Origin of the sequence: Janthinobacterium sp. GW456P, from assembly GCF_002127655.1 — a bacterium.
Classification (GTDB): Bacteria; Pseudomonadota; Gammaproteobacteria; order Burkholderiales; family Burkholderiaceae_D; genus Janthinobacterium.
In genome coordinates this window covers 1-55,927 of record NZ_NEHB01000034.1, presented here as the reverse complement: position 1 = coordinate 55,927, position 55,927 = coordinate 1, and the positions used below count along the sequence as shown (strand labels likewise).

Genomic DNA, 55,927 nt, shown 5'->3' with positions numbered 1-55,927 from the left:
CCGTACTGCACCTGCCGCGCTTCTGGTGGCCGTACTGGGAAACGGGCGGCGCGGCCGGCCTGTGGAATGCCGCTGCCGTCACCGCCCTGATGCTGGGCTTTACCGCCCTGGCCACCCGGTACGGCCTGAAGCTGAAGTTCTAGACCTTGATGTAGATCTTGCGCTTGTCCATGCCGTAGGCGATCAGCCAGCACAGCAGCATGAAGCTGACGGCAAACAGCAGGGAGCCCACGCGCGCCGGCGCCCAGCCCGTAAACCAGTGCTGGTACAGCCACTGGTACAGGTTGCCGCCGCCGATGCGCACGGTAAACGCGATGATCACCAGCACTTCCGACACCAGGTAGATGAACAAGGTATTCTTGCCGAAGACTTCAAAAAAATACGTCCAGCCCGTGCTCTTGCGCACGTCGATGATGAACATCAGCAACGCCAGCAGCAACAAGTCCAGGCCGATACCGAGCATCACATAAGAACTGGTCCACAACTTCTTATTGATCGGAAACACTTCATTCCAGCACAGGGCCACGGCCACGCAGATGACGCCGGCCACGGCCAGTTGAACCAGGCTGGAGCGCAACCGTGCCGGCGCTGCCTGACGCACGAAGCTGCCCGCCAGGTAGCCGGCAATCACATTGACGACGGACGGCAAGGTGCCAAGGATGCCTTCCGGGTCGAAGGCGATGCCTTCGCCGTGGTACAAATGGCTGTCGCCCAGCAAGATCAGATCGAGCCTGGCCGGCGCGTTGCCGTGCAGGCTGTAGTCGCCAAAGCATGCCAGGATGGCCCAGTAGCCGAGCAAGGCGCAGGCGCTGAAGACCAGCGCGCCGCGTGTCTTCCCGTAATGCAGGATCAGGGCGGCGGCCAGATAACACACGGCGATGCGCTGCAGCACGCCGGGAATGCGCGTGTGCGACAGCGGCGACCAGGCGAACTGGCCCGCGCCGTCGATCTTGAAGAAGGGAAACCAGTACAGCAGGAAGCCGAGCAAGAAGATCAGCGCGCTACGCTTGCACAGCCTGGCCAGCACGGCGCCGTGTCCCAGGTGTTCATACTTGCCCAGCGCAAAGGCCAGCGCATTGCCGACGACAAACAAAAAGCTGGGAAAGACCAGGTCCGTGAGGGTAAATCCATGCCATTCGGCATGCAGGAATGGCGCGTACACGCTGCCCCAGTCGCCAGGGGTATTGACGACGATCATCAGGGCGACGGTCAGGCCGCGCAGGACGTCGAGGGCGAGGTAGCGTTGAGAAGCAATAGTCATGGGCTAACAGTTCCAAATAAAAAAGCCGGCTCCCCGCTGGTGGCGGAAAGCCGGGAAAAAAAACCTACAACTTGGCGCGCAAGCCAAAATAAAATTGACGGCCATTCGAATACAGGGCCGTCGGCTGATCCTGGTTGGCGCCGTAATACTTGAGCACCGGATTATTCAGATTCAGCACGTCGAAGGTCAGCGAATAGCGCTCGTCGATCTTGTAGTTGAGCGACGCGGCCAGGTTGCCCACGCCATGCACATACTGGGGCGAGCTGCTGAACAGGCCGGCCAGGAAGCTGGAACGGTAGGTATAGGCCAGGCGCGCGCTCAGGCGCTCGTCCTCGTAATAGCCTTCCAGGTTGTAGGTGCCGCGCGAGCTGCCCACCACGGCGGCGCCATCGTCGGCCTTGCCATTCGTATAGGTGTAATTGCCCACCACGCCGAAGCCGCCCCACAAGCCCTGCTGGTAACTGAGTTCCACACCCTTGTTCTTCGCGCCGATATTCGTCGGCGACTGGATCACATAGGTGTTGAATTTCTTGAAGGTATTATTGTAGTAGCTCACGGGCGCCGTACCAAACGTCACGTACGATTTCATGTCCATATAGAACGCCCCCACGGAGAGCATGGCTTTCGGCGCGAAATACCATTCCAGGGTGGCGTCGTAGTTGGTCGAGCGTATCGGTTTCAGGTCCGGATTACCGCCCGTTCCCGTCAGCAACTGGTCGTTCAGGTTGACGGCGCCCACCAGCGCGCTGTAGTCGGCGCGCGCCATGGTTTTCGCCACGGCAGCGCGGGCCACCAGGTCCTTGCTCAGGTCAAACTTGATGTTCGCACTGGGCAACACATCGGTGTAGCTGTGCTTGACGATGGTGGGCGTGTAGGTGCCGAAGATATTCTCCTGGCCGATCGGATTTTCGCCGCCCGGCACGTTCGTCACCGTCGTCTGCTGCGTGCGCACAAGGCGCACGCCCACGTTGCCGCGCCACTTGTTGCCCGCCAGATTGGCCATGATGTAAGCCGCGCTATCCTTTTCCTTCACGTCCAGTTCGGCCGGCCAGTTGCGCGAATTCGGCCCGCCGGAATTGTCGTACTTGTTGGCCCACGCCACCAGGTCGGCCGGATCGAGCTGCCAGTAGCGGCCTTGGGCATTGCCGCCCAGGCCCTTGCCATAGTCGCCCGGGTAGGTCCCCCCATTCCACTTCGGCAAGGGCGCATTCGTCGTGCCGTCGCACACGGCGCAGCTGCGGTTTTCCGGCCACGCCACATTGCGGTGGTGTTCCGCGTAACGGGCGCCGAACTTCAGCGATTCGAGCACGCCGTAATCCATGCTCAGCTCGCCATCGGCCTGGCCGTATTTTTCCGTATCCAGGGTTTCCACATGCGAACCCCAGGCCGATGCCGTGACCACATTGGAAAATTTGGAAATATCGAGACCGGGGAAGTTCAGCCGCGCCGGCGACAGGCCGTTCAGCTGATATGACACGCCCACGCCCGTCAAGCCCGCTTCATAGCCGAGGTCGACAGGCGTCTCGCCGATGCCGCGCGTGTAGCCGAGGCTGCCCGTGATGCGCAGGCGCTCGCTGGCGCGGTAGCTGCCGTTGAAGTCGACGTACGCGGTCGATGAATTCGAACCGGGGCGGTATATCTGGTCGACCAGGGCCGGATACAGCTGCCCGTTGTAGGGCGTGGTGGCGTTGGCTGCAGGAAACTGCGACGCGGGAAAATCGGCCGCCACCAGGGTATTGTTCTTGACCGTAAACGTGCCGGGAATCACGCCCACGTGCTTGCCGTCATTATCGACGGCATTCAGGTTGGCACCCGGCTGGTTATAAAAGCTGCGGTTGTAATTGGCCGCATCCAGCTTGGAATAGAAACCGTTGACGTCCAGCATCAAGTCCGGTGTCGGCTTGAATTGCAGGTCGACGCTGCCGCCCTGGCGTTTGCGCACCTGTTCGAACAGGGCCGAGTTGATGCCCAGCGGCGCCAGCACGCCGGCCAGCTCCGGATACTTTTGCGCGGCCGGACTGGCCGCGTCGATGGCGCCATAGCCGAAGAATTCCTGGCCGTCGCGGCGCTCGTGGCGCTTTTCAGAAAACACCTGGAACAGCACGCCCATGGTCTTCGCTTCGTTCTTCCAGTTGAACAAGGCATTCATTTGCGGATCGGTCTTGCCCGGCAAGTCCGCATAGATGGCCTGCACGGCCAGCTCGGCCGTGAACGGGTTCTTGAAACTGAGCGGCTTGCGCGTTTCGATATTGATGGAACCGGCCACGCCGCCCTCCACCAAGTCCGCCTGGCTACTCTTTTGCACGGTGACCCTGCTGACGATTTCCGACGGCAGCAAGGCAAAGCTGACGCTGCGCCCCACGGTACCCACCTGGTCCGTGACAAACCAGTCGCCCGTGCCGACGGCGTGGCCGTTGATCAGGGTTTGCGTCAGGCTGGGACTGGTGCCGCGGATGCTGACCCGGTCATTTTCCGAGAAGCCGCCCTCGCCTCCAGCCGACGAGGAAATATTTACGCCCGGTACACGCTGCACGGCATCGGCCACGTTCTTGTCGGGCAGCTTGCCGATGTCTTCCGCGCTGACGACGTCGATCACGGAATCGCTGTTGCGCTTCTGGCTCAGCGACTGCTCCAGCGAGGCGCGGATGCCGGTAACGACGACTTCCTGCATCGCCGGTGAGAGGGACTGAGCCTGCTGCGCCTGTGCCGCCATATTGATGGACAACAAAGCGGCTGCGGCGGCAATGGGGTGTAATACGGGATGCAAACGACTGTTCATAGACTCCTCAATTATAGGTATGGCCGCTGGACAGCGGACGGTTTTATAGGAATACAGACGGCAAACGACGGGGTGCAACGGAAAGGGACTGATACCAGCGGGAGCGCCGAAAAAAAAGGCAAGCCACCTGAAGCGGGGACTTGCCTTGAAAAGACCGAGGAAGACCGGGCCTGATGCGCGTGCATCAGGCCTGATCGTACTGCTTACAGCTTGCCGCGCAGGCCCAGGTAGAAGGTGCGGCCATTGCTGTAGAACGCGCGTGGCTGATCGCGGTTTTCAGCGTACATCTTGATGGTCGTGTTCGTCAGGTTAAGCGCATCGAACGTGACCGTGAAGTGTTCGTTGATCTTGTAGTTGAGCGAACCGGCCAGGCCGCCAGCGCCTTCGACGTGCTGGCTGGCGCCACGATCCACGCCCGCCTTGTAGGACGAACGGTAGTTGTAGGCCAGGCGAGCGCTGAGGGCATTGGCTTCGTAGAAGGCCGTCAGGTTATACGTGCTGCGCGATGCGTTGACCAGTTCATCACCATTATCCAGCTTGCCATCGGCATAGGTGTAGTTGGCCAAAATACCGAAGTCGCCGAACAGCGGTTGCTGGTAGCTGAACTCCGCGCCCTTGTTCTTGCCGCTGGTATTGAATGGCGACGTGATCTGGTACACGGCGTCGGTACCGCGCTTGCTATTGTAATAAGTCCCGCTAACAGTTCCATTGGACACGACGGACTTCAAATCCATGTAGAACAGGCCCACCGAGAATGCCGATTTTGGCGCAAAGTACCATTCTGCGCTAATCTCAGCGTTGTCCGACTTGACAGGGTCAAGCTTGACGTTCCCGCCGACACCGCTCAATGCATCGTCGTTCAGCGATACCGAACCGCCCAGTGCGCTGTAATCCGGACGGGCGATGGTGCGGGCAACGGCGCCACGGATGACCAGATCGTTGCGCACATCGAATTTGATATTGGCGCTAGGCAAGAAGTCATTATATGTGCGCTCAAACAAGTTCTGCGAGTACGGTTTCCAGTCGGAACCGACGATCGGGCCGCCGAGCTTGTTGACCAGGGTCGACTGCTTGGTCTGCACGGCACGCAGGCCGAAGTTACCGCTCCAGTTATCGCCCGTCAAATTGGCCATGGCATAGATGGCCGAGGTTTTTTCCTGCAGTTTGAATTCGTCTGTCCAGTTATGGCGTTGCACTGGGTCGAGATTGCGGTTACCAGGGATCGCGGCCCAGGCGGCCAGCGCTGCACCGTCATACTTGAAGTAATTGCTCGACAGGTTGCCACCCAGATCCTTGCCGAAATCGCCAGGATACTGGGTACCATTCCAGACAGGGCCCGGATTGGAGATACCCAGAGGACCCGGTTTGGCATCAATCGGATGCTCGGCAGAACGCTTGTGATCGGTCAGGCGGCCGCCGAACTTGATCAAATCCCAGATGCCGGACGACAGGCGCAGTTCCGCGTCGATCTGGGCATATTTTTCCTGGTCGATGGAACGTGATTCGCCACCGCCGATCCAGGCCGTCGAGCCTGGTTTGGTTGTCGTGCCGCCCGGATAGGAAACGCTGGCCGGACTCATGCCGTTCAATTGATACACCATGCCGCCATCGACGTTGTTTTGGTAGTAGACATCGTTGCGGTCATAGCCCAGGCCATGGGTCTTGCCCAGCTTGCCGCTCAGGGTCAGGTCCTTGGTGGCGCGGTACTTGAAGTTAAAATCGAGGTAATACGATTCGCCGCCAGCATCAGGACGGTAGATATTGTCGACTTCGCCCGCGTTCCTGGCAAAGGTGGCGCCTGTCATGGTGCCATTCTTGATGGTGTAGTTGGTCGGTATCTGGCCGTTCGGTACACCGTTATTGTCCGTGCTGTTAATCGAGTTCGCGGGCGCAGCCAGCCAGTTGGTGTTTTGATGCGGCGCCTTCAGTTGCGAATAGAAGCCGTTCACGTCCAGGGTCAAGTCCTTGCTGGGCTTGAATTCGATGTCGAATGCGCCGCCTTCGCGGGTTTTCTTTTGCTCGAACAGGGTGGCGCCGATAAAGGTCGGCACTTTCACACCGGCCAGCTCAGGCCGGGCCTGGGCCGCGACACTGTTCGCAGCGATCGGCGTGTAGCCGAGGATTTCCTGGCCATCTCGGCGCACGGTCGATTTTTGCGAAAAGCCCTGCACCATGATGCCCAGGGTATTGGTGTCATTCTTCCAGTTCACCAAGCCGGAGAACTGCGGGTCGGTCTTGCCGGCCAGGTCATTGTGGAAAGCCTGGATCGAACCTTCGGCCGTGATCTGATTCTTGAATTCCAGCGGACGGCGGGTGATCACGTCGATCACGCCCGAAACGCCGCCTTCAGGCAGGTCTGCCGTGGCGCTCTTGTGCACGACAACGGAGCTCACCAACTCCGATGGCAGCAGGGAGAAGCTGCTGCTGCGACCGACGTTGCCGCCAAATTGATTCAAGACAAACCAGTCGCCCGTGCTGATGGCATGGCCGTTGAACAGGGTTTGCTGGAAGCTGGGGCTGGTGCCGCGCAGGCTGACGCGGTCGTTTTCGCCAAAGCCGCCTTCGCCTCCGGCCGAGGATTGGGTATTCACACCTGGCAGGCGCTGGATCGCGTCAGCCACGTTACGGTCCGGCATTTTGCCGATATCTTCGGCCGTCACCACTTCCACCACGGAATCCGCGTTACGTTTTTGCTTCAGCGATTTTTCCAGCGAAGCGCGCACGCCGGTCACCGTCACGGTTGCCACGTCGTCGGCGGCGGCTTCTTGCGCCTGCGCCGAAAAAGCCAGGCCGGCGACCATCACGGCAACGGCAGCAGCGATCGGCGTACGGCTACGCGATCCCGATTTCACGACGGCAGCTGCAGGTGTCAAATTGCGTTTCATGTACTCCCCCTTGATTTAGGCTCCAGGATTGGAACCTTTTCATTTTTAACGTAGGTCTTCTTTCCAGCCCGCCTACTCTTGCGGCATGCTGCAGACCCTTCGGCACAACCACTTACAAAACCAATTCAACGCCAATATACTACTATCCAATACCAGAACACTACCAGTTGCAACTTTTTTTTTATAACGTTGTTTGAATCACACAGACCACTTCAGCGAAATCAATTTTTAGCCCGTATCAACGGGGTAAATACCAGCGAGGCCAAGCATAAATTGCCGCCCTGATAATTCAAATTGGTTTTATAACGGTCTTTTTTGGTATTATCCAGCGACACAAAACAGATACAGAGCGCGTCTGCAACGCGCCGTAACGGAGACCTTCAGCGTATGACAACCCTGGCTCACATCATGCAAGGCCTGGGGCAGACGAGCAGCCTGCCCCTGTACCAGCAACTGCAGCGCGCGCTGCGCGAAGCGATCGACAAGCGCATCCTCGGCCCCGATGAAGCCCTGCCGGCAGAGCGCCAGCTGGCCAGCGACCTGGCCGTCTCGCGCATCACCGTGCGCAAGGCCATCGATGGCCTCGTCAACGAAGGCTTGCTGGTGCGCCGTCCCGGCTCGGGCAATTTCATCAATACGCGCATCGAGAAAAACTTCGCCAAGCTGACCTCTTTTTCCGAGGACATGCGGGCGCGCGGACGCACGCCGCGCAGCGTGTGGCTCAAGCGCGCAGAAGGCACCGTCACGCCGGAAGAAGCCTTGCGCCTGCGGCTGTCGCCGGGCGCGCCCGTGTACCGCTTCCACCGCATCCGCTATGCGGACGAGGTGCCGATGTGCCTGGAATACGCGACCATCGTCGCCAGCTGCCTGCCGGCGCTCGACGCCGTCGACGTGTCGATGTATGACGCGCTGGAACAGGCAGGCAACCGCCCCGTGCGCGCCTTGCAGCGGCTCAGCGCGCTTTTGTTGACGGGGGAGCAGGCCAGCCTGCTGCAGGCCGAGGAAGGCGACGCGGGCTTGTCGGTGGAAAGGCTGGGATTTTTGCGCGATGGCCGCGCCGTGGAATTTTGCCGCTCCTACTTCCGCGGCGATATGTATGACTTCGTGGCCGAATTAAGTACCAATTAATACCAGTTTCAGCATATTTGCAATACCAGAGAAAACCACTTATTGCAGTGCAATATATATGCCGCCATCGCGCCTATATATGCACCGCCATGGCGAATTAATCGGCGGCGATTATGTGTCGGGCGTATGGAGAATATAAAAAGGGCCGCGCAATGCGGTTTTGCGCATTGCAGCAAAATCTGACATTTCCTATCAGGCAGAAGGCACGGCGCGGCGCCCCAGGCACAGCAGGATCGCACCCAACGCCACGCAGAGCCAGCCGAACAGCGGCCCCAGCCAACCGGCCCAGGTCGGCGCCGGCAGCGCCGCCGGCAACGGCGCCAGCAAGGTGCTGCCCGGCATGGCGCTGCTGGCCCGCTCCGCCAGCACCCGTCCATACGCGTCGCTGACCGTCAGCACGCCCTCGCGCGCCGCGCGCAGCACGGCATAGCCGCTTTCCACGCCCCGCACCACCGTCATGCGCGCGCCCATCCAGCCGTCCAGCTGGAAATCCCAGGCCGGCACCAGCATCGCCTGCGCCCCGGCCGCGCCATACGCCTGTCCCAGGGGCGCGAAATGCATGTCCTTGCAAATGGCCAGGCCCATGGCTTGCCCCGCCACCGGCTGCACGGCATACGCGCTGCCGGCAAGAAAATCGCGCTCGGGCGGCGCCAGATGATGTTTTTGATAGCTGACGGGCGCGGCGCCATCGGGAGAAAACAGCCAGGCCAGGTTGCGCCGGCCAGCGGCGTCCTGCACGCCGATACCCAGCACGATCCATGTGCCCGTGCCGCGCGCCAGCGCCTGGAAACGCTGCCGCACGGCGTCCGCCTGCGCGGGCGCCAGCACGGCGATCTTTTCCGGCAGCAGCACCAGCCGGGCACCTTGCCCGGCCAGCTGTTCGACGTGGCGCGCGTACTGGTCCCAGACGGCTTGCGCGCGCGCCGGCGGCGTGGCCGGGCCGATAAAGTCGTCGATGGCCGCCAGCCCGGCCAGCGGCCCGGCCGGTGCTGGTGCGTCCTGCACGCGCCAGGCGCCAGCGGCGAACGCGGCCGCCAGCAGCAGCAACGTCGCACCCGCCGCTGGCACATACGCACGGCCGCCCGCCAGCAGCAAGGCCAGCGCGGACGGCGCCAGGCACAGCAAGAACAGCAGGCCAGGCACGCCCGCCAGGGCCGCCACCTGCAGCACGGCAAGGTTATCGGCTTGCGAATACGCAAGGCTGCCCCAGTTACCATCAGGCAGCAAAGCCGCCATCAGGGTATCGATGGCCACCCACAGCACGGGATACGCCAGCACCGTCCACGACGCCTGGTAGCGCAGCACGAGGCGCCGCGAGGCCAGCACCACCAGCAGCCACAGCAGTGCCTTGACGGTAATCACGGCCAGCACGGCTGGCAAGGGCATCAGCAGGCGGAAATAGGCAACGTTGGATGACAAGCCCAGCACGGCGGCGACGAACGTCATCCAGGCCGCATCGCGGCGCGACGAGCGCAGAGCCAGCCACAGCATGGGCAACGGCGCGCACCAGGCCAGCCAGGCCAGCGGCTGCGGTCCCAGCACCCAGTACAGGGGCAGGCCCGCCGCCAGGGCGGCGGCAATTTGCGACAGGCGCCGGCGCAACACGGTGGTGCCGGCGAACAGGGCCGGCGCAGACAAGGTATGGCGCATGCTCATGCTTTCAAGGGAAGCCAGATTTCCACGCCGCCGATGCCGCTGGCGGGATCGAATTGCCGGTCGTAGCGTTCAAAGTCGGGCGCGTCGGCCACTTCCAGCCCCGACTGGGGCAGCCACTCGTTCCACACCGTATGCCAGGTGGCGCGGATGGTGGAAATATGCCCGCGGTGATGAAACACCGCATAGCGCCGCGGCGCGATGCGCAGCCGCGTCCAGCCGTCGGGAGCCTGGGAAAAGTCGGCCACCGGCATGGCGCACAGGTAGTCGAAATTGCCTGCATCGTCATTGTTGCAGCACACGCCATATACGAGCTGGCCGGGCGCCACATGGGGCAGGAAGCGTTGCCACAGGGCGGGAATGCCGGCAGACGATTCCGCGCAATACCGTTCCACGAGACCCGCCACCAGCAAGGCGGGCCCTTGCTCGAAACGGGGCGGCGCCAAAGGCACGCCCGGCGCCACATCCATTTTGATGGCTTCCACCAGCGCCAGGTTGGCGACGTGGCGCTGGGCCCGCACCTTTTCCGGCGTGACATGAAACTGCTCGCGGAAGGCCCGCGTAAAGGCTTCATGGGAGCTGTAGCCGGCCTGCAGCGCGACGGCGAGGATGTCTTGCGCGCCCTGGGCCAGCGCGCGGGCCGCCTCGCTGAGCCGGCGCGCCCGCACATAGCGCATCACGGAGTGGCCCGTGGCCAGGCCGAACGCGCGCGTCAGGTGGCACGGCGAAGCGCCGCCCACGTGGGCGATATCGCCGAGCGAGAGATTGTCCGCATAATGCGATTCGATATACCAGAGTGCCTTGGCCAGATAGTGCATGGACGCTTCCCGTTGAACGAGCAGCGACTGTAGCATTTTCAGCAAGCTGTGGCTTGACCGGAATTGCGCAATAACGGGAGAGCTGAACACCTGACAAAACCGTAGCGAGCGACAGTGATTTGTGGTTGAGAAGCGCAAACGTACTGTGTACGGGGGCGCCGAGCCGGTGAGCATCGCCGACCGCAAAACGCGACGCGCAGTAGGTTTTGACAGGTGTTCCTATTTGCGCGTGCGCTTTTCGTACACCAGCTGACCGCTGCTGATGCGCGCCAGCTCGGCCATTTCCTGGGCAAGGAAGGCCAGCAGGTCGTCGATGCTGACGACGCCGGACAGCGCGCCCAGGCTGTTGACCACGGGCAAGCGGCGGATGCCGTTGACGCGCATGCGTTCGATGATGTCGTAGACGTCTTCGTCTTCGCTGGCCGTGAGCAGCTGCGCGCTCATGATGTCGCCCACCAGCAGGCTGGCGGGATCGAGACCGAGGGCGATGACGGAAATGACGATGTCGCGGTCGGTGAGGATGCCTATGGGAACGCGCTCGCCGTTCGGCTGTTCGGCCACGATCAGGTCGCCCACGTGGTGCTGGCGCATCAGCAGCGCGGCGTCCTGCACGCTGGTGTCACGCTGGCAATGGATGGTGTGCAGGGTGCAGATATCGCCGATGCGCATGTCGCCGCTCCGTTTGAGGCAGAGTGTCCACGCTACGCCAGCCCGCCGTGGCGGGTTTGAGGCAAATCAATGAAACGGGTCTTACTTTTCTTCGGGGGGCGGCAGGAAGCAGGCTTCGACGATCTGCAGGTCGTTATCCTTGGCAAATTCGCGCACGAAGTGAAACGCCATCGGCTCGATCTCGCGCAGCTTGGTGTTGACCACCACCGACTTGACGCCATTGACGACGGTCGGGCGCACGTAGGGCGAATACTGGAGGTGCGCATTGCGCCCGCCACCTTCGGGATTGAAACAGGACATCACTCCGCAGAGGCGCTCGGCCCAATCGCTGGGTCGGAATTGCTTGCCATTGCTGGTGAGACCAAGGATGAAGAACTCGTCAGAGAGTTCCCCTGTTTTTTGAGATAACTCGGCCATGTGGCTTGTCGGGACTGGATTGCGTGAATGGCCCCGGCGGGTAGGCCGGGCTGGTCGTCAACTACGTTTGCTGCGGTAAGCCAGTATTATATCTTATAGAAGACTTGGGTTCTACCTCGATCTGCCCTGACGATGCAAACAGGGGCCGGCACGCTTGCGCGCCAGCCCCTATTTTAACCTTGTTCCACGCGCCAGGCGCATGGATGGCGCGTGTGCGCCCGCGTCAGCCGAGGAAAACGGCGCCCGACATCAACAGCAGCAACAGCATCCACAACAGCAAGGCGCGCCAGACGAGGCCCACCGTGCTCTGCAAGGCGCGCGCGCCCGGCTCTTCGCCGGGCAGGATATCGCTTTCACTGTCGCTGTCGTCGACGGCCATGTCCGGCGTGACGAGCACGCGCGCGGCCGTTTCCGCCGGCGTGCCCAGGCGTACGCCCATGGCGCCGCCGCCGGCCGTCAGGATGATGCCGATGGACTCGTCCTGCCAGCGCTGGGCGAAATTGCGCCAGGCATAGATGGCGTCCTCGAAATTGCCGACCACGGCAAACGCCACGGCCGTCAGGCGCACGGGGATCCAGTCGATCCAGTAAAAGGCACGCGCGGCGAACTGGCCGAACGCTTCATTGCGCATGTGCTCGGGCTCGTTCCAGGCGCGCGCCAGGTATTCGGCCACGCGGTACATCACGGCGCAGGCAGGACCCAACGGCATGAGAAACCAGAAGAACACGCCAAACACATTGCGGTGCGTGGTGATCAGGGCTTTTTCCACGGCGATGCGGGCGATCTCGCTCGCTTCCATGCCCACCGTGTCGAGCTTGGTCCAATCGGCCAGCAAGGTGCGCGCGGTCGCTTCGTCGCCGGCGCTCAGGGCCAGCTGGATCGAGGTGAAGTAATGGCTGTAATGACGGAAGCCCAGGGTCAGGTAGACGATGAGGACGTTCCAGGCAAAGGCCAGCAGGGTCAGCTGATAATGCTGCAAGAGCCAGTAAATGCCTGCCGTCGGCACCATCAGCACGCCAATCATCAGAAACCAGCCCATGCGGCCGTGGCTGGCGTGGCCGGCATTGAACCAGGTCTCCATGCGCATTGCAAGGCTCTTGATTTCGGCGTAGATCGGATTGTCCGCGCGCAAAGGTTTGAGCTGCTCGATCAGCAATGCGCAAAGTATGGAGAGAAATGTCATCAAACGTCCTTTTTGTCTTTTTCAGCAATACCGCAATGCCCGCTACGATAGCGCAGTGCCGTGCTGGAATCAAACTTATTACGTGCGCGGCGCCATTTTACGCGCGCAGCAGGTGAAACAGATTGCGCAGCATGCCGGCCGTGGCGCCCCAAATGTAAAAGCGCTCGTACGGCATGGCGTAGAACGAGCGCCGTCCGCCCGGCAATTCCACCGACAGGCGCTGATGGTTGATGCCATCCATGAGGAAAGCCAGCGGCACTTCAAAGATTTCCGCCACTTCGGACGGGTCGGCGCGCAGGTCGAACGGCGGCGTCACCAGGCCCACCACGGGCGTGACTTGGTAGCCGGTGCCCGTCAGATAGTCGGGCAGGCAGCCCAGCACTTCGATGTGCTCGCGCGCCAGGCCCACTTCTTCTTCCGTTTCGCGCAGGGCCGTGGCCACGGGCGAGCCATCGAACGGTTCGCTGCGCCCGCCGGGAAAGCTGACCTGGCCCGCATGGCTGCTCAGGTGGTCCGTGCGCATGGTGAGCAAGATGGTCAAGCCCTGCGGCCGTTGCACCAGAGGAATGAGTACGGCGGCGCGCACGGGCACGGCGCGGGCGGAAAGGAAATCCTGGGTGATCTCGGGCTGCCAGTCAGGCTGTTCGGCCAGGCGCTGGCGCAGCCAGTCCGGCGTCATGCGCCCGGCATCGAGCGCCGCTTCGCCGGCGATCGAATCGATGGCTAGTTGTTTTGGATCAAATAAAGTCGCCATTGCTATCTCTCATTACAACGCCGGATAAAACCGTCGCGAGCGGAAGGGAGAGGTGGCCGAGAAGCACAACCGTGCTCTAGCACGGTGAGCATCGCAGGCCGCCCATACCGACGCGCAGCAGGTTTGATCCGGTGTCACCGGGAAAAAAAAAGGGCACCCTGAGGCGCCCTTTTTTTCCAACGCAGACGCTGATATTACGCGCTTGCTTTCGCCACAACGCGGCGGTTTGGCAATTTTTCTTTGATACGCGCCGATTTACCCGAACGCTCACGCAGATAGTACAGCTTGGCGCGGCGAACATCACCACGGCGTTTCACTTCGATCGAAGCGATCAGCGGCGAGTACAGTTGGAACGTACGCTCAACGCCTTCGCCGGACGAGATCTTGCGAACGATAAAGTTCGAGTTCAGGCCACGGTTACGACGGGAGATAACGACGCCTTCGTAAGCCTGGGCGCGCTTGCGCGTGCCTTCGACGACGTTGACGCTGACGATAACGGTATCGCCTGGTGCGAAGTCAGGAATCGATTTACCCAGACGGGCGATCTCTTCTTGCTCTAATTGTTGAATCAAGTCCATTTTTAACACTCCGAAAACCATCATGCCGGCGCACTGTGGATAGCAAGTATCCGCCCGGTAGAGGATGGGTAAGACAATATGGGCAACATGCCCGGCACTACTGGCCACCCTGCAGGCCATCCGGAGACGGCTTACAGGCTGGCCAAGAATTGTTCGTCGGCCTTGCTGAGCAAGCCGGCGGCGCGCGCACTGACCAGCAGGTCAGGCCGCTTTGTCGCGGTCGCTTCCAGCATGCGCTGGCGGCGCCACTTGACGATCTCGGCATGATTGCCACCCATCAAGACGGGCGGCACGGCCATGCCTTCATATGTTTCCGGCCGCGTATAGTGCGGCGAATCGAGCAAGCCATTGACGAAGCTGTCCTCGATGGCCGATGCCTCGGTGTTCAAGACACCCGGCAACAGGCGGATCACCGCGTCCATCAGCGCCATGGCGGGCAATTCACCGCCCGACAAAACGAAATCGCCGACGCTGATTTCCTCGTCGACGCAACGGTCCAGCAAACGCTGGTCCACGGCTTCATAGCGGCCGCACAGGATCACCAAACCAGGTTCGGCTTTCAGCTGCGTGACGCGCTCATGCGTGAGCGGACGGCCTTGCGGCGACATGAACACCACGCGGGGCGCCGCCAGTCCCAATTCGGTCTGACGTTGCCTTGCGGCATTAATTGTCGCTTCGAGGGGACGTGCCATCATCACCATGCCGGGGCCGCCGCCATACGGGCGGTCATCCACGGTACGGTGATTGTCAGTGGTGAAATCACGGGGATTCCACAGCGACAAGCCACATTTCCCCTGCTCGAAGGCGCGCCGGGTCACACCCGACTGCGTCAGCGCGGCAAACATTTCCGGGAACAGGGTCACGACATCAAATTGCATCGCGCACCATCCTGCAACGTTTGCCCGGCGCAAAGTTATGCGCAGGCGGTTTAATAATCGAGGCCCCAGTCGACCGTGATCTTGCTGGCAGCCTTGTCAACGTTAATGACAAACTGGCCAACAAACGGGATCAGGCGCTCAGGCGCCTTTTCAACGGTCTCATCTGCACTGGCAACGGGCGTAACGCGCAAGATCGACTGCGGACCATTGCTCATCATGTCGTGCACTGTGCCGAGGCACTCGCCTTGCAAATTCTCGACTGTCAGTCCGATCAGATCGGACCAATAGAATTCATCGGCCGACAGCGTCGGGAAATGGCTACGCGGAATTTGCACAGAGACGCCTTTCAGCGCTTCTGCGGCATCCCGCCCGACCACACCCACCAGCTGGGCCACGACGTCGCCGCCGTGTAACTTCGCTTGCCTGACTTGAACATCATGCAAGGTCGGTTTATCAAACCACCAGGTTTTGACGTTTAATAATGCATCCGCGTCGTCGGAGAAAGGAGTGATCCTGACTCCGCCAGCAATGCCATAGGCACCGGAGACATAGCCTACCTGTACCAGGTCATCGGGGACTTTCACCCCGGATGCAGTCTTGACCGTCAAACCAGTGATCTAATTAAGCTGCTGCTTTGCCGTTGCTGGCTACCAGGCGAGCAACGGTTGGCGACAATTGTGCGCCAACGCCTTGCCAGTAGGCCAGACGGTCTGCGGTGATACGCAGTGGAACTTCGCCACCTTGCGCCATCGGGTTGTAAAAACCGATACGCTCAATGAAGCGACCATCGCGGCGATTGCGCGAATCAGTAGCGACGATGTTGAAGAACGGGCGCTTCTTGGCGCCTCCACGAGCTAAACGAATAACGACCATAATATTTCCAAAAAGTGTGCTGAGGCGGAAAAAGCCGCAAATTATAGCGCGCTTTACCGCCAGGCAGCAAGCGTTATGATGACGGGCGTGTAATTTGGGCTAATCAAACATTATGACCAGTCAGGGCCGAAGACGCAATAGGCGTCTGCGTCTATCGTGCCGGCCATGGCTTGAACTCACGCGAAATCATTGCATAAACGCCACAGGAAAGTGCTATCGTTGTACGAGGCAATGACCGATACTGGCAATCTTTACTGATGAGCAAATCTGGAGTCCCATGACCACCGCCACCATTTTGCAACAGTCGCACAAGAACAAGGCATTCACCACCTTGCTGGCCTTTTTGCTGGGCACGCTGGGCGCGCACCGCTTCTACCTGCATGGCGCCAAAGACCGCTGGGGCTGGCTACACCTGGCCGCCCTGCCCGCCAGCGCGCTGCTGCATCAGCTGCTTCCCGAGGCGGACTGGTTTTATCAGATATTGCCGCTGACCCTGTCCGCCCTGGGTGGCTTCCTGGAAGCGCTGGTCCTGGGCCTGATGCCGGATGACAAGTGGGATGCGCGCTACAACGCCGCCAGCGGCCGCCAGTCCGACACGGGCTGGCCCCTGGCCGTGGTGCTGGTCGCTACCTTGATGCTAGGCGCAGGCGTGCTGATCGCCACCATGGCGCGCCTGTTCGACTTGCTGTACACGGGCGGCGCCTACGGTTAATTTCCTCATGGAAATTACATCATTTCCGTCACCCGCACGCACATGTAAGTGTTGGTAAGCAATCATGATTTTCCTCTATACTGCATTCACAATGCCGACATTACTGGCACATTTAACACCCCCTAGGAGAAGATCATGATTCGTCGCCCACTCATCCTCGCAGTCGCCGTCACGGCCCTGTTCAGCACATCCGCCTTCGCGCAAAACCTGTCGCCGAAGGCGCAGTACGCGTACGATACGAAGCAAGCCAACACGCGCTATGCGGACGACAAGAAATTGTGCGCAGAAGAAAGCAGCTCGAAAGCCCGCATGCAATGCCTGCGCGACGCCAAGGGCGAATACGACCAGGCCATCATCAACGCCAAGGCCGCGCAAAAAGCCGGCAACTCGTACGCCGGCCAGAACAGCAAGCCTGCCCCGCACCAGATCTGCGCCGAGTGCGGCAAGGTGCTGGCAGTCAATGTCAGCGAAAAAGCGGGCGAAGGCGGCGCGCTGGGCATGATCGGCGGCGGCGTGGCCGGCGCCCTGCTGGGCCGCCAGGTCGGCGGCGGACGCGGCAAGGACCTGGCTACCCTGGCCGGCGCCGCTGGCGGCGCCTATGCCGGCAAGCAAGTCGAAGGCCACATGAAGAACGCCAAGACCTGGACCGTCACGGTGCAATACGAAACGGGCGCCAAGGCCGATTTCGCGTTTGACCAGGATCCTGGCCTGGCGGCTGGCGATTTGGTGCGCAATTCGGGCAACGGCATCGCCCGCCGTTAAGAACGCAGCCATCAATAAAAAAGCTCTGGAGAGCGATCTCCAGCGCTTTTTTTCATGCAGCCAGCTTGCGCTGGCCACGTTTCAACTTAAAACTGCTCTTCCGACAAGGCCATCACGCCGGCGCTGCCGTCGATGATGGTGGCGCGCAAGCCGGGTGCCTGCGACAGGATGTGGTCGGCAAAGAAGCGCGCCGTGGCGATTTTTGCCTTGTAGAACGAAGCGTCGCCGCTGCCTTCTCCCAGCTTTTGCTGCGCCACGATGGCCGCGCGCGCCATTTGCCAGCCGCCCAGCACGATGCCGGCCAGTTTCAGATACGGCACGCTGCCCGCGAAGACGGCCTTGATGTCTGTCTTCATGTTCGCCACCACATACTCGACCACGGCCTCCAGCGCGGCGCTGCCTTCGGCCAGGTGGCGCTGCATGGCCTGGAAGTCGGCGCCGGAGAGCTCGCCCAGCTGGGCTTCCGTGGCGCGCACCTGGGCGATGATGGCTTTCGCCACGGCACCGCCGTCGCGCACCGTCTTGCGGCCCACGAGGTCGTTCGCCTGGATGGCCGTCGTGCCTTCGTAGATGGTCAGTATCTTGGCGTCGCGGTAATGCTGGGCGGCGCCCGTCTCTTCAATAAAGCCCATGCCGCCATGCACTTGCACGCCATCGCGCGTGACGTCCTGCGACATTTCCGTGGCCCAGCCCTTGATCACGGGCACCAGGTATTCATACGTCGCCAGGCTTTCCGTCCGCACCTCGGCGTCCGGATGGTGGTGCGCCACGTCGCTGATGGCCGCGCCCACGTAGGCCAGTGCGCGCGCCGCCTCCGTCTGCGAGCGCATGGACATCAGCATGCGGCGCACGTCGGGGTGGTGGATGATGGACACCGGACCGGCGGAACCGGCCAGGTCGCGCGACTGCACGCGGTCCTTGGCAAACGCCACGGCTTGCTGGTAGGCGCGCTCGGCCAGGCCGATGCCTTGCAGGCCCACGCCGAAGCGGGCCGCGTTCATCATGATGAACATGTATTCGAGGCCGCGGTTTTCCTCGCCCACCAGGGTGCCGATGGCGCCGCCGTGGTCGCCGAACTGCAATACCGCAGTCGGGCTGGCCTTGATGCCCAGCTTGTGCTCGATGGAAACACAATGCGCGTCATTGCGCGCACCGAGGCTGCCGTCCGCGTTGACGAGGAACTTAGGTACGATGAACAGCGAAATGCCTTTCACGCCGGCGGGCGCGTCCGGCGTGCGGGCCAGCACCAGGTGGACGATGTTTTCCGCCATGTCGTGTTCGCCGTACGTGATGAAAATCTTCGTGCCGAACACTTTATAGGTGCCGTCATCCTGCGGCACGGCGCGCGTGCGCACGGCGGCCAGGTCGGATCCCGCTTGCGGCTCCGTCAGATTCATGGTGCCCGTCCACTTGCCGGAGACCAGGTTTTCCAGGTAGGTCGCTTTTTGCGCGTCGCTGCCAGCCGTCAGCAGCGCCTCGATGGCGCCGTCGGACAACAGGGCCACCAGGGCGAACGAGATGCTGGCCGAGTTGAGCATTTCGATGCAGGGCGTGGCCAGCAGCTTGGGCAAGCCCTGGCCGCCGAACTGCGTCGGATGCTGCACGCCCTGCCAGCCCGCTTCGCCGTAGGCCTTGAAGGCATCCTTGAAGCCTTTCGAGGTGGTCACTTGACCGTCGTGCCAGAAGCTCGGTTCCTTGTCGCTGGGACCATTCAGAGGGGCCACCACGCCGCCGCAGAACTTGGCATTTTCTTCCAGCACGGCTTCGGCCGTGTCGGGCGTGGCGTCTTCGCAGCCAGGCAAAGTATGGATTTCGGCCAGGCCGGCCAGTTCGTTCATCACGAACAACATGTCTTTCAGCGGGGCTTGATAGCTCATCTATTTCTCCAAGAAAAAAGCCACGCGCGGCTCGCCGTGTGGGGCGGGCCGGCGTGGCTTCGTGATATACAAAACCTGACGGGTTTAAATTAGCCCAGTTCTTTGACCAGTTGCGGCACGATCTCGAACAGATCGCCCACGATGCCGTAGTCGGCCACGGCAAAGATCGGCGCTTCCGGATCCTTGTTGATGGCGACGATGGTTTTCGAGTCTTTCATGCCGGCCAGATGCTGGATCGCGCCCGAGATACCGACGGCGATGTACAGCGATGGCGCGACGATCTTGCCCGTCTGGCCCACTTGCCAGTCGTTCGGCACGAAGCCGGCGTCGACGGCGGCGCGCGAGGCACCCATGGCGGCGCCCAGCTTGTCGGCCAGCGGCTCGAGGATGTGGAAGTTCTCGGCCGAACCCATGCCACGGCCGCCCGACACGATGATTTTCGCGGCGGTCAGTTCAGGACGGTCGGACTTGGCCAGTTCGCGGCCCACGAAGGCGGACTTGCCATTGTCGGCGACGGCGGCGACGGTTTCCGTGGCAGCCGAACCACCGGTGGCGGCAGCGGCGTCGAAACCGGTGGTGCGCACGGTGATGACCTTGATCTTGTCGCCAGATTGCACGGTGGCAATCGCGTTACCGGCGTAGATCGGGCGCTCGAAGGTGTCGGGTGTATCGACCTTGGTGATTTCCGAGATTTGCGCCACGTCCAGCTTGGCGGCCACGCGCGGCAGGATGTTCTTGCCGTAGGCGGTGGCTGGCGCCAGGATGTGGCTGTAGTTGCCGGCGATGGCCAGCACCTGCTCGGCCACGTTTTCGGCCAGGCCGTCGGCAAAGTATGGCGCGTCGGCCACGATGACTTTCGTCACGCCGGCGATTTGCGCAGCGGCGGCAGCGGCAGCCGAGGCGTTCGAACCTGCGACGAGCACGTGCACGTCGCCGCCGCACTGGGCGGCCGCGGTCACGGTGTGGTGGGTGCTGCCCTTTAAGGTAGCGTTGTCGTGTTCAGCAATAACTAATGCGACCATGATGTGTCCTGTAATTGTTCTGGATAAACGGCGAGGCCGCGCTTAGATGACTTTGGCTTCGGTACGCAGCTTGGCGACCAGGGTGGCGACGTCCGGCACCTTGATGCCGGCCGAGCGCTTGGCTGGCTCGACGACTTTCAGGGTCTTCAGGCGTGGCGCGACATCGACGCCCAGGTCTTCCGGCTTGACGGTCTCGAGCGGCTTTTTCTTGGCCTTCATGATGTTCGGCAAGGTCACATAGCGTGGCTCGTTCAGGCGCAAATCGGTGGTGATAATCGCTGGCAAGGTCAATGCCAGGGTTTCCAGGCCGCCGTCGACTTCGCGCGTGACGGTCACTTTGCCGTCTTCCAGCACGACTTTCGAAGCGAACGTGGCTTGCGGCCAACCCAGCAGGGCCGCCAGCATCTGGCCGGTCTGGTTGCTGTCGTCATCGATCGCCTGCTTGCCCAGGATGATCAGTTGCGGCTGTTCTTTCTCGGCCAGGGATTTCACCAGCTTGGCCACGGCCAGCGGCTCCAGTTCGGTCGTCGTTTCCACCAGGATGCCGCGGTCGGCGCCGATGGCCATGGCCGTGCGCAGGGTTTCCTGGCACTGCGTCACGCCGCAGGAGATGGCGACCACTTCGGTGACCTTGCCGGCTTCCTTCAGGCGCATCGCTTCTTCCAGCGCGATCTCATCGAAAGGGTTCATCGACATTTTGACGTTGGCGGTATCGACGCCAGTGCCGTCACTCTTGACGCGGACTTTGACGTTATAGTCGACCACGCGTTTGACGGGTACCAAGACTTTCATAGCTATGCCTTTGGGAAATTATAAAAATGACGGATCAAGTGCTGATTGTGCGTTCGATTATAAGAGAAATTTGAATCCTGAACCGAATTTAAGCACGATCGTGCGATTTTTTGTTAGAGCAATCCATCTAAACTGTCCAGCTTTGGGGATTTCAAGGGGGTCGGCCGCTACGCTGCAGGGCAGCAAAAGGGCTGGTTCGGGAAGGAAAACCAGGCCGCGCCACGGCGGCCCCGGCTGGCAGAATTATTTGCGTTGCATCAGGAAGACGAATTCGGTGCCCGTCTGCACATGCGACAGCAGGGCATTGCCCGTTTGCTTGGCGAAAGCCTGGAAGTCGCGCACGGAACCGGGATCGGTTGCCATGATGCGCAGCACTTCCCCGCTCTGCAGCTCTGACAAAGCCTTTTTCGCCTTCAGAATCGGCAACGGACAATTCAAGCCCCGCGCGTCGAGTTCTTTGTGAAATTCCATAATCTCGGTATCAAGTAGTGTGTCGCTCATCATCAATATCCCACCATTGTTTTGTTGTACTGATTTTCGACATACTACTCTAAATCAGGGGCATTGACGCGCTGCACCAAAATAGTTCATCGGCTGTTGTGGTGTCACAACGAGATGCCACACGGCAAAACGGCCCGCAAACACCGTCCGCGGGCCGTTTTCAAGGGACTGTGGGGCGCAAACCCCGCATGCCTTCTAGCTTACGCCTGTGTTGCGCGTTCGCCGACCCAGGCCGGTACGCTGGCCAAAGCGTTCGCCAGGCCGCTCGGATCGGTGCCGCCGGCCTGCGCCATATCGGGGCGTCCGCCGCCTTTTCCGCCCACTTGCTGTGCAACGAAGTTCACCAGCTCGCCCGCCTTGACCTTGGAAGTGGCGTCCGCCGTCACGCCGGCGATCAGGCTGACCTTGCCGTCCGCCACGCTGGCCAGCACGATGGCGGCCGTTTTCAGCTTGTCCTTCAGCTTGTCCATGGTTTCGCGCAGACGGGCCACGTCGGCACCGTCCAGCACGGCCGCCAGCACCTTGATACCGTTGACATCGACGGCTTGCGTGACCAGCTCATCACCCTGGCCCGACGCCAGTTTCGATTTCAGCGCGGCCAGTTCCTTCTCCAGCGCCTTTACGTGGTCCTGCACCTGGCCGATGCGGGCCGTCAGTTCTTCCGGCTGCGCCTTCAGGGCGCTGGCCGCTTCGACGAGGCGGCGGTTGATGGTTTGCACCAGCGCCAGCGCGCCCTCGCCCGTCACCGCTTCCACGCGGCGGATGCCGGTGGCCACGCCGCTTTCGCCGATGATCTTGAACAGGCCGATATCGCCCGTGCGCTGCACGTGGACGCCGCCGCACAGTTCTTTCGAACTGCCGATGTCGAGCACGCGCACTTCGTCGCCGTATTTCTCGCCGAACAGGGCCATCGCGCCATGCTTGACGGCGTCGTCAAACGACATCAAATGGGCTTGCGTGGCACGGTTTTCCAGGATCTCTTTGTTGACGATGGTTTCCACGGCGGCGATTTGCTCGGCCGTCATCGGCGCATTGTGGCTGAAGTCGAAGCGGGTTTTGTCCGGATCGACCAGCGAACCCTTTTGCGCCACGTGGCTGCCCAGCACTTCGCGCAAGGCCTTGTGCATCAAGTGCGTGGCCGAGTGGTTGCGGATGGTGCGCGCACGCTTGGCCGTGTCGACTTCGGCCGAGACGGCGTCGCCCACTTTCAGCACGCCCGATTCCAGCACGCCGTGGTGGCCGAACACGTCGGCCTGGATTTTCAGGGTATCGCTGACGGCGAAGCTGCCCGCGCCCGAGGCGATCACGCCCTGGTCGCCCACCTGGCCGCCCGATTCCGCGTAGAACGGCGTGGTGTCGAGCACGACGATGCCATCCTGGCCCGCCTTCAATTCCTGCACCGGCGTGCCGGCTGCGTACAGCGCGACGACCTTGCTGCTGAACGTCAACTGGTCATAGCCGACGAATGTGTTTTTCTCGCCCGTGTACTCGACCTTGCTGTCCTTGTGCGTCTTGCCGCCCTTGCGCGACAGTTCCTGGCTTTCCTTCAGGGCCGCGTCGTAGCCGGCCTGGTCGAACGTGATGTCACGTTCGCGGCAGATGTCGGCCGTCAGGTCCGGCGGGAAGCCGTAGGTTTCGTACAAAGTGAAAGCGGTGGCGCCGTCGATGCCCGTGCCATCCTTGGCCAGCTGCGCTTCCAGCACCTTCATGCCCGTTTCCAGGGTTTCGCCGAAACGCTCTTCCTCGGCTTTCAGCATGCTGGCGACGTTTTCCTTCGCTTCTTCCAGTTCCGGATAGGCGCCGCCCATCTCGATGGCGAGGTCCGCCACCAGCTTGTAGAAGAACGGTTTCGTCTGGCCCAGCTTGTGGCCATGGCGCAGGGCGCGGCGGATGATACGGCGCAACACATACGCGCGGCCTTCGCTGCCCGGAATGATGCCGTCGACGATCATGAAGGCGGCGGAGCGGATATGGTCGGCGATCACGCGCAGCGACTTGTTTTCCAGGTCGGTGGCGCCCGTTTCGCGCGCGGCGGCGCGGATCAAGTGCTGGAACAGGTCGATTTCATAGTTCGAATGCACGTGCTGCAGCACGGCGGCCAGGCGCTCCATGCCCATGCCCGTGTCGACGCACGGTTTCGGCAGCTTGTGCATGACGCCCGCTTCGTCGCGGTTGAACTGCATGAACACCAGGTTCCAGATCTCGATGAAGCGGTCGCCATCTTCGTCAGGCGAGCCTGGCGGGCCGCCTGGAATGTCGGCGCCGTGGTCGTAGAAGATTTCCGTGCATGGACCGCATGGGCCCGTATCGGCCATCTGCCAGAAGTTGTCGGACGCGTAGCGCGATCCCTTGTTGTCGCCGATGCGGATGATGCGCTCGACCGGCACGCCGATCTCTTTTGCCCAGATGTCATACGCTTCGTCATCTTCGATGTAGACGGTGACGGTCAGCTTGTCTGCAGGCAAGCCGTACACCTTGGTCAGCAATTCCCAGGCGAAGTGAATCGCATCGCGCTTGAAATAGTCGCCGAAGCTGAAGTTGCCCAGCATTTCAAAGAAGGTGTGGTGGCGCGCCGTGTAGCCGACGTTTTCCAGATCGTTGTGCTTGCCGCCGGCGCGCACGCAGCGCTGCACCGAGGTGGCGCGCGTGTACGGACGGCTGTCCATGCCCGTAAACACGTCCTTGAATTGCACCATGCCGCTGTTCGTCAACAGCAAGGTCGGATCGTTGCCTGGCACCAGGGAGCTGGAACGGACGATGGAATGGCCCTTGGACTCGAAAAATTTGAGGAACTTGTCGCGGATTTCAGTTGATTTCATGTTTTTTTGGCAAAGAGTGGCGGCAGCTTTAAAGGGAAGATTATACGTGATATAGGGTGCGGCAATCAGGGCTGGCACGGGCATTGTTGCAAGCCTGCCCATACGCGCAGCCTGCCCGCTCAGGCCGGGTCGTGGTGGCTGGCGCAGGCGTGCGGTGCAGTCGCGGCCTTGGCCGCCGCGGCAGCCGCGCTGGCGCCGGCATTGCAGTCGGCGCAGCGGCCGTACAGGGTCAATTCGTGGCGCTCGACGACAAAACCTTGCGGCGCCATGCGCTTCAAGTCGCCCGGGCAATCATGCACGTCGAACACGCGCTGGCAGGTGGTGCACTGGAAATGGTGATGGTGGTGATTGGCGGCCGTGTTCGACTCATAGCGCGGGTTTTCTCCCGGCAAGGTCACGACGTGCACCTTTTCTTCCAGCACCAAGGACTTCAAGTTGCGGTAAACAGTGGCGATGCCCAGCTGCGTCACTTGCAAGCTGGCCTGTTCGAGGATTTCCTGCGCCGACAGGGGGCGCTGGGCCGACTCGATGGCGGCTTGAATAGCGGTTTTTTGGCGTGTTGTGCGTTCCATAGCCAACAGAATACACCATCCGCCTGCATCTACCGCCCGGAAAAACTGCCACACATTAATGATAATGGGTTATCATTATCATCTTAGGGCAGGCTCACCTGTTCATGCGCTGCCCCAACCCTGCCAACACTGCTAGCCGATAAGGAACTTTGCCCATGTCCGTCCGTTCACACCAACCCACTCCCCTCGCGCTGGCCATCATGCTGGCCTTTGCCGCTCCCGCCAGCGCCCTGGCGCAGCAGGCAGCCACCTTGCCTGCCGTCACCGTCTCGGCCAGCGCCCTGGCCCTGGGCAGCGACGACATGAGCACCCCAGTGACGGTGCTGGAAGGCGAGGCACTGGTGCTGGCAAGGGCGGCGACCCTGGGTGAAACCCTGGCCGGCCAGCCCGGTATCACGTCCAGCCATTTCGGCGCCGGCGCCAGCCGCCCCATCATCCGCGGCATGGATGGCCCGCGCGTCAAGGTGCTGTCCGATGGCGCCGAAGTGCAGGATGCGTCGACCATCAGCCCCGACCATGCCGTTGCCGCTGAACCGATGCTGTCGGAACAGATTGAAGTCTTGCGCGGCCCGTCCGCGCTGGCCTACGGCGGCGGCGCCGTCGGCGGCGTCGTCAATGTGATCGACAAGAAAATCCCCACGCGCGTGCCGGCAAAAGGTGTTGAAGGCAGCGCGGAAGTACGCGCCAATTCAAACGCGCGCGAGAAGGCGGGCGCCTTTGAAGTCACCGGCGGCTCCGGCAACATCGCCTTCCACGCGGAAGGCGTCAAGCGCGATGCGAAAGAATACAAGGTCGGCAGCGGCTGGGAAGGCGGCTCCAAAGTGGCCGGCAGCTACAACAAGACGGACACGGGCAGCGTGGGCGTGTCGTGGGTGGGTCAACGCGGCTTCCTGGGCCTGGCCTTCACCAGCCAGCATGCGGAATACGGCTTGCCTGGCCACAACCACGAATTCGAAAGCTGCCACCCGCACGGCACGCATTTGCATTGCGGCGGCCACGACGGTCACGACCACGGTGACGAAGAGGAACATGACCACGATCACGAACATGGCGCCGTGCCCTACGTGAAACTGAAAAGCGAACGCTGGGATGTGCGCGGCGAATTGCGCGACCCCGTGCCCGGCTTCGCCAAGCTGCGCCTGCGCGCGTCGTTCACCGATTACAAGCACGATGAAATCGAAGGCACGGAAATCGCCACCACATTTAAAAACAAGGGCCACGACGCGCGCCTGGAAATGGAACACCATCCCGTGTTCGGCTGGCGCGGCGTCATCGGCCTGCAAACGTCGAAGCGCGATTTCTCCGCCCTGGGCGAGGAAGCCTACGTGGCGCCGACGGTAACGAAGAAGCACGCGGCCTTCCTGGTGGAAGAATACAAGCTCGACCAATGGCGCTTCGAAGCGGGCTTGCGCCACGAGTGGCAAGACATCGCGGTCGACAGCGCCACCTTGCAAGACCGCAGCGCCAAGGGCACGTCGGTCTCGCTGGGCGCCGTGTGGAAATTCGCGCCCCAGTATTCGCTGGGCTCGACCATCTCGCGCACGCACCGTTTGCCCAGCGCCGAGGAACTGTATGCGCACGGCGTGCACATGGCCACGGCCACGTATGAACTGGGCAATCAAAACCTGGGCAAGGAAACGTCGAACAATATCGACTTGACCTTGCGCAAATATGCGGGCGCCACGACCTTCTCGGCCAGCGCCTACCGCAACAAGGTCGATAACTACATCTTCGGCAGCACGCTGGACAACCACGAAGGCTTCCAGCTGATCCAATACGCCCAGCGCGACGCCACGTTTACAGGGCTGGAAGGGCAGATCCGCCAGCAGCTGAACCCCATGTTCGGCGCCAGCGTGTTCGGCGACACCGTGCGCGCCAAGCTGGCCGGCAATGGTGGCAACTTGCCACGCATCCCGGCCCAGCGTTTCGGCGTGAAGTTCGATGCCAACTGGCAGGCATGGAGCGGCGTGGCCGAGTTCTACCGCGTGGGCAAGCAAGACAAGGTCGCCGCGTTTGAAACGGCAACCCCGGGCTACAACATGCTGAACCTGTCCGCCAACTACGACACGCGCATCGGCACGACGCCGGCCCAGTTCTACATCAAGGCGAACAACCTGACGAACGAACTGGCGTACAGCCATACTTCGTTCATCAAGAACGCGGCACCTTTGATGGGGCGCAATGTCACCGTAGGCATGCGCGTGACTTTCTAAGCTGTTTGAACGTAGGTCGGCTTAGCGCGCAAGCGCGTAAGCGCGTAAGCGCGTAAGCGCGTAAGCGCGTAAGCCGACAACACCACGCTCCGTGCCAACAATGTTGTCGGATTACGCTACGCCTCGACAGCCCCGCTAATCCGACCTACGCCATGGCGGGAATCATATCGATCCGGTCCGTACAAAAGCCGTCTACGCCCCAAGCCAGCAGTTCGCTGGCCCGTTCGGGCGTGTTGACGGTGTAGCAGAACAGCCCGTATCCCGCCTCCTTTACCTGTCGCGCCAGTGCCGGCGTCAGTTGCTGGTGGTCGCAATGGAGCGCCACCACGTCCAGCGCCTTTGCCGTGCGCGCCCAGTCATCCGGTATCTGTTCGACCAGCCAGCCGCGCGCCAGTTCCGGCGCCGCCGCGCGCGCCGCTTCCAATGCCGCGATGCTGAACGATGATAGCAGCGGCAGCAATTCTCCGGCAGTCAGTTCCTTTGCAAAATAATCGCGCGTGGCCCGCGCCACCGTCTCGCCCGTCGGCACGTCGAAGCCGGGTGCCGGCTTGATTTCGATATTCATCCAGATGTGCTGCGCCTTGCAATACGCCACCACGGCCTCGAACGTGGGCACGCCCTCGCCCGCAAACTGCGGGCCGAACCAGGCGCCCGCCTCCATGGCCCCCAGCTGCGCTGCCGTGTAGTCGTTGACATGACCGCTGCCGGCCACCGTGCGGCCCAGTTCGGGGTCGTGCACGACGACGGGGACGCCGTCGGACGCCAGCATGACGTCGAATTCCACGGCGCGATAGCCGTAGGCCAGGCCGCAGCGCAGGGCGGCCAGGGTGTTTTCAGGCGCCAGGGTGCCGCCGCCGCGGTGTGCCAGAGTACGTGGATAGGGCCACATGGGGATTCCTTTATAGCAAAGACTGTCTTGCCATACTATCCCGCGCCCATCCTGAAAAGTAAAGCGGCGCCGTTTGGCGACGCGCCGCTGCGAATCGCGTCGCGCCAGCGCCGTTTCGTCGCAGTCCTGTTGCGCCCTGGCCCGCGCTGGCACACAATGCCCCATCATTACCAGCAGACAACTATATGAAACCCGACGCCCGCTCCGCCGATGCTCCAGCTGCCAAGCGCCGCTCGCCCTACTACCGCATGTTGCGCGATGCGCGCTATGCGCTGGCGCTGAACGTGATCTGCGCGCTGGTCATCACGTTCATTCTCAATCCGGGCAGCCATTTCGGACAAAACCTGATCGCCTCGATGTGCATCGGCACGATCGCCTTTCTGCTGATCGACGGCATGCGCCTGACTTTATGGGGCGCGGACCAGCGGCCCATACTCCTGCCCTTCATGCTCATCATCCTGCTGTCCGTGCCCGTGGCGCAAATGCTGGGCCTGGTTCTGTTCGGCTGGCTGACGGGCGTGGAAGTGGGCGGCTTCGAAAACCTGTTGCCCACGCAAATGATGGGCACGCTCGTGTTTACCCTGCTGGCCACGGGCGGTGCCGTGCTGTTTTTCTCCAGCCGCGAAAAGATTACCCGCCTGCAAATGGTGGCTGCCGAGGAAAAGGCCCGCGCCGAATCCGTGGCGCGCCAGGCCATGCAAGCGCAGCTGCAGCTGCTGCAGGCCCAGATCGAACCGCACATGCTGTTCAACACCCTGGCCAACCTGCAGGGCCTGATCAGCTTTGATCCGGACCGTGCCCAGCTGCTGCTCGACCAGCTGATCCAGTACCTGCGCGCCACTTTGAGCTCCTCCCGTGCAGGGTCCACCACCCTCGCGCAGGAGTTTTCCCTGATGCAAGCCTACCTGGGACTGATGTCGATACGCATGGGTGCGCGCCTGGGCTACGCGCTGGACTTGCCCGAGGCCTTGCGCGATATCAAGGTGCCACCCATGCTGCTGCAGCCGCTGGTGGAAAACGCCATCCAGCACGGCCTGGAACCGAAGATCGAAGGCGGGCACATCCACGTGCAGGCATCCACGGACGCCGGCGCGCTGGTGCTGACCGTCAGCGACGATGGCCTGGGCCTCGACCATCCGGGCCAGACCAAGGGCACGCAACTGGGCGTGGCAAATATCCGCGAACGCCTGCACGGCATGCATGGCGATGCCGCCAGCCTGTCGCTGGCCGCCAATACGCCGGCAGGCGTCGTCGCCCGCCTTCACTTACCGATTCACTCCACCACCACGAGCCCCACGCCATGACCAGTTCCACCCCGCGCGCCCTGATCGCCGAAGACGAACCCATACTCGCCGCCGCCCTCGCGCACGCCCTGCGCCGGCTATGGCCGGAACTCGACATCGTTGCCACCTGCGCCAATGGCGTGGAAGCCTTGCAGCAAGGCCTGGCACTGCAACCCGACATTCTGTTTCTCGACATCAAGATGCCGGGCAAGACGGGCCTGGAAGCGGCCGAGGAACTGGCAGAACAGTGGCCGGACGGCGTGCCGTTTCCCCACATCGTGTTCGTCACGGCCTACGACGAATACGCGCTGGCCGCCTTCGAGCAGGCGGCCGCCGATTACGTCTTAAAACCCGTCAACGATGCGCGCCTGGGCAAGACGGTGGAACGCTTGCGGCAGCGCCTGCGCGACAGTGACAGCCGCAACGCTGCGACAACGCCAGCGACCGCGACTGCGCCAGCCTCCACGGCGGCGACCGTCGCAGCGGCCCCCGGCGATGACAACCTGGCCCGCCTGCTGGCCCAGCTGCAGGCTATGGTGCCGCCCGCCCCGCGCCTGCAGATGATACGGGCGGCCGTCGGCAACAGCGTGCGCATGATCGCCCTGGCCGATGTCGTGTATTTCGAGGCGCTGGACAAATACATCAACGTCGTGTGCCAGGACAGCGAAGCGCTGATACGCACGAGTCTGAAGGAACTCTTGCCCCAGCTGGACCCGCAGCAGTTCTGGCAAATCCACCGGGGCACCATCGTCAACGCCAGCGCCATCGCCACGGCCGTGCGCGACGAAGCGGGCAAGCTGTCGCTGACCCTGCGCCAGCACCCGGCGCAACTGCGCGTCAGCCCCTTGTATGCCCATCTGTTCCGCCAGATGTAGCGCGTTCAAGCGCCAAGGCCTAGTGCAGCTGATGCTTCAGGTCCGATAACTCATCGTGCACCTTGAGCACGGCGCTCTTCATTTCCGGCGTGATGCTGGTCGCTGTGCCGCACGCTCGCTTGGCGCGGTCGCCCAGTGATTCCATCTGCTCGACGGCTTGCCGGATGCGCGCATCGTCTTGCGTGTCGATGGCTTGCCGCACGGCGCTCTTTTGCTGGTCCAGCTGGTTGATGCAATCCTTCAAGTCCATCGGCATGCCCTGCTGCTTGCCGCACAGCTGGGCCGCCTGGCCGATCGCGTGTTCGATGGCGCCGAAGCGCCGTGCCACTTCCTTTACCTGCATCATGATCTGTCCTCCCATGGTTATCTGGAGTTGGATCGCCAGGCCTGTCCAGGGTTCCCCGCCAGCGGCCAGGGCATTGAAATTTCCATGAGGCACTTTTTTGTAAGCGCTTGTGACATTCTAGATAATTATCAAATCCTTCAGATACATTGGCGTACCTGAACCACCACGCCCTCCATGAACTCGCTGCCATCCCTGCCCCGCCGCGCTCCGGGCCTGCTGCTGATCGTCCTGCTGCACGCGGGGCTGGCTTATGTCGTGCTGCAGTCGCGCCCCCGCCTTGCCGCTGACGGGCACTTGCCGCAGGGCCCGGCCATCGCCTGGCTGCGCTACACGCCCCCTGCGCCGCCCAAGCCCGTCCCTATACCATTACCCAGTACAAAACCGGCCGCTGAACGTGTGCCGCGCCGAACCATCTCGGCGCCCGTCAGCCGCCCCCTGCCCTCACCCGCCGCCGAGCCGGCGTCAGCACCGGCAACGCCGGAAGCGATCACGGCGCCGCCAGCGCCCAGCGCCGCCGATATCCTGGCGCAAGCCAAGCGCGACGTGGGCAAGATCGACAGAGATTTGCGCAAGGAATTCCCGCAGCGGGGAGAACAGAAACTGGACGACACCGCCTTCAAGCGCATGCAGCAAGGCTTTGCCGAGGCCTACGCGGCCGTGCCGCCGAAATGGTACGAGGCATCGAAAATCGAGGAAGTGGGCGCCAATGAGGCCAGGGGCAGCCGCACTTATAAAATCACCAGCGCGCTGGGCACCTTGTGCGTGACCACGCGCGCGGGCAGGAATGGCGAAACGATGATCGGCAACTGTCCCAAATAAACGATCAGCCCACCGCTTCGCGCGCGCCCAGCGGCTGCAAATGACGCAGGCGCAGGGCGATCAGCAGGCCGCAACCCAGGCACAGGCCCAGCATGATGATGACGCCCGTCCAGCCGTCGAAGCCCCACATCATGCCCGAGGCGGAGCCGATCAGGCTGGAACCGAGGTAATAGAACAGCAGATAAAAGGCCGAGGCCAGCGCCTGCGGCGCGCGGGCGCGGCGGCTGACCCAGCTGCTGGCGATCGAGTGCGAGGCAAAGAAGCCGAACGTGGCCAGCGCCATGCCGGCGACGATCAGCGGCAGCGAGTCGAACAGGGTCAATACAATGCCGGAAAGCATCAGCGACAGCATGATCCACAGCACGCCCCGGCGCCCCAGCCGGTCCACCAGGCGTCCCGCCCAGACGGAGCTGAAGATGCCGATCAGGTACAGAAAGGCCAGCAAGCCGACCGTGCTCTGGCGCAAGCCGAACGGCGCGGCCAGCAGGCGGTAGCCGATGTAGTTATACAGGCTGACGAAACAGCCCATCAGCACGAACGCCAGGCAGAACAGCCACGGCAAGCCCCGGTCGGAAAAATGCTGCTTGATCGCGTGCGGCAAGGCGTTCCAGCCTTTGGTGCTGGGCACGAAATTCTTCGACGCGGGCAGGCTGCGCCAGAATTCCGCCGCCGCCAGCACGCCGGCCACGCCCAGCACGCCCAAGGCCCAGCGCCACGAGAGGAAATCGCTGAGCATGGAAGCAATCAAGCGTCCCGACATGCCACCAAACGCGCTGCCCGCAATATACAAGCCCATCGACAGTCCCAGCGACGGCCCCTCGATTTCCTCGCCCAGATAGGCCATGGCCACGGCCGGCATGCCGCCCAGGGCGATGCCGAGCGCGGCGCGAATGGCCAGCAACTGCGCATAATCCTGCGCGAAGGCGGACAAGATCGTCAGTATGGCGGCGGAAAACATCGAAGCCACCATCAGCGGCTTGCGGCCGATCCGGTCCGAGACGGCGCTCAGCAGCACCAAGGAGATGGCCAGCAAGCCGCTCGACACGGACAGCGACCAGCTGCTTTGCGCAGGCGTCAGATGAAACTGGTGCGACAGCAGCGGGAACAGGGGCTGGATGCAGTACAGCAAGCTGAAGGTGGAAAAGCCGCCAAAGAACAGGGCGCGGTTGCTGCGCTTGAATTCGATGGAGCCCTTGGCGATGGCCGTGCGGGGAGCGGGAGCGGCAGGAGCAAGCGCCGGGGTGGCGGCAGAGGCAAAAGCGAGCGATGAATCAGACATGGCCATGTTTCAGGAAAGAAGCGAGTCTTCATCTTAGGATTGCTAACTCATATCGTCCAATATATATTCTAGACCCAACTCATACTTTTAAAATATTACTGATATGGAACTGCGCCACTTGCGTTACTTTGTCGCCGTCGCCGAAGAACTGCACTTCACGCGCGCGGCCGAGCGCCTGCACATCGGCCAGCCGCCGCTGAGCCAGCAGATCCAGGCGCTGGAGGCGGAACTCGGTGCGCAGTTGTTCGAGCGCAACAAGCGCTCCGTGCGGCTGACGCAGGCAGGCGCCCTGTTTCTCGACGATGCACGGCGCATCCTGGCCCTGTCGGAACAGGCGGCCGTCACGGCGCGCCGGGCCCAGCGGGGCGAAGCGGGCGAATTGCGCATCGGTTTTACCTTTTCCACCCCGTTCACACCGTATTTCGCGACCGTCATCAACCGCTACCGCCAGCAATTCCCGCACGTCACATTGACCCTGCACGAGATGGCGACATTGCATCAACTGGAAGCGATCTCGGGCAGGACAATGGACCTGGGTTTCGTGCGCCCGCCTGAAACGACTTACCCGGACGATATCCGCCTGACGGAATTGCGCCAGGACCCGCTGTTTCTCGTGCTGCCTGTCGCCCACGCGCTGGCGGCCAAGGACAGCATTGCGATTGCCGACATGGTGGGCGAAGGCTTTGTCATGTATCCCAAGGATGCGGGCACGGGGATTTATCCGCAGATCTTTCGCCTGTGCAAGGCGGCCGGCTTCGTGCCTCAGGTCGCGCAGGAAGCGGGCGAAGCGTCGACCATCATCGGCCTGGTGGCGGCCGGCTGCGGCATTTCCGTACTGCCCGCCTCGTTCGACCGCATCCGCATGGATGGCGTGTGCTACCGCCCCATCGCCGACCCGCAGGCAACCACCAGTTTATTGCTTGCACAACGGGAAGAAGAAACATCGCCGCTGGTGGCGGCATTCGTGAAATTGGCCGAGGCAGCGGCGCTGGAGGGGAAAGAATAGGCCGGCGCCGGTAGTGTCGGCTTACGCTGCGGCGGTGCCGCAGCTAAGCCGACCTATAAGGTCGATGGTGCAAGCGAATCCGGCAACAGCCGGCGTAGGTCGGATTAGCCCGCAGGGCGTAATCCGACAATCGTATGCGTCAATGCAACGCCAGCAATGTCGGCATAGGTCACGAATAATCCGCATCCAGCTCGGAACCGGCGTAATTCTCCAGGTCCTCGAACAGGCTCTTCATGCTGGCCCGCGTGAGGATTTTCTGCACCACGGTGCAGCTGCGGCGGTAGGATGCGATGCGGTCGAGCAGCACAGGATGGTGCTGCACCGGCACCTTGGCCACCAGCGCGGCCCAGCCTTCCTCGAAGTCGGGCTTGTTCTTGCGCACGGAACGCACGAAGCGTTCAAACTCCTTCTGCCCCGTGCGCGCGATGACGCGTCCGCCGCCTTCGATGGCGAAGATGATGGCCAGGGCGATGACGCCCTCGGCATTCAAGTCGCTGTCGCTGACGGGGCCGTTGTCATGGTGGCGGCGCAGCCACCCGGCCAGGCGCACGACGGATTGGACTTCCTTGCGCTGTTGCAACTGCAGCGCATACTTTTCATAGCCGGCCCAGTTCTGGTTCGGGTCGGCCTGGCAAATATCGATGAACAGCTCGCGCAAGCGCCGCGCCAGGTAGACGGGGTCCTGGTCGTATTCGCCGACGAGGGCGTCTTCTGGCAGCTGCGACAGTTCCTTGATCAGGCGAAAACCCACCTGGAACGCGTGCTCGGCGCCGTGCTCGACGAGGAAGTCGAGCGCGGCCTGGTCGCCCTCATGCGTGACGGCCTGCTCCAGGCCCAAGGACACGCCGCCCACCGTCAGGTACAGCGCCTTCTGGATGCCGTCGGCCGTGCGTTCATTCGTGAACTTCTCGGCCACCATGGCCGTGATGCCCGTCAATTCGTCGGCCAGGTTCAGCGCCGCGTCCTCGCGCGGGTCGCCCGGCAACAGCTTGATGGCGCGCACCAGGCGCGGAAGATTCTCTACAACAATTGCTGGCAGCATTAGTCGTTCCCTGCTTTCATTACGAGAAAATGCCCGTGCCCAGGCTGCGGCGCGTGCTGGAACGCGGCGCGCTGCGGGTGCTTGGCACTTGCTTGCGCAGGCGGTACAGCAATTCTTTGGTGCTCCGCTGCAACATGGTCGGCTCTTCGTCCGGATCGTCCGAATATTCGGCGTCGGCCAGGTCGGCGCTGTGGCGGAAGTCGGGGAACAGCTCGAACAGTGAGCGGTCCCAGCCGTCTTCATTCGCCTGCGCCAGTTCGATGGCCAGCGGCACGACGTCGTTGTCGGACGAGGTCACGCCCGTCACGTACGGTCCCTTGATGACGATCTCGCCCGCCACTTCGAGAATTTCCTTCGGCGCCATCGAGAACAAAATGGCGAACGCCGTGGCGCCCCAATCGGTGGCGGACGCTTCGAGCAGCAGCTCGCGGCGGCGTTCGGCGTCGTCGGTGGAAAACACGACGCCGTGGATGTGCGCGAACAGCGCTTCGGCGATGCGTTCCGGATCATCTTCGATCTGGTCGTCGCTCCAGGTGGCGGCGATGAAGGCCAGGCTGTCGGCCCAGGCTTTCGGCGGCACCAGCAGGGTCGCCAGCGACATCTTGCCGCCGTCGAAACCGGCCAGGTGCAGGGCAGTCACCTGCGGCGGGATGGCGCTCAGCACTTCCACCACGGCCAGGTCGCCATACTGGTCGGCCGCGTCGGCAAACGCCTGCTCGGCGTGGCCCAGCGAACCGGACAGCACCAGTTCCGTGACCTGCTTCGTCAGCGCGGGCAAATTGCTTTTTTGTTCCGCATTGTGATCCTTGTTATCGGCCATGGTCATCTCCATCCTGGTCAAACATCTGGGCGAAATCGTCTGTGGCTGCGTCTTCGTCGTGCTCGTCGTCGCCGTCGTCATTGGCGGCCAGCTGGTCGAGCGACTGGTCATCGTCGTCCCACAGGCGCGGGTTCTTGTGCAAAAAGGCCGTGATGATGGCCTGGCGCGCCAGGTCGGGGAAGCTCTCTTCGATGGCGGCGTACATCTTCGCCGCTTCCGGATCGGCGCAGCTCGCCATGGAAAACACGCGGGCCGGGTCGCCGAACTCGTAGTCTTCGCTTTCGGCCAGCAAGCCTTTCGGGTCGCTGAAGCTGATGTGGTCGACCAGCGCGAAGGCCAGCATGTTCACGTCTTCGATGCCGCCGCCGCTCGCGTACTCGCTCACCAGCGCGTCGACCATGCTTTTATAGTTCTTGCGGTTCGGCGGGTCGCCGAGGATGCCGTCGATCTGGCCTTCCAGCTCGCGCGACTGGTACGCGAATTCAGGGTGTACTCTTCTCATGCTGTGCTTTCCAATGTAATGCGCGGCGTTTTTACATAAAAGCGCCGTTGTTGTTGTTTTTCAAATCATTCGGGCTATACCGCGTCTCACAGAACCGTAGCGAGCGGCAGTGAATTGTGGCTAAGAAGCGCAACCGTAGTTTAGTACGGGGGCGCCGAGCCGGTGAGCATCGCAGGCCGCAAGTCACGACGCGCAGTAGCCTATGTGAGACGCCCTCAATCGGCTGGCAATACCGTACCATGCAAGCGGAACACGCCGCACCAGAGGGCATAGGCTTCCGCTTCCGGATCGATGATGATGCGGTGGTTCACGCTCTGGTCGTATTCGGCGCGCTTGGCCGGGTCGGCCAGGATCTCGTAGGCCTTGGTGACGCTCTTGAAGCGCGCCTCGGCGCCGGGGGCCTGGTTGCGGTCGGGGTGGTAGCGCATGGCCAGCGAACGGTAAACCTTCTTGATTTCATCGTCGCTGGCATTGGGCGCGACACCGAGGACGTTATATAAATTTTCCATATGATGCTCCGGAGGCGCGAATTTCTACTAATTAAAGGCGAATTATCCTATAGAACGGCGCCCGCGTCGCTTGCATGCTGGGAAATGGGGCCAAATACGTGCCTATAAAGCGCTTGCGGTACGGTAAAATGCCTTTTACTGTCACTCTTCCGCATTGATCAATGAGCAACGATAAATCGAATACCGCCGCGCCTGCGCTGGCGCCCAATTTCTTGCGTAACATCATCGAAGCCGACCTGGCTGCCGGCGCCCACGTGCGTCCCGGCCTGCCCCAGGTGATCACGCGTTTCCCGCCGGAGCCGAACGGCTACCTGCACGTGGGCCACGCCAAGTCGATCTGCGTCAACTTCGGCCTGGCGCGCGATTACGCCGGCCAGTGCAACCTGCGCTTCGACGACACCAATCCGGCCAAGGAAGAGCAGGAATACGTCGACACCATCATGGACAGCGTGAAATGGCTGGGCTTTGACTGGGAACCGAAGACCAGCGATGGCCAAAGCCACCTGCACTACGCGAGCGACTATTTCGACCAGCTGTATGCGATGGCCGAGTACCTGATCACGGCCGGCTTCGCTTACGTCGACAGCCAGAGCGCCGAAGACATGGCCGCCAACCGTGGCAATTTCGGCCAGGCCGGCAAGAATTCGCCGTTCCGCGACCGTCCGCGCGACGAATCGCTGGCGCTGTTCCGCGCCATGAAGGCGGGCCAATTCAAGGATGGCGAGCACATCCTGCGCGCGAAGATGAGCGAAGATGCCATGAGTTCGCCGAACATGAACTTGCGCGACCCGGCCATCTACCGCATCCGCCACGCGCATCACCACCGCACGGGCGACGCCTGGTGCATCTATCCGATGTACGACTACACGCACCCGATCTCGGACGCGCTGGAAAACATCACGCATTCGATCTGCACCCTGGAATTCCAGGACCACCGCCCGTTCTACGACTGGCTGCTGGAAACTCTGTCCGCCGGCGGCTTCTTCAAGCAGCCCGTGCCGCACCAGTTCGAGTTCTCGCGCCTGAACCTGACCTACATCGTCACCAGCAAGCGCAAGCTGCGCCAGCTGGTGGAAGAGCACATCGTTGACGGCTGGGACGACCCGCGCATGCCGACCCTGGTGGGCATGCGCCGCCGCGGCTACACGCCGGAAGCGATTCAATTGATGTGCGAACGCACGGGCGTGACGAAATCGGACGGCTGGATCGACTACAGCGTGCTGGAAGGCTGTTTGCGCGAAGACCTCGATCCGAAGGCGCCGCGCACCGTGGCCGTGCTGCGCCCGTTAAAACTGATCATCGACAACTTCCCGGAAAACGAAAGCGTGGAATGCACGGCGCCCGTGCACCCGCACTTCCCCGAACGCGGCTTGCGCACCTTCCCCATCTCGCGCGAGCTGTGGATCGAGGAAGACGACTTCATGGAAGTGCCGAACAAGGGCTATTTCCGCCTGTATCCACCGATCGACGACAAGCCGGGTAGCAAGGTGCGCCTGCGCTACGGCTACGTGATCGAATGCACGGGCTTTGACAAGGATGAAAACGGCAAGGTCGTCGCCGTGCATTGCAACTATTTCCCGGACAGCAAGTCGGGCACGGAAGGCAGCGCCAACTACAAGGTCAAGGGCAATATGCACTGGGTCAGCGCGCCGACGGCGATTGCCGCCGAAGTACGCCTGTACGACCGCCTGTTTACGGACCCGCAGCCGGACGCGGGCGGCAAGGATTTCAAGCTGGCCCTGAATCCGCTGGCCAAGGAAGTGGTGCAGGCGTGGCTGGAACCGGGCGCCGAGTTGGCCCAGCCGGAACAGCGCTTCCAGTTCGAGCGCCACGGCTACTTCGCGGCCGACCGGGTCGACAGCCAGCCTGGCAAGCCTGTCTTCAACCGCATCGTCACCCTGAAAGACAGCTGGCAGCCTGCCAAGTAAGGCGGCCGCCGCCACCACCACGAAAAAACCGCTGCGGCGGTTTTTTTTCGTCTCAATAACATACATCTCCGGAGAATATTGCCTGTTGACTATATTCACGATAATTTTGTATATTAGGCAGCTATTGAGCAATTTGCAATTTCGATAGTGCTTGTACAACTCAGTCTAGCCACCGCCACCGAGGCGGCACCCGATTCCTCTACCTGATGTGGATGGCGATGTCTTCTACTGCTGGCGAACACTCCTTATCCGCTGAAAAAAGACCGCTCTGGCTGCTCGGCTTTGTGATGTCGATGATGGTAGGCCTGCTGTTCTACATGGCCGCCGCACTGTCGGTCGAGAACGATGCCAGCGACCTGTTCGACAATCTGGCGCGCAATACCCAGAAAAACATCGAATCGCGCGTCAAGTCGTATGCCAACCTGCTGCGCGGCACGGCCAGCCTGTTCCACGCCAACGAGCACGTGAGCCGCGAGCAATTCCACCGCTACGTGGAAAACATCGCCTTGCAGCAGAACTATCCGGGCGTGATGAACCTCAATTACAGCCAGGAACTTGACGAGTCGCAGCGCAGCGCCTTCGAAGCGGCCATGCAGCGCGACTATCCGCCCGGGCGCGACGGCTATCCGGCGTTCGCCATCCATCCGCCCGCCCCGCGCGCCCAGTATTCCGTGCTGGTGTACCTCGAGCCGATTGCCAGCGCCCCGGAAAAGTATGGTTATGACATCGCCGAGCGCCCCCTGATCGCCGAAGCGCTGGCGCAGTCGCGCGATTCCGGCCAGATCAGCAATTCCGGCGTGCCCGTGCCGATGGAAGACCGGCCGGAGCTGACGGGTATGGCCATGCGCCTGCCCGTGTACCGCTTCGGCATGCCGGTCGATACGGTGGAACAAAGGCGCGCCGCCTACCAGGGTTCCGTCGGCATCGGCTACGACCTGGTGACGATGATGCGCAGCGCGCTGGCCGACATGCCGGTACGTAACGTGCGCCTGACCCTGTTCGATATCGGCCCGCAGGCGCGCGAAGCACTGGACTTGCCGCACGACATGCGTCCCATCTTCGACAGCACGACGGCGGGCATGCATGCGCCATGGTGGCTGCCCGGCAACTCGGGCCGCTATCTGAGCAGCACGATGCTGATCGAACACAATGGCCGCGTCTGGCAAGCGCTGTTCAGCGTGCGCAAGAGCGACCTGTATACGCGCTTCGACGCCTTCTTGCCATGGCTGGCGCTGCTGATCGGCTTTGCCAGCACCATGCTGCTGTACATGCTGTTCCACACGCTGGCCTCGTCGCGCCGGCGCGCCATCCAGATGGCGACGGGCATGACGGAGGAATTGCGCGCCAGCCAGATCCGCCTGCAGCTGTCGCATCAGAAACTGCGCCGCCTGGCGGCCCATGCCGACCAGATCAAGGAGGAAGAGCGCAAGCGCATCGCGCGCGAAATCCACGACGACCTGGGCCAGAACCTGCTGGTGCTGCGCATCGACGCCGACATGCTGGCGTCGCGCACGCAGCGCCGCCACCCGCGCCTGAACGCCCGTGCCCGCTCGACCTTGGAGCAGATCGACGCCACCATCAAGAGCGTGCGGCAGATCATCAACGACTTGCGCCCTACCGTGCTGGACCTGGGCGTGAATGCGGCCGTCGAATGGCAGGTGGCGCAATTTCGCCAGCGCACGGGCATCGCCTGCGAAGTGAGCGAAAGCCATGACGATATTTATTTGAGCGACCAGTGCGCCACGGCCCTGTTCCGCATCCTGCAAGAGTCGCTCAGCAATATTTCCCAGCATGCCAATGCCAGCCGCGTGCAAGTCAAGCTGGAAAAGTGCAGCGACACGGTGTCGATGAGCATCAGCGACAACGGCGTGGGCGCGGCCATCGACGGGCGCAACAAGCTGGGCTCGTTTGGCCTGGTGGGCATCGAGGAACGCATCAAGTTGCTGGGCGGCACTTTCTACATCGAAAGCAGTCCCGGCGCCGGCATGAGCGTACACGTCAGCGTACCGCTGGGCGCGGACGCCACCGCGTTTCCCTACCAGGAAGAAAGCCGGGCCAGCAGCTGATCGGCGCCCGCCCGCATGAAGCAAGCTCAGCTTGCATATTTCGTAATTAGATGCAATATTGATGTTGAACAACTCAGCGCCCGCCCGCCATGGGTCAGGCATTCCCGACTACTTGCCAGGAGTACACACCCGACGCCTTCCCTTGTTTCACCGTATTTCCCACAACGCTCTTTACAAAAGGACATTCATGGATACGAACGACAGTTTCAAGGCAATTGCCGATTTGAATTTGGACGCGATCAAGGTCAAGCTGATGCACCGGGAGTCAGGCGAAGGATGGAGCCTGGAAAAGGCAAATGCGGTGGAATTCGAATACCGCCGCTTCCTGATCCTGATGAAACAGTTTCCGGAAGAAGAAACAGCGCCACTGATGGATGTCGATACCTTCTGGCACTACCACATCCTCGACACCCTGAAATATGCGGCCGACTGCGAGCAGGTGTTCGGGTACTTCCTGCATCACTTTCCGTACATCGGCTTGCGCGGCGAAGACGACGAAGCGGCGCACCATCGCGTGGGCGAGCGCATGAAGCAGTTGTATGAGCAAACGTTCGGGGAAGATTACATCCGCGCAGAAACGGCGTATTCGGGGCGCGCCGTACAGGCGGCATATTCGGGACGGGCGGTACAGGCAGCGTATTCGGGACGCGCGGTACAAACAGCATTTTCCAGTGCCGCGGTACAGGCCACCGCTTACTCGGGCCGGGCCGTGCAGACGGCGTTTTCCAGTGCGGCCGTGCAGGCGACGGCGTATTCGGGCCGCGCGACGGGCGCTGCCAGCACCGCATTTTCCAGCGCGCCTGCCTCTCTGGCTGCAGCGGCGGTCCAATCGTCTTCGGCTGGCCTGGAAATGGGGCGCTTCTATGTCGATCGTCCGGTACTGAACCGCGACCCGCAATAGAACGGCGGAAAACAGATGTGGCTGCCGCACGCGGCAAGCCTGACTTACCCAGACGGCACCTCTCAGTTTGCCGTCCGTCAGGCGCTCTTAGGCAGCCATCAACTCGCGCAGTTCACGAATGCTGAAATCGCTGATTTCATGCATGCGGATGAGGATGGTGGCGCCGATCGGCAAGGTGTTGTGACGAATCTTGCTGATAACAGGTGGCGCCACTTCCAGAGCTCGCGACAAGGCGGCATCGTTTTTCAGTTGCAGCTTGTCGATGATCGCATCAAGGACGCGATTCGGGTTGTAGGTAGGCAAAGAGGTAATTTGTTTGAGAGACATGATCAAAAATCCGTACTTGTTGTATTAGAGCAAAAAGAAACCGAATGCCTCTTTCGCTATAATTCAGGGTAAACACACTAAAAAGCGCCATCACTTATGCGGCATTTACGCCACAAACAATATAATACACGCTATTGTTGATTTTTGCGTAACTTAAAGCAAAATTGTGATAATTGAAGAGAATTGACGCACTTGGAATGTGCTAGAGGATAACCCAAATCGGAAAAATTTGCTGCAAGTCATCAATTTTTACGATGAGCAACACCGCTGCGCATGAGCCAGGCTATGGCCATGAGGGCGCCCAGGCGGGCCATTTCAGCGGATAAATGCCAGCCTTGCGCGGCCACACCGGCCGGGGTGGCCGAAAGACAGTTGCATGAACAATCGTCGATGCGGCACCAGGCAAGTTGCCGGCGAATTTCATCGGGTGGTGGTGGTGGCTGCAGCGCATGTTCGCGCCGGCGCATATAGGCGCGCACCTGTTCCTTGCTGGGGTGACTCGTAGCTCGCATGCCTCGCTCCTGCTGACGGGAAACAGCGTCACGCTAGTTGTAGATGCAGAGCCCGTCACAAGAGCCCGGACGCGTGACGACATCGCTCACCATATCGCCAGCGCGCCATGACGCGTTTGCGCTGCATCAAATGGCACGCCCCGGTGTTGCGCCGGAGCCCGTACTGCCATGACCCAGCGGCCGGACGACCAATGGCACGTCTTATTTCTTTTGCTGGCGCACGCGCTGCTGCTGTTTTTCCTGCGTTTGCTGGCGGTTTTGCTTGCGCTCGAACAGAGTGACCGCATCTTTCTTGGCTTGCTCGACGGTACGCATTTCTTCATGCGCATCGTGCGGGACGAAAAATTCGGCGTCCTGCGCCGCCACGACCAGCTTGATGGCGGCGTCGTCGTCGAGGTCGTACAATTCCGTCAGGACGGTGGTGACCTCGTCCAGGTATGCTTCGTAAGTGAGAGTGCTCATGCTGTCTTCCTTAAGTGAGTGGCGCAACACGGGAACGGCGCGCTGCGCGCCGGCCCAGCAAAGTGCGCAGATAACCGGCCATTTTACCCGATGCCGGCACCATCGGCGGACAGCGGCCGCAAGGCATCGGCCACGCGCGCGTAGCGCAGGCGCACGCCCAGCTCGCGCTTGATGCGCGTATTGTGCAGGCGGCGCGATTCGGACATGAACGACAGCAGCATCGGCGTGACCGCTTGCCGCAGCTCGGCACGGGGCAGGCGCGGCGGGCGCGGCAGCCCAAACGTATCGGCCACGGCATCGAAATAGTCGGCCATTTTGAGTTCGCTGTCATCGCTGGCGTGATACACGCGTCCCGGCTTGCCATGCCACAAGGCCCGTTCGATGATGCGCGCCAGGTCATCGGCATGGATATGGTTGGTGTACACGTCGTCATCCGCGGCCAGGGCCGGCGTGCCTTCGCGCAAGCGTTTCAAAGGCAGGCGATCGTCGGCATAAATGCCGGGCACGCGCAGGATGGCCACCCTGGCGCCGCGGCGCGCGCCCCAGCCGCGCAGAACCTGTTCAGCATCCACCCGCCGCTTCGCCCGCGCATTGGCGGGCGCCACCGGCCGCGTTTCATCGACCCAGGCGCCGCCGCAATCGCCATACACGCCGCTGGTACTCACATACACCATGCGGGCATGCTCGGGTAAAATGGCGGCCAGATTGCGCGTGCGCCGGTCCAGCAAACCCGACGACAGGGGCGGCGCCAGGTGCACGATCATCGTCGCCAGTCCCGCCAGCCGTTTCAGGCTGGCGCGGTCGTCGAGGTTGGCCACGATGGGCACGGCGCCGGCTTCCCGCAACTGCGCGCAGCGCGCCGGCTGGCTGGTGACGGCAAAGACGCGAAAGCGCGCGCGCAGCAGGGGCAGCAACCGCATGCCGACGTCGCCGCAACCGAGGATCAGCAGGCGCGGCAAGCCTGAGGGCTTGCGCAAAGAGTGCTTAAACATATTTTTCATCTCAAGGATTGTATGACTTTTCAAATTACTGTTCAGCCCAGCGGCCACCAGTTCAGCTGCGAAGCGGACGAAACCGTGCTGGCGGCGGCGATCCGCGCCGGCGTGGGCTTGCCGTATGGCTGTAAAAATGGCGCCTGCGGCTCCTGCAAGGGCAAAGTGGTTTCCGGCACCGTCCAGCACAAGGCGCACCAGCAGCGCGCCCTGACGCCGGAAGAGGAAGCGGCCGGCTTTTCCCTGTTCTGCTGCGCCACGACAAGCGCCGACCTCGTCATCGAAGCGCGCGAAGTGGCGGGGAGCAGCGACTACCCGATCAAGAAAATGCCGTCGCGCGTGACCACGATTGAAAAAGTCGCGCCAGACGTCGTCGTGCTGACCCTGCAGTTGCCGGCCAGCGAGCGCCTCAACTACCGCGCCGGACAGTATATCGAAATCATGCTGCGTGACAACAAGCGCCGCAGCTACAGCATGGCCAGCGCCCCCGCCGACGGCGGCCCCGTGAGCCTGCACATCCGCCACCTGCCGGGCGGCCTCTTCACCGACCAGGTGTTCGGTACGATGAAGGAGCGCGACATCCTGCGCTTCGAAGGCCCGATGGGCACCTTCTTCCTGCGCGACGATTCCGACAAGCCCGTCGTGCTGCTGGCCTCGGGCACGGGCTTTGCCCCGCTGAAAGCCATCGTCGAGCACATGATCAACGAGCAATCCCCGCGCCCGATCACGCTGTACTGGGGCGGCCGCCGTCCGCACGATCTGTACATGGATGCACTGTGCCGCCAGTGGGCCGCCGACTTGCCGCAGTTCACCTATGTGCCCGTCGTCTCGGACGCTTTGCCGGAAGACGAATGGCGCGGCCGCACGGGCTTCGTGCACCAGGCCGTCATGGCCGACTTGCCCGACCTGTCCGCGTATCAGGTGTATGCCTGCGGCGCGCCCATCGTCGTCGAATCGGCCAACCGCGATTTCGTGCAATTGTGCCAGTTGCCAGCCGACGAGTTCTACGCCGACGCTTTCACCACGGAAGCCGACCTGGCCAAGTAAGCATCCAGACAGCGGGGTGCTGCTGGCGCGGCATCCGCTGCCATCACCCGCCCCACCCCGCTGTTTCCTGGAAATGTCATGTCTCTCGCTTCCGCCGGCAACGGCTTCAGTATTCTGCGTCACCGCAACTTCGCCTGTTACTTGTCCGCCCGTGTGCTGGGCACGGTCGCCGTGCAGATGCAAAGCGTGGCCATCGGCTGGCAGGTGTACCAGATCACGGGCAGCCTGTTCGACCTGGGCCTGATCGGCCTGGCGCAGTTCGCCCCCTTCCTCGTCTTGATTTTGCCGGCCGGCCACGTGGCCGACCGCTACAACCGCCGCAACATCATCGCCTGGTGCCTGACGGCGCAGCTCGCCTGCGCGCTGGCCCTGCTGGCGTTTACGTTAAGCAATATTTCCGTCGTCTGGCCCGTGTTCGCCGTGCTGGTGCTGTTCGGCAGCGCGCGCGCCTTCATGATGCCGGCCACGCAAGCCGTGCTCGTCAACATGGTGCCCACGCAACACTTCAGCCGCGCCCTCGCGCTCAGCTCGTCCAGTTCCCACGTGGCCATCATCCTGGGACCGACCTTGGGCGGCCTGCTGTATTACTTCGGCCCCAAGGTCGTGTATTTGATCTCGTCGGCCTTGCTGGTGCTGTCCGTGCTGCTGATGCGCGCCACCACGCCGGCGCCGCAAGTGGTCAAGCGCGAACCCGTCAGCTGGCATACCCTGCTCGAAGGCTTGCGCTTCGTCTGGTCGAAACCCATCGTGCTGGGCGCCATTTCGCTCGACCTGTTCGCCGTGCTGTTCGGCGGCGCCACGGCCCTGCTGCCGGCGCTCGCGCACGACGTGCTGCATATCGGCCCCAGCGGACTGGGCCTGCTGCGCACGGCGCCGGGCGCCGGCGCCGCCCTATGCTCGATCGCGCTGGCCCTCTTTCCCATCACGCGCCGGGTGGGCGCCTGGATGTTCGGCGGCGTGGCCGTCTTCGGCCTGGGCACCCTGGTGCTGGGCAGCACCAGCCATTTCCCGCTGGCCCTGGCGGCGCTGTTCCTGATGGGCGCCGGCGACATGGTCAGCGTCTACATCCGCCACCTGCTGGTGCAGTTCGAGACGCCCGACGAGATCCGCGGCCGGGTCAGCGCCGTCAACGCCGTCTTCATCGGCGCCTCGAACGAGCTGGGCGAATTCGAATCGGGCTTGACGGCCGGCTGGTTCGGCCTGGTACGCGCCGTGCTCTTCGGTGGCGCCGCCACCCTGGCCGTGACAGGCGTGTGGGCCGTGCTGTTCCCCGTGCTGTCGCGCATGGACCGCTTCCCCCACCACGAAAAGGAAACGGCTGCCAGGACGCCCACCGCGACCGCAAACTAAAGGCTAAGATGCGCTATTGCCACTGACGAACTTGCACCATGAAAATCACGCTTCCCTTGCACGGCTTCATCCGCAGCCGTCCCCACCTGAGCATGGCCACGGCCATCGGCGTGGCGGTCGGCCTGCTGTTGCCCTCTTCCTGGCAACAGATGACGCGGCTGCTGACGGCGTGGAATGTCGCCGTCTGGTTCTACCTGGCGACGATGGCCTGGATGATGATGCGCGCCAACCATCACAAGGTCAAGGTGATGGCGGCGCGCCAGGATGAGCGGGCTACCACGGTCCTGTCGGCCCTGTCCGTCGCCTCCGTGATGAGCCTGGTGGCCATCGTCTCGCAGCTGTCCTCGATGAAAGACATGGCGCCCGACGAGCGCGCGCTGCATTACGGCCTGACGATCCTGACACTGGTCGGTTCCTGGTTCCTCGTCGGCACCCTGTTCTGCTTCCACTATGCCCACCTGTATTACCAGGCCGACCCCGCGCTGCGCCCGCTGAAATTTCCCGACGACGAGCAGAATCCCGATTACTGGGATTTCCTGTATTTCGCCTTCACCATCGCCGTGGCCGTACAAACCTCGGACGTTTCCGTACAGACGCGGCTGATGCGGCAGATCGTGCTGGGACAATCCGTGCTGAGCTTTTTCTTCAACCTGGTTGTGCTGGGGCTGTCGATCAATATCGCAGCCGGCCTCATCAATGGATAAAGCCGACGTCGGCTTAAAAAAATTCTGCGAGGAAACTTGACCTGGGTATAGGGTTAAGCTCATCTTAATCGTGCGCACCCTCTTGAAATACTGGAAAGAGGAGTAAGATAAGTTCCATGCACAGAGGTCATGTGCATGAGGCAGCAACCAGGCCGCAGCACGCCTGAGATGGGTTTTTTTTGAATTGACAGGAGTAAGCATATGCAAATCAATATTCATACCGACAGCACCATCGCCAACACCGCTGGACTGAACGAACATGTGCAATCCGTACTTGAAAGCGCACTGAGCCGCTTCCGCGACAACCTGACCCGCATCGAAGTCCACCTCAGCGATACGAATGGCCCGAAAGGCGGCGCCGACGATATCCGCTGCGTCATGGAAGCACGCGTTGCTGGCTATCAACCGATTGCCGTGACCGAACAGAACGCCACCGTACATCAATCCGTTGCCGGCGCCACCGACAAACTGAAACGCGCCATCGATAGCGCGCTGGGCCGCCTGCAAGACAGCAAGCGCCATGCCACCGGCAAGAATGCCGTGATCGATACGGCCGAAGCGGAAGAAACCGCCGAGTAACTCCCCACCTGCAGGATTTCCAGAGACTGAGGCAGCCGTTCAAGGCTGCCTTTGCACATCTGGAGCCACCTTTCTGCGCGACAACATCCATAGTAGACAGCAAGCATTTCAACTTATTAACACAGCAATGAAATAATTGTCGTATTTCCCACAGAAAGTGACACCAAGCAAGGCTTTGCCGTTACAGCCAAGGCCGCTTTACGCTATCATGAAGCTACCGGCCCCCTGCTCGCGCGCGCCGGCTTTTTGAAAGTGTGATTGTGGAACAGATCGGCAACTTCGGCACTTCAGGCTGCAACATCGGCGATTTACAGCTATTTCGCGATGGGGCGGGTAGCCAGACGGCCGCCATGCTGGCGCCCTGCCCCGTCATGCGCCTCGAAGCGGGCGAAGCCATTGCCGACACGCAGGGCACCAGCCTGTACATCGTCCTGCGCGGTTCGCTGGCCGTGGCCGCCGACATCCACACGGGCATGGATGACGGCACCGTCAGCAAGGTCTTGCCCGGCGAAAGCGTGGGCGAACAATCGGTGCTCGACGAAGCGAGCAACCTGGCCGCCATTTCCGCCCTGGAAGAAACCGACTTGCTGGTGATCGACGCGGCCATCGTCTGGGAATTGATCGAACAATCGAACGGCCTGGCGCGCAACCTGCTGCGGCTGCTGTCCTTCCGCATCCGCGCCGCCAACGCCCTGCTGCGCCGGCGGCAGAAACTGGGCGAGTTCTACCGCCAGATGTCGATGGTCGACAGCCTGACGGGCTTGTACAACCGCGCCTGGCTCACCGATTTATTGCCGACCATGATAGTCACGGCCCACGCCAGCGGCTCGCCGATGTCGCTGGTGATGATAGACCTCGACCATTTCAAGCGTTTCAACGACACGCACGGCCACCAGGCGGGCGACCAGGCGCTGCGCATCGCCGCGCAAGTGCTGGGCGCGGCCCTGCGGCCCACGGATTTTGCCGTGCGCTATGGTGGCGAGGAACTGATGGTGATCTTGCCCGATACCAGCGAACACGTGGCCTTGCGGGTCGCCGAACGCTTGTGCGAACGCATGCAGCAAGCCGTCATCTTCGCCGACATGCGCAGCGCGCTGCCGCACATCACGGGGTCCTTCGGCGTGGCCAGCCTGGCGGCGGAACAGGACGACGAAGCGCTGATCGCCACTGCGGACGCGGCGCTCTATCGCGCCAAGGCCGGCGGGCGCAACCGCGTAAGCACCTGATCTTCTCAGGCGCTGCCGGCACAATAATGATCAGGCAGCCTTGCCGTCGGCCGGCTTGGCCGCATCATCCTTCTTGCTGCTGTGCGCGGCGATGAAATCCGCATAGCCCTTCTGCACCAGCTCATACGTCTTGTCGATATTGCCGGCGATATCGCCGTTCAGCACTTTCAAGCCGCCCAGGATGTCGCGCGCTTCCTTGAAGCCTTTTTCCATGCCGCCGCTGATGGTGTCCATGAACTTGGTCAGGGCCGTATCGTCATCCATGTCAGGATTCTGTTTCTTGAACGCGTCGAAAAAACCCGTCGACAGCGAGACGATGCGGCTCGCCGTCGCTTCGGCGCTATTGTCCTGCGACGCCGCGTTCTGGATCGCATCGTCGCCGTACTGGCCCTTCAGCGCTTCATTGATGTTGGTAATGGCCGTCTTGTACAGCAGCGCCAGCGGTTCGTTCTCGGAACCGATGGACACGTTCAGCGACGCCTGCATGATGGAAGCATTCAATTGTAGCTTGCTGCGGTCATTCACGCTCATTTCAGTGTTGACGCCATCCTTTTGCTGGACTTTATCGTCCTTGCCGGCAACGCCCGTACTGACGGAAGTCACGGAAGGGGTGGAATTGCCGCTTGCGGCGATGGGAATTGACACGATAGACCTCCTTGAACGGACAATGTATGCCACCATGCGGGAAACGCGATGATGACCATCCTCTCGTGTAGTATCGGCAGGTTTTCAGAAAACTGAAGCGGCCCGGACAATTAAGATAACAATTAAGCAAGCAACGACCATCAATGACTAACCAGACCTTTCTTTGGCACGACTACGAAACCTTTGGCGCCCAGCCGCGCCGCGACCGCCCGGCCCAATTCGCCGCCATCCGCACGGACGCCGAACTCAACGAGATCGGCGAACCGATCATGCTGTATTGCCAGCCTGCAAATGATTTCCTGCCCGATCCGCAAGCGTGCCTGATCACGGGCATCACGCCGCAGCAATGTCTGCAGCTGGGCGTGCCAGAACACCAGTTCGCCGCCACCATCGAAGCGGCCTTTTCGGAACCGGGCACCATCGGCGTCGGCTACAACACCATCCGTTTCGACGATGAAGTCACGCGTTTCCTGTTCTGGCGCAATCTGATCGACCCGTACGCGCGCGAATGGAAAAACCATTGCGGCCGCTGGGACATCCTCGACGTGGTGCGCATGACGCACGCGCTGCGCCCGGAAGGCATTCAATGGCCGAAGCGCGACGATGGCCAGACCAGTTTCAGACTGGAACACCTGAGCAAGGCCAATGGCCTGATCCACGAAGCGGCGCACGATGCGCTGTCCGACGTGCGCGCCACCATCGCCCTGGCGCGCCTGATCAAGCAGAAACAGCCGAAACTGTTCGAATTCTGCCTGGCCCTGCACAAGAAAGACAAGGTCGCCAGCGAAATGGGCATGCACCTGGCCGCCAGTGAGCGCCAGCCCTTCCTGCACGTGTCGGGCATGTTCCCGGCCGAACGGGGCTGCCTGGGCGTCGTCTGGCCGCTGGCCACGCACCCGAGCAATAAAAATGAAATCCTCGTCTGGGATTGCGCCTACGATCCGCGCGAACTGTTCGAACTGGACGCCGACACCATCCGCACGCGGCTGTTCACGCGCAAGGAAGCCATGCCCGAAGGCATGACGCGCCTGCCCGTGAAAAGCGTACATTTGAACAAGTCGCCCATGCTGGTCGGCAATTTAAAGACCTTGTCGCCGGCCATGGCGGCGCAATGGGGCATCGACGTGGACGCGGCGAAGGTCAACGCACAGCTGGCCGCGACGGCGCCGAACATGGATGCGCTGTGGGCCGAAGTCTTCCAGCGCCCGGGCGCGAATGTCGCCCTGGACGTGGACGAGGATTTGTACAACGGTTTCGTCAGCAACGACGACCGCCGCCTGCTCGAATCGCTGCGCCGCGACACGCCGGCCAAGCTGGCCACGGCCCGCCCCTCGTTTGCCGACGAACGCCTGCAGGAATTGCTGTTCCGCTACCGTGCCCGCAATTTCCCGCAAACCCTGAGCGAAGCGGAAAGCCTGCGCTGGGAACAGCACCGTGCCGCCCGACTATTCGACGGCGACGGCGGCGCCCGCACCATCGAGATGCTGTTTACGGAAATCGACGTGCTGTCGGAATCCGTCGATGAGCGTGGGGAAGAGATTCTGGGCGAGCTGTACGATTACGCGGAGATGGTCGCGCCCATGCGCGATTAGTTGCACCTAACCAAACCTACTGCGCGTCGGTATAGGTGGCCTGCGATGCTCACCGTACTTCAGTACGGTTGCGCTTCTCGGCCACCTCTCCCTTCCGCTCGCTACGGTTTTGTCAGGCGCTGTATGGCTGACTGAATACCGGTCTTAAACCGAACGATGCGCATTGATCGCATCGCGCGTTTCAATGGCCACGCGGCGCGCCGCGTCGGCCCAGTCTTCGCCGTCCTGCGGCGCGGCGTAGATGATGGCGCGCGAGGAGCTGATCATCATGCCCATGCCGTGCGCCGTCTGGCCCGCGCCGACGGTGGCGGCGATATCGCCGCCCTGGGCGCCGATGCCGGGCACCAGCAGCGGCATGTCGCCGACGATGGCGCGCACTTGCGCCAGTTCTTCAGGGAAAGTAGCGCCGACGACGAGCGCGCACTGGCCATTCTTGTTCCATTTCTCGGCCACCAGGCGCGCCACGCGCTGGTACAGCGGTTCGCCGTCCGTATTCAGGAATTGCAGGTCCGAGCCGCCCGGGTTGGAGGTGCGGCACAGGATGATCACGCCGCGGTCTTTCCACGCCAGGTAGGGGTCGAGCGAATCCTCGCCCATGTAGGGGTTCACGGTAACGGCGTCGGCGCCGTAGCGTTCGAACGCTTCGCGCGCGTATTGCGTGGCTGTCGCGCCGATGTCGCCCCGTTTTGCATCGAGAATCAGCGGGATGTGCGGGTAATTTTCGCGCATGTAGCGGCAGATGTCTTCCAGCTGCTTTTCCGCGCCCAACGCGGCAAAATAGGCGATCTGCGGCTTGAAGGCACAGGCCAGGTCGGCCGTGGCGTCGATGATGCGCGTGCAAAAGGTGGTGATTCCATCAGGCAAGTCGCGCAGTTCGGCCGGCAGTTTCGCCAGGTCGGGGTCCAGGCCCACGCACAGCAGGGAATTATTGGCCGTCCACGCGGCGGATAATTTATCGATGAAATTCACGGCACACCTTCTCTATTCAGTTGCAAACCCCGTATTGTAACGCGGCGCGGACCTGTCAAGGCAGCCTGAGGCGGCGGCCGGCGCTTATTAAACCGACATCGCGGGCCGTTTCAGGTATATTTGCCCCACCTCCTTTACTCTGCACGGAACCCATCATGCAAATCACCAATCAAATCACCAAATGGCTGCGCCTGGCACTGAGCGTGACCGTCCTGGCCGGCATCCTGACGGGCTGCGGCTACAACGACTTCCAGAGCAAGGACGAAGCCACCAAGGCCGCCTGGGGCGAAGTGGTCAACCAGTACCAGCGCCGCGCCGATCTGATCCCCAACCTGGTCAATACCGTCAAGGGCTATGCCACGCACGAGCGCGAAACCCTGGAAGCGGTGACCAAGGCGCGCGCCGCCGCCACCAGTTTCCAGATCACGCCCGAAGTGCTGAACGACCCGGCCGCGTTCGAAAAATTCCAGCAAGTGCAGGGCCAGCTGTCGTCGGCCCTGTCGCGCCTGATGGTGGTGTCCGAGAAATATCCTGACTTGAAAGCCGACACCAGCTTCCGCGATCTGCAGTCGCAGCTGGAAGGCACGGAAAACCGCATCACCGTGGCGCGCCAGCGTTACATTGCCGCCGTACAAGATTACAACGTGCATGCGCGCAGCTTCCCGAACAACCTGACGGCGATGATCTTCGGCTACAAGGTCAAACCGTCGTTCACGGTGGAAAACGAAAAAGCCATTTCGACCGCGCCGACCGTCAACTTCGGCAAATAAGATGAAAGCCTGGTCATATCTGGCGGCGCTGGCGACGGCGCTGCTGCTGTGGACAGCCTTGCCCGCCAGCGCGCAGGGCTTGCAGCCCGTGCCGCCGCTGGCGGCGCGCGTGACGGACAATGCCGGCATGCTCGATGACAAGCAAAAAGCGGCGCTGGAAGGCGTGCTGGCCGACTACGAAGCCAAGACGGGCAGCCAGATCGCCGTGCTGCTGGTCAAGAGCACGGAACCGGAAGCCATCGAGCAATACAGCATCCGCGTGACGGATGCCTGGAAGCTGGGCCGCAAGGGCGTCGATGACGGCGTGCTGCTGATGGTGGCAAAGGACAACCCCTCGTCCTTGCGCCGCCTGCGCATCGAGGCGGGCCGTGGCGTGCAGGGCGTGCTGACGGATGCGCAATCGAAACGCATCCTGCAAGACGTGATCGCGCCCCATTTCAAGCAAAACGACTATTACGGCGGCCTGGTGGCAGGCATAGGCGCCATCGCTACCTTGCTGAACCAGGAGCAATTTCCCGCCCCGGCGCAAAAACAGGCGCCGGCCACCGTGGAAGCGGGCGGCCTGACCTTCTGGCTGCCGCTGCTGTTCTTCGGCTTTCTTGTGCTTGTGACCGTGTTCCGCTCGCGCGGCGGGCCGAGCCGGCTGCAGCGCGGCAGCAACTGGTCCAGCGGCGCCACGGGCGTCGTGCTGGGCAGCATTTTGAACCAGGCGCTGAACAACCGCGGTGGCGGCGGCTTCGGCGGCGGCGGCGGGTTTGGAGGTGGCGGTGGCGGCGGTGGTTTCGGTGGCGGCGGCGGCGGTTTTGACGGCGGCGGCGCCTCGGGAGATTGGTAATGACAAAACAACTGACATTCGGACAACGCTGCGGACGGGCCCTGAAACATTTGCGGGGCACGCCGGCGACGGCGCGCCAGGCCTTTCCCGAACGCACCTTGAAAGCCATCGAAACGGCGATTGCCGACGGCGAAGCCATGCACCAGGCGGAAGTGCGCCTGATCGTCGAGGCGGCCTTGACACCGGGCATGGCTTACCAGGGCGTGAGCAACCGCGAGCGGGCGCGCGAACTGTTCGCCCAGTATGGCGTGTGGGATACGGAAGACAACGTTGGCGTGCTGATCTATATCAACCTGGCCGAACACCAGGTCGATATCGTGGCCGACCGCAACGTGGGCCGGCGCGTGACGCCGGAGCAATGGCAAGCCGTGTGCCGCACCATGACCAAAGGGTTCAAGGATGGCAATTTCCACGACAGCACCCTGGCAGCACTGGCGCAGCTCAATACCCTGCTGCAAAGCCATTTCCCCGCCAATGGCACGCGCGGCAACCAGTTGCCGAACGAACCCATTCTCCTCTGACGGCGTTCAGGGATTAAAATCCGCCATGGCCCCGCAGCTTGGCGGCGCGCCCCCACCCGCCAAGGAGCACACATGAAACTGATCGATAAAACCGCCATCGTCACGGGCGCCACGCAAGGCATCGGCCTGGCCTGCGCCACCCGCCTGATCGCCGAAGGAGCGCAGGTGATGCTGGTCGACATCAAGGAAGAAGGCGCGCAGGCGGCCGCCGCCCTGGGCCCGCAGGCGCGCTTCTTTTGCGCCGACGTCAGCCAGAAGGCGGACGTCGATGCCATGCTGAAGGAAACCTTGGCCCAATTCGGGCACATCGATATCCTCGTCAACAACGCGGGCGTCACGCACGCGGCCGATTTCCTCGACGTCTGCGAAGACGATTTCGACCGCGTCATGCGCATCAACCTGAAATCGATGTTCCTGTGCGGCCAGGCCGTGGCGCGCGAGATGGTCAAGCGCAACAGCGGCTGCATCATCAACATGTCCAGCGTGAATGCGGAGCTGGCGATCCCGAACCAGGTGCCGTATGTGGTGTCGAAAGGCGCCATCAACCAGTTGACCAAGGTCATGGCCTTGAACCTGGCGCCGCACGGCGTGCGCGTGAACGGCATCGGGCCCGGCACCATCCTGACGGAACTGGCCAAGCAGGCGGTGCTGTCGAGCCCGCAGGCGCGCCACACGATTTTGTCGCGCACGCCGCTGGGCCGCTGCGGCGAACCGGAAGAAGTGGCCGGCATCGCCGCCTTCCTGGCCAGCGACGACGCCACCTACATGACGGGCCAGACCATCTATGTCGATGGCGGACGCATGGCGCTCAACTACACGGTGGCTGTGAAAGAGTGACGCAAGCGAGTTATATCAAAAAAGAATAATGCATATCTAAAAAGATCATTAGACACATATCGTGCGACGCAGCATAATGCACCTGTCTCCACTATTCTCCTCCAAGAAAATAGTTTTAAGCCCGCTTTCACCAGCGGGCTTTTTTTTTGCTATTGCTGCTGCAACATGGCCATTCTTGCCATTTCTCACAATCTACCCCTTCATTCTGTCCGCCGTAAAAAAAATGTTGCGGCGTGTCATCAGCCCGTCATTTTCGGCTCCTATACTTGCTTCATCTGCTGTACAGGCAACCGATATGCCTGACTACAGACAGGTGTGCCGCGATGGCACACCACTCCCCTTTCATGACCGTGGCGGGCGCCGGCAAGGCGCGCGACAGGGTAAGTAGCGAGCAACTCTCAACTCTTGACCCTTTCATTTGGGTTTTTGGCCCGCGCCCCCGCGGGCCTTTTTTTGCCCGCACGGCAAACTCTTGCGCAAAAACACGGCACCACGTCGCCGCCATGATATGGTTGCTGCCTTTTCATCCATATTCACGCATCATGCCCGCACCCCTGCTGCAACTCGGTTTTGCCGACCGCTACGAACGCCTGCGCTACCGCACGGCCCTGCTGTTGTATGTGCTGGTGATTTTGATCGGCGACATCCCCGGCGTGCGCGCCGACGTGGGCCAATATGCGTCGGGCGGCGTGCTGCACTCCTTCGGCTATGGCGTGCTGGCCTTGATCTTGTTCAGCGGCACGGCCGGCGGCATGGCCCGCCGGGCGCTGCTGTCGGTGCTGATGGTGGCGGCCATGGGCGCGCTGGACGAATTCATCCAGAGTTTCCTGCCTTACCGCCATGGCGCCGTCAGCGACTGGGTGGTCGATATCACGGCCGCCACGGCCGTGGTACTGCCGCTGTCTTTCCTCTGGCCCGGCATGGCCGCCGCCGCGCTGAAGAAGGCGCGCGGCTGATCAGGGCGCCGCGCCGTCGCCGGCGCTCAGCGCCAGGGGCAACTGGCCTTGCCCGGCCGCGGCCCGGCCGGCGATGCGGCGCAAGGCCGCGTGCATCTCGCGCCGGCTGTGCGCTCCCGCCGCGCGGGCCCGGCCGGCGATGCGGCGCAAGGCCGCGTGCATCTCGCGCCGGCTGTGCGCTCCCGCCGCGCG

General features: G+C 62.1%; 56 protein-coding genes (1 of these 56 cut by a window edge). 23 read left to right on the top strand and 33 right to left on the bottom strand.

The window, feature by feature from the left end:
- A protein-coding gene (locus tag CBW66_RS24275) for a DUF5009 domain-containing protein (protein ID WP_170933000.1) crosses the window boundary here: on the top strand, positions 1–143 show its end. 1,018 nt of this gene lie to the left of the window's left edge; 143 of the gene's 1,161 nt are visible here — the last part of the coding sequence; its start codon lies off the left edge, out of view; the stop codon is at positions 141–143.
- Here the strand turns inward: CBW66_RS24275 and CBW66_RS24270 are convergent.
- The 3 genes from CBW66_RS24270 to CBW66_RS24260 form a co-directional block, all read right to left on the bottom strand.
- Positions 140–1,261 (bottom strand): acyltransferase family protein, encoded by a 1,122-nt coding sequence (locus tag CBW66_RS24270; protein WP_086139639.1) that lies wholly within the window; start codon positions 1,259–1,261, stop codon positions 140–142. The two genes, CBW66_RS24275 and CBW66_RS24270, sit on opposite strands and share 4 nt — an antisense overlap.
- Positions 1,262–1,325: 64 nt before the next feature.
- Positions 1,326–4,040, bottom strand: a complete 2,715-nt coding sequence (locus CBW66_RS24265) for a TonB-dependent receptor (protein ID WP_170932999.1) — start codon at positions 4,038–4,040, stop codon at positions 1,326–1,328.
- Between the two features lie 203 nt (positions 4,041–4,243).
- Positions 4,244–6,925: a TonB-dependent receptor gene (locus CBW66_RS24260; RefSeq protein WP_086139637.1), complete on the bottom strand. Its 2,682-nt coding sequence runs from the start codon at positions 6,923–6,925 to the stop codon at positions 4,244–4,246.
- 387 nt (positions 6,926–7,312) lie between these two features.
- Between CBW66_RS24260 and CBW66_RS24255 the strand changes: the two genes are divergently transcribed.
- The gene (locus CBW66_RS24255; protein WP_034759852.1) at positions 7,313–8,053 is read left to right on the top strand and encodes a GntR family transcriptional regulator; all 741 of its coding nucleotides are present in this window, start codon (positions 7,313–7,315) and stop codon (positions 8,051–8,053) included.
- 192 nt (positions 8,054–8,245) lie between these two features.
- Here the strand turns inward: CBW66_RS24255 and CBW66_RS24250 are convergent, their stop codons facing one another.
- From CBW66_RS24250 to rpsP, 10 genes are all read right to left on the bottom strand, one after another.
- The gene (locus CBW66_RS24250; RefSeq protein WP_086139636.1) at positions 8,246–9,709 is read right to left on the bottom strand and encodes a carbon-nitrogen hydrolase family protein; all 1,464 of its coding nucleotides are present in this window, start codon (positions 9,707–9,709) and stop codon (positions 8,246–8,248) included.
- Complete coding sequence (locus CBW66_RS24245) at positions 9,706–10,524, bottom strand: AraC family transcriptional regulator (RefSeq protein ID WP_086139635.1); 819 nt, start codon at positions 10,522–10,524, stop codon at positions 9,706–9,708. The genes CBW66_RS24250 and CBW66_RS24245 overlap by 4 nt, the downstream gene beginning before the upstream one ends.
- Positions 10,525–10,743: 219 nt before the next feature.
- Positions 10,744–11,193 carry a CBS domain-containing protein gene (locus CBW66_RS24240; RefSeq protein WP_035825422.1) on the bottom strand — a complete coding sequence of 150 codons (450 nt, stop codon included), beginning with the start codon at positions 11,191–11,193 and terminating at the stop codon, positions 10,744–10,746.
- Between the two features lie 81 nt (positions 11,194–11,274).
- Positions 11,275–11,610 (bottom strand): DUF3579 domain-containing protein, encoded by a 336-nt coding sequence (locus CBW66_RS24235; protein ID WP_029496213.1) that lies wholly within the window; start codon positions 11,608–11,610, stop codon positions 11,275–11,277.
- Between the two features lie 223 nt (positions 11,611–11,833).
- Positions 11,834–12,793, bottom strand: a complete 960-nt coding sequence (locus tag CBW66_RS24230) for a CobD/CbiB family protein (RefSeq protein WP_086139634.1) — start codon at positions 12,791–12,793, stop codon at positions 11,834–11,836.
- Positions 12,794–12,890: 97 nt separating this feature from the next.
- Positions 12,891–13,547 carry a CoA pyrophosphatase gene (locus CBW66_RS24225; RefSeq protein WP_086139633.1) on the bottom strand — a complete coding sequence of 219 codons (657 nt, stop codon included), beginning with the start codon at positions 13,545–13,547 and terminating at the stop codon, positions 12,891–12,893.
- A 194-nt stretch (positions 13,548–13,741) separates the two neighbouring features.
- A complete protein-coding gene (gene rplS, locus CBW66_RS24220) occupies positions 13,742–14,125 on the bottom strand; it encodes a 50S ribosomal protein L19 (protein ID WP_035825414.1) in 384 nt (127 codons plus the stop codon).
- A 131-nt stretch (positions 14,126–14,256) separates the two neighbouring features.
- A complete protein-coding gene (gene trmD, locus CBW66_RS24215; RefSeq protein WP_086139632.1) occupies positions 14,257–15,003 on the bottom strand; it encodes a tRNA (guanosine(37)-N1)-methyltransferase TrmD in 747 nt (248 codons plus the stop codon).
- Between the two features lie 50 nt (positions 15,004–15,053).
- Positions 15,054–15,611: a ribosome maturation factor RimM gene (gene rimM, locus CBW66_RS24210; protein ID WP_086139631.1), complete on the bottom strand. Its 558-nt coding sequence runs from the start codon at positions 15,609–15,611 to the stop codon at positions 15,054–15,056.
- A gap of 13 nt (positions 15,612–15,624) precedes the next feature.
- The gene (gene rpsP, locus CBW66_RS24205) at positions 15,625–15,876 is read right to left on the bottom strand and encodes a 30S ribosomal protein S16 (RefSeq protein WP_076567307.1); all 252 of its coding nucleotides are present in this window, start codon (positions 15,874–15,876) and stop codon (positions 15,625–15,627) included.
- A 277-nt stretch (positions 15,877–16,153) separates the two neighbouring features.
- Between rpsP and CBW66_RS24200 the strand changes: the two genes are divergently transcribed.
- A complete protein-coding gene (locus CBW66_RS24200; protein WP_086139630.1) occupies positions 16,154–16,588 on the top strand; it encodes an NINE protein in 435 nt (144 codons plus the stop codon).
- 135 nt (positions 16,589–16,723) lie between these two features.
- Positions 16,724–17,350: a glycine zipper 2TM domain-containing protein gene (locus CBW66_RS24195; RefSeq protein ID WP_086139629.1), complete on the top strand. Its 627-nt coding sequence runs from the start codon at positions 16,724–16,726 to the stop codon at positions 17,348–17,350.
- Positions 17,351–17,436: 86 nt separating this feature from the next.
- Here the strand turns inward: CBW66_RS24195 and CBW66_RS24190 are convergent, their stop codons facing one another.
- The 6 genes from CBW66_RS24190 to CBW66_RS24165 form a co-directional block, all read right to left on the bottom strand.
- Positions 17,437–19,227 carry an acyl-CoA dehydrogenase gene (locus CBW66_RS24190; RefSeq protein ID WP_086139628.1) on the bottom strand — a complete coding sequence of 597 codons (1,791 nt, stop codon included), beginning with the start codon at positions 19,225–19,227 and terminating at the stop codon, positions 17,437–17,439.
- An 89-nt stretch (positions 19,228–19,316) separates the two neighbouring features.
- Entirely contained in the window at positions 19,317–20,249 is a 933-nt protein-coding gene (locus CBW66_RS24185) for an electron transfer flavoprotein subunit alpha/FixB family protein (protein ID WP_086139627.1), read from the bottom strand.
- A gap of 42 nt (positions 20,250–20,291) precedes the next feature.
- Positions 20,292–21,041, bottom strand: a complete 750-nt coding sequence (locus CBW66_RS24180; protein ID WP_034759884.1) for an electron transfer flavoprotein subunit beta/FixA family protein — start codon at positions 21,039–21,041, stop codon at positions 20,292–20,294.
- 243 nt (positions 21,042–21,284) lie between these two features.
- Positions 21,285–21,512, bottom strand: a complete 228-nt coding sequence (locus tag CBW66_RS24175) for a sulfurtransferase TusA family protein (RefSeq protein ID WP_010395510.1) — start codon at positions 21,510–21,512, stop codon at positions 21,285–21,287.
- Between the two features lie 230 nt (positions 21,513–21,742).
- Positions 21,743–24,361 carry an alanine--tRNA ligase gene (alaS, locus tag CBW66_RS24170; protein ID WP_086139626.1) on the bottom strand — a complete coding sequence of 873 codons (2,619 nt, stop codon included), beginning with the start codon at positions 24,359–24,361 and terminating at the stop codon, positions 21,743–21,745.
- Between the two features lie 119 nt (positions 24,362–24,480).
- Positions 24,481–24,933 carry a Fur family transcriptional regulator gene (locus CBW66_RS24165; protein ID WP_086139625.1) on the bottom strand — a complete coding sequence of 151 codons (453 nt, stop codon included), beginning with the start codon at positions 24,931–24,933 and terminating at the stop codon, positions 24,481–24,483.
- A gap of 155 nt (positions 24,934–25,088) precedes the next feature.
- On the opposite strand from CBW66_RS24165, the gene CBW66_RS24160 reads away from it, so the two are divergent.
- Positions 25,089–27,146: a TonB-dependent receptor gene (locus CBW66_RS24160; protein ID WP_170932998.1), complete on the top strand. Its 2,058-nt coding sequence runs from the start codon at positions 25,089–25,091 to the stop codon at positions 27,144–27,146.
- 145 nt (positions 27,147–27,291) lie between these two features.
- Here the strand turns inward: CBW66_RS24160 and ugpQ are convergent, their stop codons facing one another.
- Positions 27,292–28,035 (bottom strand): glycerophosphodiester phosphodiesterase, encoded by a 744-nt coding sequence (gene ugpQ / locus CBW66_RS24155; RefSeq protein WP_086139624.1) that lies wholly within the window; start codon positions 28,033–28,035, stop codon positions 27,292–27,294.
- Positions 28,036–28,220: 185 nt separating this feature from the next.
- Between ugpQ and CBW66_RS24150 the strand changes: the two genes are divergently transcribed.
- Both CBW66_RS24150 and CBW66_RS24145 read left to right on the top strand, forming a co-directional pair.
- Positions 28,221–29,339: a sensor histidine kinase gene (locus CBW66_RS24150; RefSeq protein WP_086139623.1), complete on the top strand. Its 1,119-nt coding sequence runs from the start codon at positions 28,221–28,223 to the stop codon at positions 29,337–29,339.
- A complete protein-coding gene (locus CBW66_RS24145) occupies positions 29,336–30,193 on the top strand; it encodes a LytTR family DNA-binding domain-containing protein (protein WP_086139622.1) in 858 nt (285 codons plus the stop codon). The genes CBW66_RS24150 and CBW66_RS24145 overlap by 4 nt, the downstream gene beginning before the upstream one ends.
- Positions 30,194–30,212: 19 nt before the next feature.
- On the opposite strand, the gene CBW66_RS24140 is transcribed toward CBW66_RS24145, so the two are convergent.
- Complete coding sequence (locus CBW66_RS24140; RefSeq protein ID WP_086139621.1) at positions 30,213–30,539, bottom strand: hypothetical protein; 327 nt, start codon at positions 30,537–30,539, stop codon at positions 30,213–30,215.
- 174 nt (positions 30,540–30,713) lie between these two features.
- On the opposite strand from CBW66_RS24140, the gene CBW66_RS24135 reads away from it, so the two are divergent.
- A complete protein-coding gene (locus CBW66_RS24135) occupies positions 30,714–31,358 on the top strand; it encodes a hypothetical protein (RefSeq protein WP_086139620.1) in 645 nt (214 codons plus the stop codon).
- Positions 31,359–31,362: 4 nt separating this feature from the next.
- Here CBW66_RS24135 and CBW66_RS24130 read toward each other — a convergent pair whose 3' ends face one another.
- Positions 31,363–32,637 carry an MFS transporter gene (locus tag CBW66_RS24130; protein ID WP_230492018.1) on the bottom strand — a complete coding sequence of 425 codons (1,275 nt, stop codon included), beginning with the start codon at positions 32,635–32,637 and terminating at the stop codon, positions 31,363–31,365.
- A gap of 103 nt (positions 32,638–32,740) precedes the next feature.
- Between CBW66_RS24130 and CBW66_RS24125 the strand changes: the two genes are divergently transcribed.
- Positions 32,741–33,643: a LysR family transcriptional regulator gene (locus CBW66_RS24125; RefSeq protein WP_086139619.1), complete on the top strand. Its 903-nt coding sequence runs from the start codon at positions 32,741–32,743 to the stop codon at positions 33,641–33,643.
- A 169-nt stretch (positions 33,644–33,812) separates the two neighbouring features.
- On the opposite strand, the gene CBW66_RS24120 is transcribed toward CBW66_RS24125, so the two are convergent.
- The 4 genes from CBW66_RS24120 to CBW66_RS24105 form a co-directional block, all read right to left on the bottom strand.
- Entirely contained in the window at positions 33,813–34,685 is an 873-nt protein-coding gene (locus CBW66_RS24120) for a hypothetical protein (RefSeq protein WP_086139618.1), read from the bottom strand.
- Between the two features lie 19 nt (positions 34,686–34,704).
- The gene (locus CBW66_RS24115) at positions 34,705–35,505 is read right to left on the bottom strand and encodes a hypothetical protein (protein ID WP_086139617.1); all 801 of its coding nucleotides are present in this window, start codon (positions 35,503–35,505) and stop codon (positions 34,705–34,707) included.
- Positions 35,495–36,007 carry a hypothetical protein gene (locus tag CBW66_RS24110; RefSeq protein ID WP_086139616.1) on the bottom strand — a complete coding sequence of 171 codons (513 nt, stop codon included), beginning with the start codon at positions 36,005–36,007 and terminating at the stop codon, positions 35,495–35,497. The genes CBW66_RS24115 and CBW66_RS24110 overlap by 11 nt, the downstream gene beginning before the upstream one ends.
- Positions 36,008–36,222: 215 nt before the next feature.
- A complete protein-coding gene (locus CBW66_RS24105; RefSeq protein WP_086139615.1) occupies positions 36,223–36,516 on the bottom strand; it encodes a DnaJ domain-containing protein in 294 nt (97 codons plus the stop codon).
- 161 nt (positions 36,517–36,677) lie between these two features.
- Here CBW66_RS24105 and CBW66_RS24100 point away from each other — a divergent pair, with 161 nt between their 5' ends.
- The 3 genes from CBW66_RS24100 (at position 36,678) to CBW66_RS24090 (ending at position 41,411) form a co-directional block, all read left to right on the top strand.
- A complete protein-coding gene (locus CBW66_RS24100; protein ID WP_086139614.1) occupies positions 36,678–38,444 on the top strand; it encodes a glutamine--tRNA ligase/YqeY domain fusion protein in 1,767 nt (588 codons plus the stop codon).
- Positions 38,445–38,731: 287 nt separating this feature from the next.
- Positions 38,732–40,510 (top strand): CHASE domain-containing protein, encoded by a 1,779-nt coding sequence (locus CBW66_RS24095; RefSeq protein WP_230492019.1) that lies wholly within the window; start codon positions 38,732–38,734, stop codon positions 40,508–40,510.
- A 61-nt stretch (positions 40,511–40,571) separates the two neighbouring features.
- A complete protein-coding gene (locus CBW66_RS24090) occupies positions 40,572–41,411 on the top strand; it encodes a hypothetical protein (RefSeq protein ID WP_329957605.1) in 840 nt (279 codons plus the stop codon).
- Positions 41,412–41,498: 87 nt separating this feature from the next.
- Here CBW66_RS24090 and CBW66_RS24085 read toward each other — a convergent pair whose 3' ends face one another.
- From CBW66_RS24085 to CBW66_RS24070, 4 genes are all read right to left on the bottom strand, one after another.
- Positions 41,499–41,738, bottom strand: a complete 240-nt coding sequence (locus CBW66_RS24085) for a hypothetical protein (RefSeq protein ID WP_029496207.1) — start codon at positions 41,736–41,738, stop codon at positions 41,499–41,501.
- Between the two features lie 242 nt (positions 41,739–41,980).
- Positions 41,981–42,250, bottom strand: a complete 270-nt coding sequence (locus CBW66_RS24080; RefSeq protein WP_086139612.1) for a hypothetical protein — start codon at positions 42,248–42,250, stop codon at positions 41,981–41,983.
- Positions 42,251–42,451: 201 nt separating this feature from the next.
- Positions 42,452–42,712, bottom strand: coding sequence for a hypothetical protein (locus CBW66_RS24075; protein ID WP_086139611.1), 261 nt, complete (start codon positions 42,710–42,712; stop codon positions 42,452–42,454).
- Positions 42,713–42,795: 83 nt separating this feature from the next.
- On the bottom strand, positions 42,796–43,713 hold the full coding sequence (locus tag CBW66_RS24070) for an SDR family oxidoreductase (protein WP_086139610.1): 918 nt from the start codon (positions 43,711–43,713) through the stop codon (positions 42,796–42,798).
- A gap of 12 nt (positions 43,714–43,725) precedes the next feature.
- On the opposite strand from CBW66_RS24070, the gene CBW66_RS24065 reads away from it, so the two are divergent.
- The 5 genes from CBW66_RS24065 to CBW66_RS24045 all read left to right on the top strand — a co-directional run bounded on the left by CBW66_RS24065 (position 43,726) and on the right by CBW66_RS24045 (position 48,610).
- Positions 43,726–44,751 (top strand): CDP-6-deoxy-delta-3,4-glucoseen reductase, encoded by a 1,026-nt coding sequence (locus CBW66_RS24065; protein ID WP_086139609.1) that lies wholly within the window; start codon positions 43,726–43,728, stop codon positions 44,749–44,751.
- Positions 44,752–44,829: 78 nt separating this feature from the next.
- Positions 44,830–46,101, top strand: coding sequence for an MFS transporter (locus tag CBW66_RS24060; protein WP_086139608.1), 1,272 nt, complete (start codon positions 44,830–44,832; stop codon positions 46,099–46,101).
- 38 nt (positions 46,102–46,139) lie between these two features.
- The gene (locus CBW66_RS24055; RefSeq protein ID WP_086139607.1) at positions 46,140–46,805 is read left to right on the top strand and encodes a DUF1345 domain-containing protein; all 666 of its coding nucleotides are present in this window, start codon (positions 46,140–46,142) and stop codon (positions 46,803–46,805) included.
- Positions 46,806–47,006: 201 nt separating this feature from the next.
- On the top strand, positions 47,007–47,384 hold the full coding sequence (locus CBW66_RS24050) for an HPF/RaiA family ribosome-associated protein (RefSeq protein ID WP_086139606.1): 378 nt from the start codon (positions 47,007–47,009) through the stop codon (positions 47,382–47,384).
- Between the two features lie 260 nt (positions 47,385–47,644).
- Positions 47,645–48,610 (top strand): GGDEF domain-containing protein, encoded by a 966-nt coding sequence (locus CBW66_RS24045; protein WP_086139605.1) that lies wholly within the window; start codon positions 47,645–47,647, stop codon positions 48,608–48,610.
- A gap of 30 nt (positions 48,611–48,640) precedes the next feature.
- On the opposite strand, the gene CBW66_RS24040 is transcribed toward CBW66_RS24045, so the two are convergent.
- Positions 48,641–49,255: a DUF5610 domain-containing protein gene (locus tag CBW66_RS24040; RefSeq protein ID WP_230492020.1), complete on the bottom strand. Its 615-nt coding sequence runs from the start codon at positions 49,253–49,255 to the stop codon at positions 48,641–48,643.
- A gap of 143 nt (positions 49,256–49,398) precedes the next feature.
- Here CBW66_RS24040 and sbcB point away from each other — a divergent pair, with 143 nt between their 5' ends.
- On the top strand, positions 49,399–50,847 hold the full coding sequence (gene sbcB, locus CBW66_RS24035; RefSeq protein WP_086139603.1) for an exodeoxyribonuclease I: 1,449 nt from the start codon (positions 49,399–49,401) through the stop codon (positions 50,845–50,847).
- 144 nt (positions 50,848–50,991) lie between these two features.
- Here sbcB and pyrF read toward each other — a convergent pair whose 3' ends face one another.
- Complete coding sequence (pyrF, locus tag CBW66_RS24030) at positions 50,992–51,816, bottom strand: orotidine-5'-phosphate decarboxylase (RefSeq protein WP_086139602.1); 825 nt, start codon at positions 51,814–51,816, stop codon at positions 50,992–50,994.
- 155 nt (positions 51,817–51,971) lie between these two features.
- Between pyrF and CBW66_RS24025 the strand changes: the two genes are divergently transcribed.
- From CBW66_RS24025 to CBW66_RS24005, 5 genes are all read left to right on the top strand, one after another.
- Positions 51,972–52,586, top strand: a complete 615-nt coding sequence (locus tag CBW66_RS24025; RefSeq protein WP_086139601.1) for a LemA family protein — start codon at positions 51,972–51,974, stop codon at positions 52,584–52,586.
- Between the two features lies 1 nt (position 52,587).
- Positions 52,588–53,421 carry a YgcG family protein gene (locus CBW66_RS29110; protein WP_086139600.1) on the top strand — a complete coding sequence of 278 codons (834 nt, stop codon included), beginning with the start codon at positions 52,588–52,590 and terminating at the stop codon, positions 53,419–53,421.
- Positions 53,421–53,942 carry a TPM domain-containing protein gene (locus CBW66_RS24015; protein ID WP_086139599.1) on the top strand — a complete coding sequence of 174 codons (522 nt, stop codon included), beginning with the start codon at positions 53,421–53,423 and terminating at the stop codon, positions 53,940–53,942. The genes CBW66_RS29110 and CBW66_RS24015 overlap by 1 nt, the downstream gene beginning before the upstream one ends.
- Before the next feature lie 72 nt (positions 53,943–54,014).
- Positions 54,015–54,779 carry an SDR family NAD(P)-dependent oxidoreductase gene (locus CBW66_RS24010; RefSeq protein ID WP_086139598.1) on the top strand — a complete coding sequence of 255 codons (765 nt, stop codon included), beginning with the start codon at positions 54,015–54,017 and terminating at the stop codon, positions 54,777–54,779.
- Positions 54,780–55,321: 542 nt separating this feature from the next.
- Positions 55,322–55,735, top strand: a complete 414-nt coding sequence (locus CBW66_RS24005; RefSeq protein WP_230492021.1) for a VanZ family protein — start codon at positions 55,322–55,324, stop codon at positions 55,733–55,735.
- Here the strand turns inward: CBW66_RS24005 and CBW66_RS29105 are convergent.
- A partial coding sequence (locus tag CBW66_RS29105; RefSeq protein ID WP_172402995.1) for a hypothetical protein occupies positions 55,736–55,927 on the bottom strand: 192 nt, incomplete at its 5' end.

What these genes read in the sequence shown, in the direction of transcription:
- CBW66_RS24270 (WP_086139639.1), bottom strand. Translation starts at nt 1,261, where the DNA reads ATGACTATTGCTTCTCAACGCTACCTCGCCCTCGACGTCCTGCGCGGC.
- CBW66_RS24265 (WP_170932999.1), bottom strand. Translation starts at nt 4,040, where the DNA reads ATGAACAGTCGTTTGCATCCCGTATTACACCCCATTGCCGCCGCAGCC.
- CBW66_RS24260 (WP_086139637.1), bottom strand. Translation starts at nt 6,925, where the DNA reads ATGAAACGCAATTTGACACCTGCAGCTGCCGTCGTGAAATCGGGATCG.
- CBW66_RS24255 (WP_034759852.1), top strand. Translation starts at nt 7,313, where the DNA reads ATGACAACCCTGGCTCACATCATGCAAGGCCTGGGGCAGACGAGCAGC.
- CBW66_RS24250 (WP_086139636.1), bottom strand. Translation starts at nt 9,709, where the DNA reads ATGAGCATGCGCCATACCTTGTCTGCGCCGGCCCTGTTCGCCGGCACC.
- CBW66_RS24245 (WP_086139635.1), bottom strand. Translation starts at nt 10,524, where the DNA reads ATGCACTATCTGGCCAAGGCACTCTGGTATATCGAATCGCATTATGCG.
- CBW66_RS24240 (WP_035825422.1), bottom strand. Translation starts at nt 11,193, where the DNA reads ATGCGCATCGGCGATATCTGCACCCTGCACACCATCCATTGCCAGCGT.
- CBW66_RS24235 (WP_029496213.1), bottom strand. Translation starts at nt 11,610, where the DNA reads ATGGCCGAGTTATCTCAAAAAACAGGGGAACTCTCTGACGAGTTCTTC.
- CBW66_RS24230 (WP_086139634.1), bottom strand. Translation starts at nt 12,793, where the DNA reads ATGACATTTCTCTCCATACTTTGCGCATTGCTGATCGAGCAGCTCAAA.
- CBW66_RS24225 (WP_086139633.1), bottom strand. Translation starts at nt 13,547, where the DNA reads ATGGCGACTTTATTTGATCCAAAACAACTAGCCATCGATTCGATCGCC.
- rplS (WP_035825414.1), bottom strand. Translation starts at nt 14,125, where the DNA reads ATGGACTTGATTCAACAATTAGAGCAAGAAGAGATCGCCCGTCTGGGT.
- trmD (WP_086139632.1), bottom strand. Translation starts at nt 15,003, where the DNA reads ATGCAATTTGATGTCGTGACCCTGTTCCCGGAAATGTTTGCCGCGCTG.
- rpsP (WP_076567307.1), bottom strand. Translation starts at nt 15,876, where the DNA reads ATGGTCGTTATTCGTTTAGCTCGTGGAGGCGCCAAGAAGCGCCCGTTC.
- CBW66_RS24200 (WP_086139630.1), top strand. Translation starts at nt 16,154, where the DNA reads ATGACCACCGCCACCATTTTGCAACAGTCGCACAAGAACAAGGCATTC.
- CBW66_RS24195 (WP_086139629.1), top strand. Translation starts at nt 16,724, where the DNA reads ATGATTCGTCGCCCACTCATCCTCGCAGTCGCCGTCACGGCCCTGTTC.
- CBW66_RS24190 (WP_086139628.1), bottom strand. Translation starts at nt 19,227, where the DNA reads ATGAGCTATCAAGCCCCGCTGAAAGACATGTTGTTCGTGATGAACGAA.
- CBW66_RS24185 (WP_086139627.1), bottom strand. Translation starts at nt 20,249, where the DNA reads ATGGTCGCATTAGTTATTGCTGAACACGACAACGCTACCTTAAAGGGC.
- CBW66_RS24180 (WP_034759884.1), bottom strand. Translation starts at nt 21,041, where the DNA reads ATGAAAGTCTTGGTACCCGTCAAACGCGTGGTCGACTATAACGTCAAA.
- CBW66_RS24175 (WP_010395510.1), bottom strand. Translation starts at nt 21,512, where the DNA reads ATGGAATTTCACAAAGAACTCGACGCGCGGGGCTTGAATTGTCCGTTG.
- alaS (WP_086139626.1), bottom strand. Translation starts at nt 24,361, where the DNA reads ATGAAATCAACTGAAATCCGCGACAAGTTCCTCAAATTTTTCGAGTCC.
- CBW66_RS24165 (WP_086139625.1), bottom strand. Translation starts at nt 24,933, where the DNA reads ATGGAACGCACAACACGCCAAAAAACCGCTATTCAAGCCGCCATCGAG.
- CBW66_RS24160 (WP_170932998.1), top strand. Translation starts at nt 25,089, where the DNA reads ATGTCCGTCCGTTCACACCAACCCACTCCCCTCGCGCTGGCCATCATG.
- ugpQ (WP_086139624.1), bottom strand. Translation starts at nt 28,035, where the DNA reads ATGTGGCCCTATCCACGTACTCTGGCACACCGCGGCGGCGGCACCCTG.
- CBW66_RS24150 (WP_086139623.1), top strand. Translation starts at nt 28,221, where the DNA reads ATGAAACCCGACGCCCGCTCCGCCGATGCTCCAGCTGCCAAGCGCCGC.
- CBW66_RS24145 (WP_086139622.1), top strand. Translation starts at nt 29,336, where the DNA reads ATGACCAGTTCCACCCCGCGCGCCCTGATCGCCGAAGACGAACCCATA.
- CBW66_RS24140 (WP_086139621.1), bottom strand. Translation starts at nt 30,539, where the DNA reads ATGATGCAGGTAAAGGAAGTGGCACGGCGCTTCGGCGCCATCGAACAC.
- CBW66_RS24135 (WP_086139620.1), top strand. Translation starts at nt 30,714, where the DNA reads ATGAACTCGCTGCCATCCCTGCCCCGCCGCGCTCCGGGCCTGCTGCTG.
- CBW66_RS24130 (WP_230492018.1), bottom strand. Translation starts at nt 32,637, where the DNA reads ATGTCTGATTCATCGCTCGCTTTTGCCTCTGCCGCCACCCCGGCGCTT.
- CBW66_RS24125 (WP_086139619.1), top strand. Translation starts at nt 32,741, where the DNA reads ATGGAACTGCGCCACTTGCGTTACTTTGTCGCCGTCGCCGAAGAACTG.
- CBW66_RS24120 (WP_086139618.1), bottom strand. Translation starts at nt 34,685, where the DNA reads ATGCTGCCAGCAATTGTTGTAGAGAATCTTCCGCGCCTGGTGCGCGCC.
- CBW66_RS24115 (WP_086139617.1), bottom strand. Translation starts at nt 35,505, where the DNA reads ATGGCCGATAACAAGGATCACAATGCGGAACAAAAAAGCAATTTGCCC.
- CBW66_RS24110 (WP_086139616.1), bottom strand. Translation starts at nt 36,007, where the DNA reads ATGAGAAGAGTACACCCTGAATTCGCGTACCAGTCGCGCGAGCTGGAA.
- CBW66_RS24105 (WP_086139615.1), bottom strand. Translation starts at nt 36,516, where the DNA reads ATGGAAAATTTATATAACGTCCTCGGTGTCGCGCCCAATGCCAGCGAC.
- CBW66_RS24100 (WP_086139614.1), top strand. Translation starts at nt 36,678, where the DNA reads ATGAGCAACGATAAATCGAATACCGCCGCGCCTGCGCTGGCGCCCAAT.
- CBW66_RS24095 (WP_230492019.1), top strand. Translation starts at nt 38,732, where the DNA reads ATGTCGATGATGGTAGGCCTGCTGTTCTACATGGCCGCCGCACTGTCG.
- CBW66_RS24090 (WP_329957605.1), top strand. Translation starts at nt 40,572, where the DNA reads ATGTTGAACAACTCAGCGCCCGCCCGCCATGGGTCAGGCATTCCCGAC.
- CBW66_RS24085 (WP_029496207.1), bottom strand. Translation starts at nt 41,738, where the DNA reads ATGTCTCTCAAACAAATTACCTCTTTGCCTACCTACAACCCGAATCGC.
- CBW66_RS24080 (WP_086139612.1), bottom strand. Translation starts at nt 42,250, where the DNA reads ATGCGAGCTACGAGTCACCCCAGCAAGGAACAGGTGCGCGCCTATATG.
- CBW66_RS24075 (WP_086139611.1), bottom strand. Translation starts at nt 42,712, where the DNA reads ATGAGCACTCTCACTTACGAAGCATACCTGGACGAGGTCACCACCGTC.
- CBW66_RS24070 (WP_086139610.1), bottom strand. Translation starts at nt 43,713, where the DNA reads ATGAAAAATATGTTTAAGCACTCTTTGCGCAAGCCCTCAGGCTTGCCG.
- CBW66_RS24065 (WP_086139609.1), top strand. Translation starts at nt 43,726, where the DNA reads ATGACTTTTCAAATTACTGTTCAGCCCAGCGGCCACCAGTTCAGCTGC.
- CBW66_RS24060 (WP_086139608.1), top strand. Translation starts at nt 44,830, where the DNA reads ATGTCTCTCGCTTCCGCCGGCAACGGCTTCAGTATTCTGCGTCACCGC.
- CBW66_RS24055 (WP_086139607.1), top strand. Translation starts at nt 46,140, where the DNA reads ATGAAAATCACGCTTCCCTTGCACGGCTTCATCCGCAGCCGTCCCCAC.
- CBW66_RS24050 (WP_086139606.1), top strand. Translation starts at nt 47,007, where the DNA reads ATGCAAATCAATATTCATACCGACAGCACCATCGCCAACACCGCTGGA.
- sbcB (WP_086139603.1), top strand. Translation starts at nt 49,399, where the DNA reads ATGACTAACCAGACCTTTCTTTGGCACGACTACGAAACCTTTGGCGCC.
- CBW66_RS24025 (WP_086139601.1), top strand. Translation starts at nt 51,972, where the DNA reads ATGCAAATCACCAATCAAATCACCAAATGGCTGCGCCTGGCACTGAGC.
- CBW66_RS29110 (WP_086139600.1), top strand. Translation starts at nt 52,588, where the DNA reads ATGAAAGCCTGGTCATATCTGGCGGCGCTGGCGACGGCGCTGCTGCTG.
- CBW66_RS24015 (WP_086139599.1), top strand. Translation starts at nt 53,421, where the DNA reads ATGACAAAACAACTGACATTCGGACAACGCTGCGGACGGGCCCTGAAA.
- CBW66_RS24010 (WP_086139598.1), top strand. Translation starts at nt 54,015, where the DNA reads ATGAAACTGATCGATAAAACCGCCATCGTCACGGGCGCCACGCAAGGC.
- CBW66_RS24005 (WP_230492021.1), top strand. Translation starts at nt 55,322, where the DNA reads ATGCCCGCACCCCTGCTGCAACTCGGTTTTGCCGACCGCTACGAACGC.